The following is a 55953-nucleotide window of genomic DNA, read 5'->3' on the forward strand; positions in this document are numbered from 1 at the left end:
ACCCCCGGGGGACGCGCGATGGCCGGGACTACGGTGCTCGTTGTCGAAGACGACGCAGGTGTCAGAACATTGCTCAGACGGTGCCTTGAGGGCGACGGCTTCGTGGTGCGCGAAGCCACGAGCAAGGCCGACGTCCTTGAAGCGATCAAGGATGGGCAACTCGGGCTCATTACCCTCGACCTGAACCTCGGCAGCGAGAGTGGTATCGAGATTGCTCGCGCAGTCCGCCAGGTGTCCGCGGTTCCGATCATCATGGTCACCGGAAAGGGCGACGTGATCGACAGGGTCGTTGGCCTGGAAGTCGGCGCGGACGATTACATTTCGAAACCGTTCCATATTCGCGAGGTTCTAGCACGGGTGCATTCCGTCCTGCGTCGCGCGCATGCCGCCCCGGTCGTCGCGGCCCCCGCCACGCCGGACGAGCGCGCGGAGGAAGATTTCGCTTTCGATGGTTTCGTCGCCCGCGCGTCGACGATGGAGCTTTTCAATACGTCCGGAGAAGCGGTCGATCTGACTGGCGGCGACTTCAAGCTTCTGCAGGTCTTTCTTGAACATCCCCGTCGGGTTCTGTCACGCGAGCAGATCATGGACCTTCTGAACGGTCCCGGCTGGTCGCCGCTCGACAGGACGATCGACAATCAGGTGGCGCGCCTGCGCAAGAAGATCGAGGACGTGCCGGGCGATCCGAAACTGATCAAGACGGTGCGCGGCGTGGGCTACATCTTCACCGCCAAGGTGTCGCGTCAGCCGGCCTCACCCACGGCGCCTGGACAGCAATATGCGTAATCGCGTGGCCAGCTCGGCCTGCCGATAGGGTTTTTGCAGCAGCGTGAACTCCTCGGCCCCGCGCGTATCGAGGTCGGCCGCGAAACCGGATGTGAGCAGGATGGCGATATCCGGCCGCTCTGACCGCACCCGCTCGGCGAGGCTGAAGCCGTTCATCATGCCCGGCATGACAATATCGGCGAACATCGCGTGGATGTCGGGATTGTCCGCAAGCACCGTCAACGCCTCGTCGGCATTGCCGGCAGACAGGGTTCGATAGCCGAGCGCCTCGATCCGGTTCACTGACAGGCGGCGAACGGCTTCGTCATCCTCGACGACGAGGATCATCTGGCCGGCACCTGTATTGGCGACCTCGGCCGCGTATTCGGGCCGCGCCGCGCCGGCGACAGCGGCGTCGGTCGTCGCCGGGAAATAGAGGCTGATGGTCGAGCCAAGGCCGGGCTCGCTGTAGATCGTCGCGTGACCCCCCGATTGCCGGACAAATCCGTAAACCATCGAAAGGCCAAGGCCGGTGCCTTTTCCAAGTGATTTCGTCGTGAAGAACGGCTCGAAAGCCCGGCGGCGGATATCCTCGGCCATGCCGATGCCACTGTCCGTCACCGAGATCCGGACATACTCCCCCTGACTGACGTCGATCTCCTGCGCCAGGTAACTGTCGTCGATCACGACGTTCGTGATCGACACGGTCAAGGTGCCACCTTCCGGCATCGCGTCCTGCGCGTTGACCGCCAGATTGATCAGCGCGGTCTGAAGCTGCGTCGGATCCGCCCGGATCGGCCACACCGTGCCGTCATGTCCGGACGCGACCCGGATATGCGGCCCCAACGTCCGTTGCAGGAGCGACACCGCGGACGTGACGGTCGAGATCGGGTCGAGAAGACAGGGCGACAGGACACTGCGCCGGGCAAGGGCGAGCAGTTTTGTCGTCAGGGCCGCGCCCAGCTCCGCCGCCTCCAGCGCGTCGTGCATCAGCTCACGCTGCGGTTCGGTCGCAAGCGACCGTTCCAGCAGTTCGAGATTGCCGGTGATCACCGTCAGGAGGTTGTTGAAATCATGCGCGACGCCTCCGGTAAGCTCGCCCAGCGCCTCCATCCGCTGTGACTGTTCAAGCGCCCGTTCGGCCGCCTTGCGCCGGGTCAGATCGTGCATCACGCCGACGAAGAGGTCGTTGCCGTCGACGCGGGCATGTCCGACCGAGAGATGTAGCGGAAACGTGCTTCCGTCCTTGCGCAGCCCGTCCACGTCGCGACCGATCCCGATGATACGGGCCTGCCCGGTCTTCAGATAGCGGCCGATGGCATCCTTGTGCCGTATTGATCCGGAATCCGGGATCAGCAGATCGAGGGATGCACCGACCAGATCGTCAGTGTCGTAGCCGAAGAGATCGCGGGCCGCCTTGTTGGTGCGGATGACAAGACCTTGAACATCGGCGACGAAGATGGCGTCCACAACCGCGTCCAGCAGCGCGTCGAGGAGGGTCGTGCTCGAAGGTTCCGTGTTCATGTCCGCCGCGGCCCGCAGTTCCCGGCCAGTGTCGCGACCGTGAAGGGTGTCGTCAATGCCGGTGGCTCAGGCTTTCAGCGATGCAGCTGCTCGACCGGGGCCGATTTCCTGCAGGACAGCGAGATAGGACAAGAGGTCCGTCAGCGTGATGACGCCCACAAACCGCTGTTTCTCGGCGACGAGGTATTTGCGCCGCCCGGTCTTTGCGATCCGCTGGAGAAGCGCGTCGGCAGGGAAGTCCGGTGGAAGGGTGTTTTCCGTGTCAGATGCGATGAAGATGTCGCCAACATGGGTGTTGTCCCAGTTTTCCCGGTCGATCCGCCGTACGAGGCTGGAATCGACGTAGCCGAGCAGATGCTCCCCCTCCGTCACCGGGACGAAACTGACCGCATGGGCGAGCATGATGTCATTGACGACGCCGCTGAGCGTGTCGTCGGGACTGGACAGCTGCACGTTCTCCGTCATCATTTTCGCGACCGTCCGGTTGCCCAGCGCGGACTTGATCAGCAACTGCTGATAGGTGCCGCGCGCGGCCGACATCAGGAACAGTCCGATCAGGATCTGCCAGAGCCCGCCTGCCGTGTTCCCGGAAAAGAGCGACACGAGACCGAGGGCGATCAGGGCATACGCGACGAGTTGCGAGATCGCGCTGGCATTGCGCGTGGCGCGAACGAGATCGCCGGAGGTTCGCCACAGCGCGGCACGGAGAACCCGCCCCCCGTCGAGGGGGAAGGCCGGCAGCATGTTGAATACGGCAAGGATCAGGTTGATGATCGCCAGATACTCGAACACGACTTGCATCGGCGCCGATACGTCGGCGCCTTCGAGCGCGAGATGAACCAGCCAGGCGAGGGCGGCGAGGGCGAGGCTCATTGTCGGACCGGCGATGGCGATCCAGAACTCCGACACGGGGCTCGCGGGTTCCTCGTCCAGCTCCGCGACACCGCCGAATATGAAAAGCGTGATGCCACCGATGCCGAGCCCGAAGCGTCGGGCGACGAGCGAATGCGCGAGTTCATGCAGGATGAGTCCGCCGAAGAAGGCCAGCATCGCGATCACGGCAAGCCCGAGATAGTCGCCGTAGCTCAGGCCCGGTACGCGGTCGGGGAAATAGCCCCCCGAAAGCGTCCAGACGAGCAGCGCGGCTATCAGGAGCCAGCTTGGATCGACCTTGATCTGGAAGCCGAAGATGTCGAACAGACGCACTGCTCTGGTGAACATCGGGATGCCCTGCGAAGCCTTGGTGCGAACAGGGTACAGTTGCCCTCGATTCCGCGGTTGATCTTGATCAACGATCGGGCGCCTCGACAGGACACCGCGCTCACTCCTTCACGTAGGGCTTTCCATCCGCTGCGGGCGCACGGGCGCGGCCGACAAGACCGGCAACCAGGACGATGGTCGCGATATAGGGCGCCATCGCGAGGAATTCCGACGGAATCGGCGTCTGCAAAAGCGCCAACTTCTGCTGCAACGAATCCGCGAAACCAAAGACCAGCGCCGCCGCAAGCGCGCCGACCGGATGCCAGCGTCCGAAGATCATCGCCGCAAGACCAATATACCCACGCCCGCCGGTCATTCCCTCGTCGAACCGCCCGACGGAGCCGAGCGTGAACCAGGCGCCGCCGAACCCGGCCACCATGCCGCCGAGCGTGACGTTGACGTAGCGGGTCCGGTAGACATTGATGCCGAGCGTGTCGGCCGCTTTCGGGTGTTCACCGACCGCCCGCGCCCGCAACCCGTGGCTTGTGTGAAAGAGGTAGTAGGTTGCGACCGCCACCAAGACCAGCGCGCCATAGACGAAGATGTTCTGGTCGAAAAGCATTGGTCCGATCACCGGAATATCGCCGAGGATCGGAATCTTCTTCGCCGCGAAAACCGGCGCGTTGTTAAGGTCGCGGTACTTCTGAAAGACCTGCGAACTCACATATGACGTGAGCCCCAGAACGAAGAGGTTGATCACCACGCCGGCGATGATCTGGTCCATGCGATACGTGACGACCAGCGCGGCGAGGATGAAGCCGAAGATCCCGCCTATGACGACGGCGGCGACAAGCCCCGTCACGCCGCCCGCGACCGACCCGACCAGCGCGCCGGTGAAGGCGCCAGCAAGCAGCATTCCCTCGATCGCGATGTTGACGACCGCGACCCGCTCGCAAAGCGTGCCGGCCAGGCCGCCAAGCGCAATCGGCACGGCCCGCACCATTGTCGCCTGCAACATCCCGACGAGAGAGAAGGACTTTCCGGCAGTGGCCCAGACGAGGAAAGTCGCAACCAGAAGGAAGAGGCCGAAGCCAAGCGACAGGCTCGTCCATCTGAGGCCGCCGCGCAGGAACTGGCGGGCACCGAGAAAGGCAAGGATGGCGGCGGCGACGTAGGCGGACGGTTCGGCCGGGATGACGAGGTTCGGAACCGCCAGCGTGTCTCCGAACCGGGCGAGGCGGAAGGTCGCGTCGCCGTCCATACCGGGGGCGAAAACCAATGCGACGAGTGCGGCGAAACCGATGAGGATCGCGCCCGTGATCCGCGCCTGCCGTTGCCGCGCGGTATCGACGCGGGTGGCGGCTTCGGGGACGTGATTGGCAAGAAGGGCCATTCGAGGTCACTCCTTCGCTGGCCAGGTGCGGCGGAAGCCCCAGGGGAAGATCGTGCGCACGAGAAGCGGCGCGGCGATGAACACGATGATCAAGGCCTGAATGATCGCGATGAGGTCGATCGAAACCCCGGCATCGACCTGCATCTGCCGACCGCCTGCTTCGAGTGCGCCGAAGAGGAGCCCGGCGAAGAGGACGCCGACCGGGTGAGACCGGCCGAGAAGCGCGACCGAAATTGCGTTGAACCCGATCCCGGCCGAAAAGCCCGGTGTCGCGCGGCCGAGAACACCGAGGGTCTGGTTGGCGCCGGCCAACCCTGCGAGGCCGCCCGCGAACGCCATGACCGAGACGATGATCAGCCCGGCGCGGATGCCCGCGTAGCGCGCGGCATCGGGGCTTTCGCCGCTTGCGCGGAACTCGAAGCCGAGCCGGGTGCGGAAGAGAATCCACCAGACCAGGCCAACTGCCGCGAGGGCGACGAAGACCCCGGCATGGACGCGCAGGTTCGGGTCGATCCATGTCAAGAGGCGCGGCAGTTCGGCACTCGGCAGCACGGATTCGGAAATCGGATCGGCGCGGCCGGATTTCTGGATCCAGGGCTGGCGCAAGAGGTAGTCGAGCAGCCTGTAGGAGACCAGGTTGAGCATGATCGTGGAGATCACCTCATGCGCTCCGGTCGTGGCCCGCAGCACCCCGGCGATGCCGGCATAGATCCCGCCCGCGACGATACCGCCCAGCATCGCCAGCGGCAGGTGGATCGCCCAAGGCATGCCGGGGAAGGAAAAGCCGACGATCACCGCCGCCATCCCGCCCATCAGGACCTGCCCCTCGGCGCCGATGTTGAACATCCCCGCCCGAAAGCCGAGCGCGAGACCGAGCCCCGAAATGATCAGAGGCGTGGCCGCCGTCAGCGTCTCAGACAGCGCGCCGAGCGAACCCAGCGACCCCTCCAGAAGTGCAAGATAGGACCGCCCGATGGTGGAGAGGCTGACATCGGTCGCGAGCATCGTCAGCGCCCCGAGGATCAGGGCGGCCACGACGGCGAAGACCGGGACAACGAAGAGATCCTCGAACTCTGCCCGTCCAGGCGCCGCCCGTTTCAAAAGCGCATTGACGAGTGCTGCGCGGTCCGTCTGCGGGTCGCTCATGCTGCCCTCCCCGCCATGGCGAGCCCGACCCGGCCCTTCTCGACCGGACCGGCGCCCGCGTCGAACTCGGCGACGATGCGCCCCTTGAACATCACCAGCACCCGGTCGGAGAGGGCGAGTATCTCGTCCAACTCCGATGAGACGATCAGCACCCCGTCGCCTTCATCGCGCGCTGTGATCAGCCGTCGATGGATATATTGGACCGAACCGACGTCGAGCCCGCGCGTCGGCTGAGAGGCGATGACCAGAAGCGTGTCGCGCGACAGTTCGCGGGCGACGACGAGCTTTTGCTGATTGCCGCCCGAAAGGTGCCCGGCGGCGGCGAAGACCGAAGGTGTGCGGACGTCGAAATCGACCGAGAATTCCGCCGCGTCGCGCTGCACGCGCCGCCAGTCCATGCGCAGCCCTTTCGCGTAGGACGGCCCGTAGTAGCTGTCGAGCACCATGTTCTCGGCCACGGTGAAAGCGCCGATGATGCCGCTTTTCTGGCGGTCCTCCGGGATATGGGCGATGCCCATCCGGTGGCAGTCGCGGGCTGACGCGGTGGTGATGTCGCGGCCGTCGAACCGGACCGTCCCGGCCGCCACCTTTTGCAGACCGACCAGCGCCTCCACCAGCGCGGATTGACCGTTGCCCTGAACCCCGGCGATGCCGACGATCTCTCCGCTCTTTACCCGAAGGCTAAGGTCGTCCACCGCTACTTCGTCGTCGTCGCGCAGGACCGTCAGGTTCTCGACCTCCAGCAAAACGCGGCCCGGTGCGGTGGGGGATTTCTTAAGGTCGAAGCTGACGGGCCGGCCCACCATCATCTCGGCCAGTTCCGCCTCGGTCGATGTCTTGGGATCACCTTCGCCGACGATCTCGCCGCCGCGAAGGACGCTGATCCGGTCGGCGATCTCGATGATCTCGCCCAGCTTGTGGGTGATGAAGACAAGTGCCTTTCCGGCATCGCGGAGCGATTTGACGATTCCGAAGAACTCCTCCACCTCCTGCGGGGTGAGGACGGCGGTCGGTTCGTCGAGGATCAGGCAGTCGGCCGAGCGGAAGAGGACCTTGATGATCTCCACCCGCTGCTGAAGCCCGACAGGAAGCGTTTCGATCCGCGCGTCGGGGTCAAGCTCGAGTCCGTATTTCTCGTTGATCTCGCGCACCTCGGCGCGCGCGCGGGGCAGGTCCAGATGGTCGAGAGGCCCGGTTGGCTCGACCCCGAGGATCACGTTCTCGGCCACCGTGAAGACCGGGACCAGCATGAAATGTTGATGCACCATGCCGATACCGGCTCGGATCGCATCGCCGGGGCCGGAAAAGCGCATCGGTTGGCCATTGACGCGGATCTCTCCCTCATCCGGCGCATAAAGTCCCGAAAGCACGTTCATCAGGGTCGATTTGCCGGCGCCATTCTCGCCCAGAAGCCCCAGTACCTCGCCGGGACGGATCGTCAGGTTCACGTTCCGGTTCGCCACGACCGGGCCGAAGCGCTTGGTGATGCCTCTGAGTTCGACCTCCAACGAAACCTCCCGCCCGGAGAATAAGGTGCCGCCGGCGGGGGAAGCCACCGGCGGCGGGACGCGCCGGAGTTCAGCCGCCGACCGAAAGCTTGCCGTCGATGATATCCTGGCGGATCGCCGCAAGCTCTGCCTTCAACGCATCGGGCACGAGCGCGTCCATGTCGTGGAACGGGGCGAGATCGACGCCGCCATTCGATAAGTTGCCTTCGAGAATGCCACCCTCGAACGTGCCATCCATCGCCTTTTCGATCACGCCGAGCACGGTTGCATCCATTCGCTTCATCACTGACGTGAGATAGACGTGCTTCTTTCCTGGATCGGTGAAGTAGAGGTCGGCATCGACGCCGATGATCTTCAGGCGGTCGACGCCCAGTTCGTCCGCGAGCGCGGCGGAGCCGAGGCCCACAGGACCAGCGACCGGCAAAACGATGTCGGCGCCTTCATCGACGAGGTTCTGGGCAAAGGCCCGGCCGTCGTCGAGCGACTCGAAGTTGTTGGTGAAAAGCCCTTCGCGGGTTTCCGGGTTCCAGCCGAGCACCGTGACGTTGGCGCCCTTCTGCGCATTGTAATGCTCCACGCCGCGATAGAAACCGTCCATGAAAATCGTCACAGGCGGGATGTTGATGCCCCCGAACGTGCCGAGAACACCTGTCTTGGTCATCCCCGCGGCAAGAAAACCTGACAGGAACGCCGCTTCGTCCGTCGCGTAGACTTGCCCCAGGATGTTCGGAACGGGCGGATCATAGGCGTAGTCGACGATCGAGAATTTCTGGTCCGGGTTGGCTTCGGCAGTCGCCTTGGTCGCGTCGCCGAGAAGGAAGCCCACCGTGATGATCATGTCGCACTGTCCGCCGAGAAGCGAGTTGATATTGGCCTCGTAGTCGGTCTCTGCCTGAGATTCGAGGAAGCGGCCGCCGACGCCCAGCTTTTCCTCGGCGTCGAGGACGCCCTTCCACGCGGTCTGGTTGAAGCTGTTGTCATCAATGCCGCCGGTATCGGTCACCTGGCAAGCGGTGAAATCCGCGGCGAACGCGGTCGTGCCGGCAAGAATGAACGCGATGGCCAGCGGGGCAATGCGGGACATGTGTCGGTTCATCGTGGAATCCTCCTCCGGAGCAGACGAAACCGGTGCGGTGTGGCACCCTTCCCCAAACAGGCTACGCCTGACGCGGAACCGGGTGTTGATCGAAATCAACGCACGCCGAGGCTAACCTGACCGGAATCAAGGTCCGATCCCGCCCGATCCACCATGATCGCGGAGGTTTCAGCGATGGAGACGCCGATGCAGCTTTTCGCCCTGTCCGCCGCCGAGGATTTCGGCCCTGCCATCGCTGGCCACCTTGGCCTCGCGCTCAGCCCGCTCGAAGAGCGCGGGTTCGAGGATGGCGAGCACAAGGCGCGCCCCCTTGTCAGCGTGCGCGGCGAGGATGTCTACGTGGTCGAGCGTCTGAACGGGGCCAGCGGCGAAAGCGTCAATGACCGGCTGATCCGGCTTCTGTTTTTCCTCGCCACGGTGAAGGACGACGGAGCTGCGCGGGTGACGGCCGTCATTCCCTATCTCGCCTATGCGCGGAAGGACCGCCAGACCAAGGCGCGCGATCCGGTTGCCACCCGGACCCTCGCGCGCCTGATCGAAGCGGCCGGCGCCGACGCGGTCGTCACGCTCGACGTGCATAATCTCGCGGCGTTTCAGAACGCGTTTCGCTGCCCGAACTGGCATCTCGACACCTCCCGCCTTTTCTCCCGCCACCTCTCCGCGGACCTCGGCGCAGGGCCGGTAAGCGTGGTGTCCCCCGATGCGGGTGGCGTGAAACGCGCGCAGCTTTTCCGCGAGATGCTGGAACGGGTCACCGGTCGCTCCGCCGGTGCGGCGTTCATGGAAAAACGGCGGAGCGGCGGGAAGGTCAGCGGTAGCCTTCTCGTTGGCGACGCGAAGGGCGCCACGGCGATCATCGTCGACGATATGATCGCCTCGGGTTGCACCATGGTCCGGGCGGCGCGGGCGCTGAAGGCGGGGGGCGCCGGAACCGTCATTGCCGTCGCGGCCCACGGGCTTTTCACGGAAGGGGCCGAAGCGGCTGTCGCGGATCCTTCTGTCGACCGCTGGCTGGTCACCGACACGGTGCCGCTCAACGGTTTGTCGCCGGATGCTGCCCGGCGGGTGCACATCGTCAGCGCCGTGCCGCTGTTTGCCGAAGCGATCGGACGGCTCAGCTCGAACGGGTCTCTTGTGGAGTTGCTCGATTTTCCAGGATAGCGACCGCCTGAGTCGCGGCTGCCAGATAGCGGTCCGCGAGGGGGCGCCAGCGTTCCGGTGTCCTTGGTGACGGCGAGAGAAGATGCGCCAGTGCCTGCCGGGCGCGCAGGGTCGCGCGGTGCGCCGTGTAGAACGCCAGCAAGCGCTCGCCCGGTCTGTCGTCGAGCGTTTCGGAGACGCGGCCGAACAACAACGGACCAACCCAGCCGGCGCCAAGCACACTGCATTCCATCGCGAGTGTGGCATATTCCTCGAACGGGTCGAGCAGCCGAAGAACGCGCGCGGCCTCGAGGCAGTCGATGACCAGGACCGGCGGCCCGAGCCAGACATGCTCCGGCCGAAGGTCGCCGTGCCCCTCGCGCACGCGGCCTTGTTCGAGCCTGTCGAGCAGCAGGCCGGGCTCGTGCTGCGGCACAGCGTCGAGCGTGGCCAGAAGCCGACCGAACACGTCGGCGCTTTGCCGGAAAGGTCCGTCGGTCTTTGCCGTACGGGTCCCTTCGATGTCTTCGCTGTAACGGTCGAGGTAGGCCTGAGGTGTCGGCCGGACGACCGGTGCGCGCGCGTGGAATCCGGCCAGAGCCGCGGCGACGGCCTTGATATCCTCGTCCGTCGCCGTGCCGAGTCCAAGTGCGTGATCCAGAAAGCGCGCGTCAAGCAGGCGCCGCATCCGGACGAACCAGTCGACCGTCTCGCCCGTGCCGTCGAGTGCGAGATCGCCCTCCCCCGTGCGCGTCAGCCGTGACAGGCCAAGATAGACACCGGGCGCGAGGCGGCGGTTGAGCCGGACTTCCTCGTCACAGGCATGGTGCCTTGCTTCGAGGCTGCTGAAGTCGAAGAAGCGTCGATGAACCGGACGCTTCATCTTGAAGACCTGACCTTCGGTGAGGAAGACCCACGCCATCGACGTTTCACGCAACTCGACATCGGTTTGAAGCGCGGCTTCCAGCGCCGCACGAACGATGGCGGCGGTGACGGGCAGGTCGGTTTCCGCGCGGTCCGGCATGGTTGTGGTATCCTTTCGGGGTGCGGGACGCCCGACATTGATTTGCGTCAACCTTACGGTGGTTCCGACCTGGGAAGCTGGTTTCAGGACCGTCTGGAAAGGAGGTCGGGATGCAAGGCTATCGGGACCGGGTCGAGGCCGGGAAGGCAGTGGCCGATCTTGTGGCGCGTCACGACTACAGCCGCCCCGTCGTCCTGGCCCTGCCGCGCGGTGGCGTGCCGGTCGCGGCCGAGGTCGCCCGCGTCCTCGGGGCACCCCTCGATCTCGTCATGGTGCGGAAGATCGGCGTGCCTTCGCAGCCGGAACTTGCCGCTGCTGCCGTGGTTGACGGCGCCCGGCCCGAGCTCGTGGTGAACGACGAGATCGCGCGCCATGCCGGCCTGTCGCGCGCTGATCTCGACCGGCTGGCGGAGGGGCAGCTCGAAGTGATCCGAAGGCGGCGGCAGACCTATCTCAAGGACCGCAAGCACGTCGACCTGAAGGACCGCACGGCAATCGTTGTCGATGACGGCATTGCCACGGGCGCGACGATGCGCGCGGCCCTCAAGGCGGTCCGCCGGCAAGGCCCGGCGCGTGTCGTCCTCGCGGTGCCGGTCGCGGCGCCGGATTCGCTGGCTGCGTTGCGAGGCGAGGTCGATGACATCATCTGTCCGACCGTCCCAGCCTTCCTCGGCGCGATCGGGGCGTTCTACCAGCGGTTCGATCAGACTTCTGACGACGAGGTGATCCGGCTCCTGGCGGCGGCACCGCCGTCGGATGAGCCCTAGCGAGCAGCGGCGATGGCCCCGCCGGCGATGGTCTGTGCGGCGGCCTGTTCGTCACGTCACTGCCACTGCCCTGCGAGGGCGCCGAGAATATCGGCACGGCTCACCTGTCCGACAAGGCGCCCCTCGGCGAGAACGGGAAACCGGCGGAACGGGCTTGCCAGGAAGGCTTCGGCGGCGTCGACGATGTCCATCCCGGCCTCAAGTGTCTTCACGTCCCGGCTCATGTAATCCGCGACGCTGTCGCCCCAGTTCTGGTAGTAGCAGGTATTCAGCGCGGCCCGGAGGCAATCCTTCTTCGACAGGACGCCGACCAGCGCGCCGCCCGCATCCACGACCGGCGCCCCCGAGATGCGGCGGTCGAGGAGAATGTGCAGCGCCTTGTTGATCTCCATCTCGGGCGCGAGCGTGATCAGGTCGCGTGCCATGCAGTCGCTGACTTTCGGCCGGTCGATCATCGGCTTGATCCTTTGCGCTTGCGGCAACCGAAGCAGGCCGCGCCGGGGACACAGGCCAGCCCGCCGCAGGACCCCGCCGGCGCCTTGCGACCGAAGAAGAGGCCGAGCCCGAGACCGGCAAGCGCGAGGGCGAGGATGAGGAACGTCAGGATGAAGGTGGCCATCAGAGCCTCCTAAATTTCGACATGATCGGCGAAGGCGCCGGTCATGATCTCTCGGATATCGCTGCCGTCCTCAGCGAGGAAGAGTGCGGCGACATCCTGGGTTTCGGCAAGCGCCGGGCCGGCCTCCGGCCCCATGACCAGAAGTGCCGTGGCAAGGGCATCGGCCGTCTCCGCGTCGGCGGCGAGCACGGAAACGGAGGCAAGCCCCGGCGCCACGGGCCGGGCGGTGCGCGGGTCGATGATGTGGTTGAGACGGGGGCTCGCGAAGCCATTGGCGCTCAGGCCGGAAGTCGCGAGCGCCAGCCTGCCGGGGCGTACGATGCGCTGGGCTGTAGCGGGATTGGTTCCGGGGCGCTCGATCGCCACCAGCCAGTCCCGCCCCTCCGGATGGTGGCCGGACGCGATGACCTCGCCGCCAAGCTCGATCAGCGCGTCGCGATGTCCGAGGGCTGCCAACGCCGCCGCGATGCGGTCAAGCGCGTACCCTTTCGCGATGCCGCACAGGTCCAGCGTCGTCGCGGGGTGAGACTTGCGGATCGCCGCCCCCCGCACCGCGAGCCCGTCGGCATCGCCGAAAACGCCGCGGATCGGACCGAAGCCGAAGCGCCCTACGGCCGGACCGACGGTCGGGTCGAATGCCCCGCCGGTGCGTGCCCGCATCCTGAGCGCGGCGTCGAGCACCCGGCAAAGCGAGCCCGCGACCGGAACCCAGTCGGTCCCGCGTTCCTCGTTGAACCGGGAAAGGTCGGCGTCGGCCCGGTAAGGTGACATCGCCGCATCGACGGCCTCGGTCTCGGCCATGATCGCGCGGGTTGCCGCAGCCTTGTCCGCCGTCGCCGGTAGAACCACGTGCCAACTGCTGCCAAAGGCCGGTCCGGCGATCCGTGCCGGTCCGGCCTCGGCCGCGCGGGCCGTCATGCAGGCGGCAATCCCCGTGGCCAGGACATCTCGTCGGGTCATGTGCATGGTTCAGGCTCCGAAATCGTCATTGAAGATGTCGCCATCGTCGATGCCGGCGTCGGCGAGGCTTGCCAGAACCGCCTTGATCATCAGCGGAGGGCCACACAGGTAATATTCGCAGGTTTCGGGGGCAGGGTGGGCGTTCAGAAACCGGTCTTCCACCACGCGATGGATGAAGCCGGTGGCCCGGCTCCAGTTGTCGTCGGGGCGTGGATCGGACAGTGCCACGGTCCAGCGGAAGTTCGGATGCGCCGCCGCCAAGGCGTCGAACTCCTCGGCATAGAATATCTCGCCTCGGTTGCGCGCGCCGTACCAGAAGCTGATCCGGCGCGCAGTCCCGACCCGTTCGAGCTGATCGAGAATGATCGCGCGGAGCGGCGCCATGCCGACCCCACCGCCGATGAAGACCATCTCGCGATCGGAATCGCGAGCCCGGAAGCTGCCGAACGGGCCGGAAACCTCAAGCGCGTCGCCCGGACGCACGCCGAAGAGATAGGAGGAGACGATGCCGGGCGGCACGTCGGACAAATGTGGCGGCGGCAAAGCGAGCCGGATGTTGAAGACCAGCCGCCCGGCCTCGGAATCCTCGATGCGGTTGGAGATCGAATAGGCGCGGGCTTCCTGCTTCGCGCTCGATGCGGAAAGCGGCCGCACCGGTCCCCAGGCGCGCGCATGGCCGGCCGGCACATCGAGATCGGCGAAGGCCATCCGGTAGGGTGGCGCCGTGATCTGGAAGAAGCTGCCCGCCGGAAGCGCCGGCCGGGGGCCATCGGGAAGCTGCAATACAAGCTCTCGGATAAAGGGCGTGAGAAAGCGCGCCGAGTGCACGGTGCATGTCAGGCTTTCGGCGCCGATCAGGTCGTCCGGCAGGTTGACGGCGATGTCGTCCCGGAGCGTGACCTGACAAGCCAGCCGCAGCCCCGCCCGAAGTTCCGCCCGGGTCAGCCGCGACGCCTCGGTGGGCAGGGCGGCGGCGCCGCCCCCGGTCACCGTGACCCGGCAAAGTCCGCAAGTGCCCGCCCCGGCACAGGCGGAGGGGATCAGGACTCCGCCATTGCTCAACGCGCTCAGCAGACGGTCGCCGGTCCGTGCCGCGATATTTTCGCGCCCGTTGATGGTGATCGCGACCGCCCGCGAGGGCATCAGCGCCCGCCGTGCGCCCATCACCGCAAGGGTCAGGATCAGGACGATCGCCGTCAGAAGCGCGCTGCCAAGAACGATCTCGGTCATGGCGCGCCCCCTCCGGCCAAGGCGGAAAGGCCTAGGGACATGAGCCCGGTGACAAGGAACGCACTCCCGAGACCCTGCAACCCCGCAGGCATGTCGCTGTAGCGCAGTCGTTCCCGGATCGCGGCAAAACCGACGATGGCGATCGCCCAGCCTGTTCCGCTGCCGAAGCCGTAAACGATGGATTCGGCGAAATCGTATTTTCGTTCGACCATGAAGAGGCTGCCGCCGAGGATCGCGCAGTTGACCGTGATCAGCGGCAGAAAGATCCCGAGCGCGCGGTAGAGCCGTTGCGCATACCGGTCGAGCACCATTTCGAGGATCTGCACCACCGCAGCGATTACGCCGATGAAGGCGACGAGCTTCAGAAAGCTCAGATCGACGTCGGGCAGCCCGGCCCAACCCCAGGCGCCTTCGATCAGCAGGTAGGTGTTGATGAGGTAGTTGAGGGGCACCGTCAGCGTCTGCACCACGATTACCGCGAGCCCGAGCCCCGCTGCCGTCTCGACACGCCGCGATACGGCGAGAAAGGTGCAAATCCCCAGGAAGAACGAGAGCGCGAGATTTTCCTGAAAGATCGACGTGAAGAGGAGATCGGTCATCGCTCCTCCTCCGCCGCGACGCGGAACTCGGGCGTTTCGGCCTGATCGGCCCGCAGGGTGCGGATCGCCCAGATGAGAAGGCCGAGGATGAAGAACGCCGCCGGCGCGCGCTGCATCAGCGCGAGCGGCTCGAACCAGCCGCCTTCAGCGACGGTCAACAGGATCGGTCGGCCAAGAAGCGTACCTGCCCCGAGGAGTTCGCGAAGTGTTCCGACGATGATCAGGATCATGCTGTAGCCGAGGCCATTCCCGAGCGCGTCGAAGAGGGTCGGCAAGGGCGGGTGCTTCATCGCGAAAGCTTCGGCGCGGCCCAGAACGACGCAGTTTGTCACGATGAGACCGACGAAGACCGAGAGCCGCTTGCTCATCTCGAATGCATAGGCCCTGAGGAGCCCGTCGATGAGGATCACGAGCGAGGCGACGATGGTGATCTGCACGATCAACCGGACCGCATGTGGGATGTGATTGCGGATGGTGCTGATGATGACGCCCGAAAGGCACAAAACCGCCGTCATCGCCGCCGCCATCGTGAATGCCGTCGCCAGTGTCGTCGTGACGGCGAGCGCCGAGCAGATGCCGAGGATCTGCAGGGTCACCGGGTTCTCGGCGACCAGCGGGCGGGTCAGGCGGTCAAGAAGGCCGGTCATCTCAGATCCCCTCGCGCTTCAGCCGGTCGAGGAACGGGCCGAAGCCCTCGGGGCCAAGCCAGAACGTCAGCATGTTGGTGACCCCGTTGCCGGTGCGGGTCGCGCCGGAAATGCCGTCGACCTCGTAGGGGCCTTCCGCCGGACCCTGCGCCACGCGGATCAGGATGCGGCCGTCCGCATCGGCGATCTTCTTGCCGGCCCAGAGGGCCTGCCAGGCGGGCTCTTCGATCCGGGCGCCGAGGCCGGGGGTTTCCCCCTGCTCGGTAATCGTCAGCGCGGCGACCGTGGTCAGGTCGGGTTCGAGCGCGAGCGAGCCGCGGATCAATGACTGGTACCCAAGGGCCGAGACCGGCAGGACGATGAGGTGCAGGTCGCCGTCGCGCTCCAGAAGGTAGACCGGGGCATGGGTGGCGATGCGTTTCAGGCTGGCGACGTCAGCTTCGGACGATAGCGCGATGCTGGTCGCGGGGTCCGCTGCCGCGGCTGCCGGGTCGAAACTCGCCGCATCTATGGTCGTGTCGAAACGTCCCGACGCGAGATCGACGATCCGGGTCTCCAGCGAGTCGATCCCTGCCTCGATCATCAGTTCGCGCATCGCCGGCAGCGCGTCGAGCATCGCGTCGAGACGGGCTTGCCGGTCGCGCTCGACATGCGCCTGCTGAAGCGGTTTCAACAGGACCGAGGCGGAGGAAACGACGAGCGCCGACGCGAGCGCGACGAGCAGCGTGACGCCAATGGCCTTGCGGGGATCGTCATTCGACAGCGCCAGAAAGCGGCGCCAGGGGCCGGGGCGGTCAGACATGGGCCCGCCTCCGCTTTCGTCGCCAGACATGGAAGAGCACCGCGACATGGTCGATCAGGGGCGCGGCGAGGCTTCCCAGAAGGGCTGCGGACACGACCGCGTTCATTGCCGTCCCGGTCAGCAGGCCGAACTGGATGGCCAGAAACCCGGCCAGCGCCCCCGTCAGCCAGCGGCCGGCCCTGGTCGTGGCCGTGGCCACGGGATCGGCGACAAGGAAGACGGCCCCGAAGAGCAGTGGCGCGGCCGTTTGCGGGTCGGGCAGGTCCAGATCCGGCAGAAGACTCGCGGCAGCGCCCGCCACGAGCCCGCCCAGTACGCGCCAGGGCAGGAGTCCGGTGGCGAGCAAGAGGCCGAGACCCGGAAGGGCCGCCAGTGCGACTGAAGGTTCGTTTCCGCCAAGCGCGGTGCCGGGAAAGGCGAAGATCAGGAATGCCCCTGACGCGACGGCGGCGTTGAGAAAGCCGAAACCGCGCCCGCCGAAGATCATCTCACCGATGACGACGCCGAAACTCGCCGCCAGCGCGACCTGCCAGAGCGGAACCGACGGTGGAACGATCACCGTCAGGATCAGCGCCGTGGTGACACCATGCCACGACAAGGGCAGGGCGCGGAGGATCGAGAATGCAAGCTCCCAGATCAGCGAGACCAGAAGCACCACCGCAAGGATCGGCAAGACGGCATTGCCGCGTTCGACGACCGCAGCGGCGACCGGAGGCAGGAGGGCTGCCGCCTGAAGTAGCGTCACCCGTGCCACGCCAGGCAGAGTGGGCGTCCGATCGCCGATATCACCGCTCACGCCGCGCTCTCCAACTCGTCCAGAACCCGGCGCAGGAGATGGCCGTAGTCCGACCCGCTCGTGCAGAGGCGTGTCAGCAGGGCCACGTCCTCCTCGATCAGATCCAGAGCGCCCAGCCGTTCCGCCGCCTCGACGTCGCCGATGCTGAGTGCCCGCATCAAGGGCACGACCGGGGCGTCGGTCGGCAAGGCGCGGTCCAGCGCGGCGAGCGGAATGATCGGTGCCGGTCGGGATCTCGGCAGGCTCCGTCCGAGGCGCGGGAGCCAGCGGGACTGCCCCGGCGGGGGCGATAGCGGCATGGCAGTGACGTGGTTGTGGTGCCGGCGGAGGAAGACGTCGTCGCAGCCGGGCATGGGCGCCCCGGAGTACAGGCGCACCGGCTTGGCATCACCCTCGGAAGAGGGAACGATGTCGCGCAGCTTTGCCCCGAGGAGGGTCGGAAAGGCCTCCGACGCCTCAAGGTCCGCGCGGCGGACCGAGACGACGCGCTCGCCCAGATAGTGACCGGTATTGAACAGGTGCCCGATGGCGATGACGTCCTGAAAGCAGATGCTCCAGACCGCGCCGCCCGGTCCGGGCGGGCGCAGACGGGCGATCTGATGGCCGACGAGGCCGGTTGGATAACCGGCGTCGAAAAAGGCGGTCCGCAGGCGGTCCCGACCGGGCCGGGCGATCTCCGCCCCTTTGGCTTGGCAGAGAAAGACCGGCCCTTCGGTCAGCTCCATCAGGATGTCGAGGCCCCGCTCGAAGTCATCAGGCCGGAGCGCGAGGATTGCCCCGGGGTCGGCCGCCCCTTGCGTGGCGTCGATGGCGTTGACGAAGATCGCCTCGGGGGTCGCCTCGGGGTCGGGAATGCGACCGAAGGGACGGCTGAGAAAGGCAGGCCAGAGGCCGTTTTCGAGAAGCGTGGCGCGCGCGCTACCCCCGTCAGGCCGTGCAATCGGAGCGGCGGGCAATTCCGCCCTGGGCTCGGGATCGCAGGACAGGATAACCGAGGACAGAACCCGGCGCGGCCCCCGCTCTAAAGAGGCCACGGTGCCGTCAACCGGCGATACGACGGCCAGAGACGGGCGTTTCGCGTCCGTGAAAAGCACCTGCCCGCAGCGCACATGCTCGCCTTCCGTCACAGCGAAAGCCGGATGCAAACCCGGATAGTCGGCGCCGAGGAGCGCCACAGTCGCAGGGCGGCGCATCGGGCCGATCCCTGCCGGCGATCCGCCAGGCCGCCGTCTCAAGAAGCTGATCCAACCGGTCATCAACACCCTCCGGCCCGCCCGCGTTTGCGCCGACCGTTCCTGCCGCATCCCAGCTTCGGCACAACCCCGGCATACCGCTTTGATCCGGATCAAAGCGCTCCACCTTGGCGATCGGCACGTTGCCGCAACCCTGACGGGTGGCTGGAGGGGAGATATGCATGTCGTTTTTCAAGGCTCCTCTGGCGGCAGGCTTCGTTGTCGGTGCCGTGCTCGGCGGAAGCGAGGTGCTGGCTCAATCGATGTTGACTGATACCGTCGAAGACTGGCTCGCGTCGCCCCATGCCAATCGCGCGTCGCCCGCATTCAAGCATTGGAACGAGGACGGGCAGGTTGCGCCGGAATGTGCCAATTGCCATTCGAGCGAAGGACTCGTCGATTTCCTCGGCGGTGACGGAAGCCCGGCGGGGGTGGTCGATCAACCCGTTGCGACCGGGCTCGCCATAGACGAAGTCGCCTGCCACAGCCGCGTGGCGGCTATCAGTATCCGGGCCAAAGCTATGCCGGACGTTTCGCACATGTGCCGGACTTCGCCGATTGCACGGGTTGCCACGACCCCCACCGGCTGACGGAGGCGACCGACGGATGCGCGGACTGTCACGGGCCGGTCGCGACTTATGCGGCAGAGATCGCGGGAACACCCATCGTCCACGCGCCGGATGCCTATCCCTACTTCTTCGTTGATGCGGACGGAGACGATCAGGCCGGTGCCGGCGAAATGATCTATCCCAACCGCTACCAAAGCTGGACGCCACGTCTCCTGAAGGCCGCTTACAACTATCAGTTCGTGGCCAAGGAGCCCGGCATTCACGTGCATAATCCGCGCTACGCCCAGCAGATCTTGATCGACAGTCTGGACGATCTCGCGAAAGCGGTGCCCGGCATCGCGAATCCTACGCCCGGCCCTGAAGCCCCTTGGGCACGATGCCGTGCTACAGGTCGCGCACCGCTAGTCAGCGGCCGGGATGCTGCCGAGCCGTCTGCGCACCGCAGGGTTGTCGCCCTGCGAAAGGATGTAGTGCCCAAGCCTGCGCGCCAGTTCGATGTGGCCGCTGTTCACCGCGCGCTCGAACAACTCGCGCTGGTAACGCGGAAACTCCCGACGCGCGCGGAGCAGCGTGTAGAATTCGAGGCGCGTCAGGGAGCCGGATAGGGCCCCGAGGATGATGGGCGACAAGATCCCCATCTGGTTGAGCGACGACCCGAGGCGATGGCCAAGGAGCGGGGCGCGAAGGTGTTGCACGTTGCCCTGCGAAAAGCGCGCCGCATGGGCCGCGTCGAGGGGTTCGTAAGGGTCGTAGAGGATATACACCCGACGGGCGGCCCGCGAGACCGCGGCCGCGTCCCCGTAGGGGCCGGAGAAATCGCGATCCCAGACGACTTTGTAGCGCGTTTCCCAAGGGACGAGGGACTTGTCGACCGTTGATTGGGGGCTGATCGCCACGACGTCGCATCCGGGGGCGGCCGGGCTGAAGGCACAGGCGGCGTAGCCCCCCATCGACGCGCCGTAGAACACGACACGCTCGAATTGATCGAAGAATCCGCTGTCGCGAAGTTCATCGAATTGCGACGCGACCCAAGGCTCGCGATACCACGTCCAGCCGCCCGCGAGGACGCCAAGCATCGACCAGTTCCGGGATTCGATCAGGGAATATCCCCAGGGCCGGCGATCATCGCGCTTGTTCATCGCGATGTCGAGATTGTCGAAGGTGACGACCAGAGTGCCCTTGCTGCGCGGGATGTAGAGGAAGGAATGCCCGGCCGGACCAGCCCGGTAGAACCCGTCACGCCCGGCGAGGTCCGTCGCGATCCTGTCCCAGCTTTCACTCGCGGCGGCGTTGTCAGGCGGCCTTGGCGAGACGACAACGCGGGTCACGTCCTTACCGCTCTCGACGCGATCCGCGATGACGTCATTGGTTCCGAACGGTTTGAGAAAGGGAAAGGCGCCCGATCCCTTGCGAATATCCATGAACAGGCGGCTGTCGGCATGAAGGCAGCGTTCAAGGAATGTCTTCAGACCGCGTATGTTGTGCCGATCGCCGAAGCCATTGAGATTGCAGAGCACGTCGACCGGGCGCATTTCCTTCTCGCTGCGGACGACGCGGATGCGTTCCCTGTCGACGCCGTGGTCTTCAAGAAACGCGATATAGGGCTCGATCCACGGCTGGGTCGGGTCTCCGAACTTTCCGTGACCGTTCACGTCGATCAGTGTGATGTCGCAATCGTACTTGTGGTGAAGCGCCAGGACGAAACCGCGTGCGGTACCGGTCAGGTCCGCGACCGAAGTTACCTCTTCCAGATCGACAGTATCGATGAGAGCGCCGTCAAAGACCGCCCGCCCACGCCCCTTGATCGGGGCAAGCTCCGGCCGGATGCCGTGGGCGCGGACGAGCCGGTCGAGGTATGAACCGGCGGGTGGCAACCCCGCATGGTGATTTCCGATCTGCTTCTTGTTCGAGGCCCAGAGATGAAGCGCGGTCGTGTCGTCGGTGAGAAGCGCCTCCACGATCGACGCGTCGCGCAGGAACTTCGCGCGGTCGCGGAACGTGATCGGGTAGAAGGCGTTGAGTGGCTGGACTCGCCCGGCAAGTCCAAGTTCATGCACGAAATGCGTGACCATCATCGGCCCCCAGACCCCCCAGGGCTGTTGGCTGACATGAACGGGCCTGCCGGCGTCGCGGGCCTTGCGCAGCCGGTCCTGCCGCCCGCGCGGCAGAAACGGCGCGATCGAGAAGCGATCCGAGGTGAATTCCAGCATCCGGGCCAGCATGTCGCTGTCCGCCGGCAGCCCGAGGACGGCGTTGTTCACCCGATGCTCGCCCGGCAATTCGAAACCCATCACGTAGTCATCGTCGTAATCCATCGGGCGATGGCAGTAGACATCCGTGTCGATCCAGATCATCCTCGGGCAGCGATGGATCATGTGCAGACGGAAGAGGTCGGCAAAAAGCGCGTAGCTGTCCTTCTGTTCGTATTTGATGAAGTCGTCGGTATCGAGGATCTCCCTCCCGTCGCGGCGGATGACGCCTGCCGGCACGTTGGGAATGTCCTCGTAGCTGAAAAGCGTGATGCGTTGCCCCTTGTCGACGAAAGACTTCAGGCAGACCTGCTCCATCCAGCTGAGCGGGCCGCCAATCCACAAGGTACCGACTTCACGTTCTCGCGCCATCCGGACGGCCCTGGTCCTTCATACTCATCATCGCCTGCGAGGTGCTACCTGCCGTGCGGAGCGTTCGTCGTGCATGCGCCCTTGACTGTTACACGAGGCTTGGTCGCACCGGCAACCGAAACGCACTGGCGGACGATCCGGCGACGTTGCCAATTCGCGCTATTCGACTACGGTAAGGTCAAGGCCAAGAACAGGCGCCACGGCCCCGCCACGGCCATGTCGTCAGGGGCGTGGTGCAGGCATGGGCGGATCTGATGCAACAAGCGGGGCCACGGGCGCGGTCCCAGATCCAGGATGACGGGGTCCGGTGGTTTTCGAGCATAAGTCCAGACTGAGCGCCCGACGCCTTTGCAGTGCCCGTATCGGTGACGCCACGCTGCTCGACGCCGTCGCGCGCGACGTGGAGGGCGGCGAGAGCGAGGTCACGCTGTTTTTCGCCACCGGCACGGATTCCGGGCGTGTGTCGCTTGCGTCGGACGGGGTTGTTGTCGCTACGGGCAATCTCAGCGGCGCGCCCTGGCTGACCGTCAGGGTTCCGCCGGGAGAGCGTTTGAGGATCGCCTGTGGCGACAGCGCGGCCGATGTCAGCTCCGCAAGAGATGAGGCCGCGGTTTTCGAGGGGGCAAACGCGTTCCTTGCCACGCGAAATGGCGAAAGCGCCGAAACCGTCTTGGCCTGGCTCGACTTCCACGCGACCTGCCACGGCGTGACTGGGGCGGTCATCATCGACCGGGCGCGGCCAGGCAGCGACCCGACGTTCGAAACGCTCCTTGCCGAGGGGCTTGACCGGGCAGAGCACGATTGCGCCGTCGTGGTCCTGAGTTGCGATCATCCTCTGGGGCGGAGCGATCTGCCCGCCGAAGCCCATCCCTTCTGCGTGGCCGAAGCCCCCGGCAAGGACCGCATGGAGGTGCCCCCGCCCGACCCGTGGTCATCGCCGCTTGGCCAACCGCTCGTCCATGAGATCGCGAAGGCCCGCTTTCTGTCCGAGGCGCGCGCGGTTGCGAACATCGATGTCTGCGACCTCCTGGCGCCTGCCCCGGACGTCAACGTCTTCGATCGGGCCGTGGCAGCGCAGGGCGGCGTGATCGCCTTGCTCGGCAGGCACTGCTATCCGTGGCGCATCCGGGAGAACCAGCCCATCCGGTTTGGCGACCACATTTGCGTGCAGTTCGATCACAAGATCCTCCGGCGGCGCTGGTGCCTCGCTCCGGCCAAGGCGCCTTCTGACGCGACCTGGCGGCTGGTGCGGATGGGCAACGCGCCGGTCGACGACGCCGATAGCGGGACGTTCTATCGCTGCATGTCGCTGCGGCATCCGGAGCGGTCGGTGTCCAGGATCGTTCCGAAATCCTCGCTGATCGAGCATCCGCCACTGATCGAGCTTTCCAAGCGCCATTTCGCACACAACCCGGTGCGAATGCCGGAGGTTCGGCCCGATACGCTCCCCGGGCATCGCGAACGGCGGGTTATCGTCACGACGATGAAGAACGAAGGCCCCTTCATCCTCGAATGGATCGCCTATCATCGTGCCGTCGGGTTCGACGACTTCCTCGTCTACACGAATGATTGCAGCGACGGCACCGACCGGATGCTCGACCTCCTGCAGACGCGCGGCATCGTGCAGCATCGGGATAATCCTTATTGTCAAAGCGGGCTTAAGCCGCAGCACGCGGCCCTACAGGCGGCCGACGGGGAGGCCGTCGTCAAGGACGCAACCTGGGTCGTCTGCATGGATGTCGATGAATACGTCAATGTCAGGACCGGGGCCGGTACGCTCGACGATCTCTTCGCGACGGTTCCGGATGCCAACATGATCTCGATGACCTGGCGGCTTTTCGGCAATTCCGACGTCCACGAGTTCCAGGACCGTTTCGTGACCGAGCAGTTCACCCGCTGCGCGCCGGAATTCGTCCGCAAGCCGCACCAGGCCTGGGGCTTCAAGACGCTCTACAAGAACATCGGTCTTTACAAGAAGCTGGGCGTGCACCGGCCGAAGGGCCTGAACCCGCAGCTCTGGCAGCACATTAACTGGGTGAACGGATCCGGAAAGCCTTTGCCGCGCGAGATGTACCGCAACGCGTGGCGATCGACGACGGAGACCTATGGCTACGACCTCGTGTCGCTCAACCACTATGCCGTGCGCTCGGCCGAGAGTTTCCTTGTCAAACGCGACCGCGGGCGCGTCAACCACGTCGACCGGGACCAAGGCCTGGCCTACTGGTTCCGCATGAACCACAACGTCGAGGACGACCTGTCGATCCAACGCGTACTGCCGGCCGCAAAGGCCGAGTTCGACCGCCTGATCGCCGACGAGGAGATCGCGGCCATGCACGCCCATTGCGTGAAGATGCACCGCGCGAAGATCGAAGAGCTTAGGGCGACGACGACCTATTCCAGTTTCTACGCCGACCTCACCGGCCCGCGCCTCGAAAAGCTGTCACGGCTCCTGCCGCATTTCGGCTCCAACGTCTTCCTCGCCGGGCCGGAAGCGATCCCCGACACGGTCCTGGAGCGCGACCCCGACGAGGATTTCTTCTTCACGGTCGAGCAGAGGAAAACCGCGCACTGACAGGGGCGCAAGGACTGGGCGAGGGAGAGGGATGAGGCGCATCCGCCGCTGCCCGCACCCATCATATGACAGCAGACGCCATGTGCGCGCCGTCTTCGCGGCTTGCCAACACCGGTCCGCCGAACTATCCACACAAGGAAGACAGGGCTTTCTCGGCGCCAAATCCAGTCGCCCCACGGTGACCATGCGGCCCAAGTCCGTCAGGCCTCGTAGCTCAGGGGATAGAGCGACCGCCTCCTAAGCGGTAGGTCATAGGTTCGAATCCTATCGGGGCCGCCACCTTTCTTGGCCATCGCCGCAAGGCTCTGCTAGGCTTTGCTCCGGGAGGTGCACGGCCATGCGCAAGCTACAGGTTCAGGGGGTCCACCACATCACGCTGATGGGGGCCGACCGCCAGACGTCGATCGACTTCTGGGAGGGGCTGCTCGGGATGCCTTTCGTCTTCGATCAACCGAACCTCGACAATCCCGGCGAGGGGCATCTCTATTTCGACCCCGGCGACGGGCGACTCATCACCGTATTCACAAACGAGGATCGGGCGGCCGATCCGAAGCCGAAACGCCCGGTGGCGGGAGAGGTGCATCACCTCGCGCTGTCCGTTTCGAGGGCGGTCTTTTCGCAGACGGTCCAGCGGCTCGACGAGCGCGGGATCAGCCATTCCGGGGTCAAGGATCGCGGCTTCATGGATTCGATCTATTTCCGCGATCCGATGGGATTCCTGATCGAACTGGCGAGCTACCGGTTCGACCCGCCCTTCGGATCGAGCCATGCCGACGTCCTTTTCGAGGCGCATCTGATCCGGGTCGAACGCGGCGATTATGCCATCGCCGAGGTCCATGTCGCGGACGCCATCGAGCGGCTGATCGCCCGGGGGCAGCGGTCGTTGTCCGAGGATCGTGGCCCGAAGGATCCCTACCGGGGCTGACCATGATCGCGCTCTGGCAGTATGACCCGCGCCGACATAGTCTGCGGCGACAGGATCGGCGGGCACGGGGCGATGAGAGCAGCAGAGCGGCGGATCGGGGTTCTGGATTTGGCGCGCGGCCTCGCGCTTGTCGCGATGGCGAGCTTTCACCTGACCTACGACCTTCAGTTGTTCGGCTTTTTGCCGCACGGGACGATTGCGACCTGGCCGCTTTGGCTCTATGCCCGATTGATCGCGGGCAGTTTCATTTTCCTCGCCGGCGTCGGTCTTTGGCTTGGCCACGGCCGGGGCATCCGCTGGGGCCCGTTCTGGCGGCGTTTCGCCAGGATCGCGGCGGGCGCCATGCTGGTGACGGTGGCGACTTTCCTTGTAGATCGAAGCTCTTACGTTTTTTTCGGGATACTGCATTCCATCGCCGTCTCAAGCCTGATCGGGCTTGCCTTCCTGCGCGTCCCCGCTGCCTTGACGGCGCTGGCCGGCTGCCTGGCGATCATCGCCCCGCATGTCCTGACCAGCGGGGCGTTCGACGCTGCCCTGCTCGGCTGGCTGGGGCTGGCGAGCTACGGTATCCGTTCGGTGGATTTCGAGCCGACCTTTCCGTGGGTCGCACCGTTCCTCTTCGGCATTGCCGCGGCGAAGGTGGCCGGGCGGCGCGGGCTTTGGGGATCACTGCGGGCCTTGCGGCCGAAAGGGCCGGCTTTCCCGGTCCTGGCATGGGCAGGCCGCCACAGCCTGCCGATCTATCTTCTGCATCAGCCGATTCTCTTCGGCCTTGTCTGGGCGGCGGCACGCCTGAACGCCGCCTGACCAGGCGGTTCAGCTGTAATCGACCGCCCGGTCGCCGCTGGCGTCCTTCACTCGCGTCGGCAGGCCGATGCGGTTCAGAAGGCTGATGAAGGGTTTGGGGTCGAGATCCTCGACATTGACCATGCGACCGACATCCCATGCCCCCTTCGCGATCAGGATCGCGGCGGCGACTGGCGGCACCCCGGCGGTGTAGGAGATGCCTTGCGAGCCCACCTCCTCATACGCCTCCTTGTGGTCGGCGACGTTGTAGATGAAGACCTCGGCCGGTTTGCCGTCCTTCGTGCCCTTCACCAGATCGCCGATGCAGGTCTTGCCGGTATAGCCGGGGGCGAGGCTTGCCGGATCGGGCAGCACGGCCTTGACCACCTTCAGCGGCACGACCTCCAGCCCCTCCGCCGTCATCACGGGCTGTTCCGACAGCAGGCCGATGGATTTCAGTACCGTGAAGACGTTGATGTAGTGATCGCCGAAGCCCATCCAGAAGCGTACGTCGGCATGCGGATAGCGATTGGCCAGCGAATGCACCTCGTCATGGCCCGACATATAGGCCTTCTGCTTGCCGACGACGGGCAGGTACCATTCGCGGCCGACCTCGAACATCTTGTTCTCGCGCCACTCGCCGCCCTGCCAGGAATAGACCGTGCCGGTGAACTCGCGGAAATTGATCTCCGGGTCGAAGTTGGTCGCGAAATACTTGCCATGCGACCCGGCATTGATATCGACGATGTCGATTTCGCTGATCGTGTCGAGGAATTGATCCTCGGCCAGCCGGGCATAGGCGTTCACGACGCCGGGGTCGAAGCCGACGCCAAGAATCGCGGTCACGCCCGCCTTCTCGCAGGCCTCGCGCTTCTTCCATTCGTAGTTCGCGTACCAGGGCGGGGTTTCGCAGACCTTGTCGGGTTCCTCATGGATCGCGGTGTCCATATAGGCCACGCCCGTGGCGATGCAGGCGTCCAGCACCGACATGTTCACATAGGGCGTGCCGACGTTGATCACGATCTGGCTGCCGGTTGCGCGGATCAGGTCCGCGACCGCGCCGGTGTCCTTGGCATCCAGCGCATGCGCCTCGAACCTGCCCGCGACCTTCATCGCGCCTTTCTCGTGAACGCTCGCGATGATCTCGTCGCATTTCGATTTCGTCCGGCTGGCGATATGCAGATCGCCCAGCACGTCGTTGTGCTGCGCGCATTTGTGCGCCACGACCTGCGCGACGCCGCCGGCGCCGACGATGAGCACGTTCTTTTTCACTTCGGCTGTCTCCTTATTCTCAGGACAGGGGAAGGGGAGCGTGTAACACGCTCACGACAGGCTCGAGGAATAGTCCTCGTAGCCAAATTCACGGACAACGCGGATGGAGCCGTCAAGATCCCTGATGGCGATGGCGGGCATGTTGACGCCGTTGAACCAGTTCTTCTTGACCATCGTGTATCCGGCGGCATCGGCAACCGAGATGCGGTCGCCGACACTCAGCGGACGCTCGAAGCGCGCATCTCCGAAGATGTCGCCGGCAAGGCAGGACTTTCCGCAGATCTGGTACTCGTGCGCACCGCTTTGCGGCAGCTTCGCCTTTTCGCGGTAGATCAGCAGGTCGAGCATGTGCGCCTCGATCGAGCTGTCGACGATGGCGAGGTCCTTGCCGTTGTTCAGAAGATCGAGCACGCTGACCTCCAACGAGGTCGAATTGGTGATCGCCGCCTCGCCCGGTTCCAGATAGACCTGCACGCCGAACTTTTCGGAGAACGCCTTCAGCCGCGCGGCCAGATCGTCGACCGGGTAGCCCTCGCCGGTGAAGTGGATGCCGCCGCCGAGGCTAACCCATGTCACCTTCTCCAGAAGCGGTGCGAATTCGGCCTCGATCCGGCCAAGCTGCTGGTCGAAGAGGTCGAAGTCGCGGTTCTCGCAATTGTAATGGATCATGAAGCCGGAGATGCGGTCGATCACCTCCGCGATCTTCGCGGCGTCCCATTCGCCGAGGCGCGAGAAAGGCCGGGCGGGGTCGGCGAGATCGAAGCCGGAGGTCGAGAAGCGCGGGTTCAGCCGCAGGCCGCGCTGGATAGAGGCTGACTGGTTGTCGAAGCGTTCGAGCTGGCCGATGGAGTTGAAGATGATCTTGTCGGCGTAGGACACCGCCTCGGCGATCTCGTGATCGGCCCAGGCGACGGAATAGGCGTGGGTTTCCTTGCCGAACTTCTCGCGGCCGAGGCGCAGTTCATAGAGCGAGGAGGAGGTCGTGCCGTCCATGTGGTCGCGCATCAGGTCGAAGGCCGACCAGGTGGCGAAGCACTTAAGCGCAAGCAGGGCCTTGGCGCCGGATCCGGCGCGGAGCCGGTCAATAACGTCCATGTTGCGAAGCAACTTCGCCGCGTCGATGAGATAGAAGGGTGTCTGGATCATCGGGCGCCCCCCACCGGCAAAACGAGGCGTCGGTATAGAGGCCGGACCCCTCCGACGCAAGGCCGGTCAGAGCATCCGGATCGCATCCTTGTCGACCGAAAGCATGTAGCCGCGCCGGGCGATGTTCTTGACCAGAAGCTCTGCCACCATCTGGTTGCCGAGCGCGTCGCGCAGCCGTTTGATCCGCATGGCGCCCGACGCCTCGTCGCAATCGGCGGCGTTCTTGCCCGAGATCACCGACTCGATCTCAGCCCCCGAAAGGATGTCATCGTCCATCCGCGCCTCGGCAAGGACGGAGAGCGTCTCGATCGCGGCGGCGGTCAGCTTGAACTCCATGTTGTTCAGCACCACGGCATTCTCGGCCCGGCTGATGAGGAGGGAGGAGACCTGGATTCCCTGACGCTCGATCTCGCCCATGCGCTTGTTGAGCGCGACGATCATCACGAGGAAGACGAGCGCGGCGATCAGCAGCGCCGTCGAGAAAACGAGAAGCACGAAGATGACCATGCGGTAGCTGGTCAGAACCTCGGAAAAGGTGGTTCCGGACTGGGCGAGGATTTCCAGAAGCTTGATCTGGTCACCGGTCGTCAGCGCGTCGTTCTCGATGAAGATGCGCTCGACGCGGGCGTTGAAGGCATTGGCGTCCGGCAGCGAGAGGAAGAGCAGGATCGCGGCAAGCGCGAGGATCGCGACGATGGCGGCGATGCCCCAGAGGACGACGCGGTTGCCGGCGCGCAAGGCCTCGGTCGTGAGGGAAGTCGGTTCGGCCACGTCTGTCGTCCCGGTGCGGTTATCCGCCGCCAAGGATGGAGACAATGGCCAGAAGCGTCCAGCCCTGCTTTGCGAGGCGGGGCTTGAGGGCGGCGGCGGCGGCCTCTTTCGAGGCGCAGGCGCTGTCGGGAAGCTCGACCGTGCCGAAGTCGAGCTTCAAGGGGTTGTCGCGCTTGGCCTTGTATTCGACACGGCAAGCCGCGTCGGCGGTGCCGGCGGCGAGTGCGGCGACAAGCGCCAGGAGGGGGAGGGTGATGCGTTTCATGGTGCAGCCACCCTGCGGCGCGCGGTGCGGCTAGGCAATAACAAAGGCGGTGTGGCAGGGCGTTATCGCATAGCCGGGCGGGGTTATTGCTTGCGGAGGACCGGCGGCGGCAGGGTCGGGTCATGAGATTGGCGGGCCAGTACCCGCACGTTCATCCGAAGAGGAGACGCAGAATGAAAAGCCGCATCATTGCCACCGTGACCGCTGCCGCCCTTGCCCTGACGACCGCCATGGCCTCGCCCGTCGAGGCCGCCGACCGCGACAAGAAAGTGCTGACGTTGCTGTTGGGGGCGGCCGCGGTCGGGCTCCTGATCAACGAGGCGAACAAGAACAAGAAGCGCAAGGCCGCGCCGGTGACGCAAGCGCACGACAATTACCGTTACGGCTATGACTACGACGATCACGGCAAGAAGCGGCGCGATCATGACCGCCGCCGCCACGTGACGATCCCGCCGCAATGCGTCTTCTCGATCCGCGGGACGCGCGGCGAGCGAGAGGTCGTCTCGGGCCGCTGCATCGAGGAAGTCGGGTATGCCCGGCGGTTGCCGCAGAATTGCGCGTTCGACATCAACAGCGGCTGGGGCCCGCGCACCGTCTACGGCCTGCGTTGTCTTCAGGAGAACGGGTTCCGGATCGCCCGGGCGCACTGAACCGAGGTTCGAGCAGGCGGCGCGGCTTCCCCTAATCGCCCGCGCCGCGCCTTGGGGCGGGTGCCAAAGGCATCCGCCCTCTTTTTTGTTTACATGGAAATCCGGAAGAACGGCAATCTTGGGGTTGCCGGCCGTGCGGTTTCGCGCAAGGTGGCGCGATGACCACAGGACCTGATTTCAGTTTCGAACGCGCGGCGTTTGCCCGTGGGCAGGCGCGTGTCGCCGGAACCGACGAGGTCGGGCGGGGTCCGCTTTGCGGCCCGGTTGTGGCGGCGGCCGTGCGGCTCGACCCCGAGCGCATCCCTGCGGGGCTCGATGATTCCAAGAAGCTGTCAGTACGTCGGCGCGAAGCGCTCTGCGCAGAGATCCTCGCGGCGGCGGACGTGTCGGTCGCCGAAGCGAGCGTGGAAGAGATCGACAGGCTCAACATCCTGTACGCGAGCCATCTTGCCATGTGTCGCGCAGTGGCGGGGCTGGCGTTTCGGCCCGATCACGTTCTGGTCGATGGCAACCGCATTCCCCCCGGGCTGGGCATCGGTGCCGAAGCCGTTGTGAAGGGCGATGCGCGGTCGCTGTCGATCGCGGCGGCCTCCATCGTCGCCAAGGTGTGGCGTGATCGCATCATGGTGGATTTGGCGCAACAGCATCCCGGCTACGGCTGGGAAAGAAACGCCGGATATCCGACCATGGATCATCTGGAAGCGCTCCGAAATCTCGGTCCGACCCCTCATCATAGACGTTCGTTCAAGCCGGTCCACAACATCTTGTGCCAAGCAAAAACCATAAGCTCTTGATTCAAAAAAGAATTTGACGGCGAATCGCTCCTGACTCATCTTTGGGTCAACGAGAACGGCACAAATGCCGGGGATGAGGCAGCGATGACGAAGACCATGACGAAGGGGGCCACGGGGCTTCCGCTCAACCAGATTCTGTCCGGCGACTGTATCGAAGTGATGCGCTCGCTACCGGCTGAAAGCGTCGATCTGATCTTCGCCGACCCGCCCTACAACCTCCAGCTCAGGGGCGATCTGCACCGTCCGGACAATTCCAAGGTCGACGCGGTGGATGACGCCTGGGACCAGTTCGCGAGCTTCGGTGCCTATGACACGTTCACCCGCGACTGGCTTTCGGCCGCGCACCGGCTTTTGAAGCCGAACGGCGCGATCTGGGTCATCGGCTCCTACCATAATGTCTTCCGCATGGGGGCGGAGTTGCAGAACCAGGGGTTCTGGATCCTCAACGACGTGGTCTGGCGGAAGTCGAACCCGATGCCGAATTTCCGCGGCAAGCGTTTCACCAATGCGCATGAGACTCTGATCTGGGCGTCGAAGTCCGAAGGCGGCAAGTACACGTTCAACTACGAGGCGCTGAAGGCCCTGAACGACGGCGTGCAGATGCGTTCTGACTGGGTCATCCCGCTTTGCACCGGGCATGAGCGGCTGAAGGACGAGGCCGGCGACAAGGCGCATCCGACGCAGAAGCCAGAGGCCCTTCTGCACCGGGTGCTGGTCGGCACGACCAATCCGGGCGACGTGGTGCTCGATCCGTTCTTCGGCACGGGCACGACCGGTGCCGTCGCCAAGATGCTGGGACGCGAATTCATCGGGATCGAGCGCGAGGCCGCCTATCGTGACGCCGCCGCGAAGCGCATCGACAAGGTCCGCAAGTTTGACCGCGCGGCGCTGGAGACGACGACGTCGAAGCGCGCCGAACCGCGTGTGCCGTTCGGGCAGGTCGTGGAGCGCGGCATGCTGAGGCCGGGCGAAGAGCTTTATTCGATCGGCAACCGTTTCAAGGCCAAGGTCCGCGCCGACGGCACGTTGATCGGGAATGACGTCAAGGGCTCCATTCACCAGGTCGGCGCCCATCTGGAAGGCGCGCCGTCCTGCAACGGCTGGACCTACTGGCATTTCAAGCGCGACGGGAAGCTCGTCTCCATCGACATCCTGCGCCAGCAGATCCGCGCCGAAATGGATGAAGGCCGCCCGAACTGACCCAAGTTTACCGCCGGTGCCTGTGGCCTAACCACGGCACGAACTTCCCCCGCCGGATTGCACCCCCGGCGGGGATTTTTTTATTGGCGGTGGCGTTGAGGTGGGCCAGGCAGAGCTAACTCGCCCCCTTCGGCATCGGCAGATTGCCGGTGTTGTAGTCGCGCCAGTCGGTGATGTCGGGATAATATGCCTTCCGCCACGCGCGCACGCGGGGGTTCATCCGCCGCCGCCAGAGCGGCGGGATCATGGCGAGCGCGGTCATGGCGGGATACCCGAAGGGCAGTTGCGGGGCCTCGTCCGCCGAGTAGGTCTGAAGAAGCGGGAAGCGCCTGTCGGGCTTGTAGTGGTGGTCCGAATGACGCTGGAGGTTGATGAGCATCCAGTTCGTCACCTTGTGGTCGGCGTTCCACGAATGACGGGGCAGGACATGCTCGTACTTCCCGCCGCCAAGGTGGCGGCGTGTCAGCCCGTAATGCTCGACGTAATTCACAAGCTCCAGCTGCCAGATCGCGACGAAAGCCTGCCAGACGAACAGCCCGAGCCCGACCCAGCCGCCAAGCGCCAGGGCGAGCCCGAGCGCCGCGAGCTGAAGCGCCGCGTAGCGCCAGAACGGGTTCGAGGCGTGCCGGGGCGCGCGTCCGGCGCGGGCGAGCAGCTGCCGCTCCGCCCGCCAAGCGGAGCCGGGGCCTTCGGTGAGGACACGGAAGAACGCCCGGTGGAAGCCTTCGTTGTAGCGGGCCGTCACCGCATCGCGGGGGGTGCCGACATAGCGGTGATGCACAAGAAGGTGCTCGGTGCGGAAGTGGCTGTAAAGCACGGTTGCGAGCAAAAGGTCACCAAGCCAGCGTTCGACACGGTTCTTCTGGTGCATCAACTCGTGCGAATAGGTGATCCCGACGGAGCCGGAAATGACACCGACGCCGAAGAAGAGCACGATCTTTTCCCAGGCGGCGAGGTGATTAGTATGGGTCACATACCAGATCAGGCCGTAAAGCGTGACCGCCTGGATCGGGAACCAGATCAGGGTGATCAGCCGATACCAGAAAAGGCCGCGCTCTGGCGTGCCGGTATCGGGATTGTCGTGGTTGAGACCGAGGATGGCGTCGAGGATTGTCGTTATCACCCAGCCGTAGATCGGCAAGAGCCAGACCGTCCATCCGCCCTGAAGCGCACCGATAACGGCGAGCGGGACCAGTGCCAGCGACAGCCAGAACGGCAGCGCCGCGCCAATGCGGGAGAAGGGGGCCGACTCTGGCATAGCATAATCCGGAACGTCGATTGCCGCCGAAGTCTAGCCCCGCCGCCGCGCGGGCTCAATCGTCGGGGAACGTCGCCGCCGCCACGTCATAGACCTTGCGCATGAGCGTCGGCAGGTCAGACGGGCGGAAATCCCCGCGCGGAAGGAAGATGCCGGATCCGGGCAACGGGGTGGCGGGCAGTTCCGCCGTCATGACCGAGAGAATAAGATGGAAATGCGTGAATGTGTGGCGCACATCGCCGGGCACGCTTTGCCAGTCCGCGTCGGCCGGCGGCGTGTGGGCTGGCGGTTCCACGGCCCATGCGGTGCCGGGCCAGCCCAGCATGCCGCCGAGAAGCCCCCGCTCGGGCCGGCGTTCTAGGAGGACGGCGCCATCTGCCCGCCGGCCGACATAGGCGATGCCGTGCCGGACGGGTTTGACCTTTTTCGGGGCCTTGCGAGGCAGGTCCACGGCGATACCTTGCCTCACGGCCTTGCAGGTGGGGCGCAGCGGGCAGAGGCCGCAGGCCGGATTTCTCGGGGTGCAGATCGTGGCGCCGAGATCCATCATCGCCTGAGCGTGGTCGCCCGGTCGTCCGGCCGGCGTCAGCCGGGCGGCAAGAGCCGTCAGTTCGGGCTTGGCGGCGGGGAGTTCCGTCTCGACCGCGAAAAGCCGGGCGACGACGCGTTCGACGTTGCCGTCGACGACCGTCGCCGGTTCGCCATGGGCGATCGCCGCGATCGCGGCGGCGGTGTAGGGGCCGACACCGGGCAGCGCCAAAAGCCCCTCGCGACCGTCCGGAAAGCGCCCGCCGTGGTCTGCCACGACCGCCCGGGCGCATTTCAGAAGGTTGCGGGCGCGGGCGTAATAGCCGAGCCCCGCCCATTCGGCCATCACTTCGCCGTCTTCGGCCGCCGCCAGCGCGCGGACATCCGGCCAGCGCTCCGTGAAGCGGCGGAAATAGTCGCGGACGGCGGCGACCGTGGTCTGTTGCAACATGATTTCAGAGAGCCAGACCCGATAGGGGTCGGGTCTAACACCGGCACGCCGCTCATCCGGCCCTACGCGCCACGGCAGGACCCGGGCGTACCGATCGTACCAGTCGAGAAGGGCCGGGCCGATTTCATCGTCACGCAATCTTTATGTCTCCGTCATCCGCAATCCGGTGGGCAAGCTCCCTCTGCCCGCATAAGATAGAGGGTGAGACGGGAAAGGACAGGGATGAGCGTCACGCCATCTGAACCGAAACGCCGCAGGCGTGGATTCGAGCCCGCGGCGGGTCTTCTGAAAGACCGCATTCGCGAAGCCGGCGAATCGCGCGGCTTCGCGGTGGCGCGGCTTCTGACCCATTGGGCCGAGGTTGTGGGTGACGACATCGCCGCGATGGCCCGCCCTGTGAAGGTCGGGTATGGCCGCGAAGGCTTCGGGGCGACGCTGACGCTTCTGACCACCGGCGCAGCGGCGCCCGTCCTTCAGATGCAGTTGCCGAAGATCCGCGACAAGGTGAATGCCTGCTACGGCTATAACGCCATATCGCGGGTGGTGATCACCCAGACGGCGCCGGTGGGCTTTGCCGAAGGGCAGGTGGCCTTTGCGCCGGCCCCGCGCGCCGCTCCGCCCGCGCCCGATCCCGTAATCCGTCGCCAGGCCGAAACGTTGTCCGGCGAGGTGCAGGACGAGGCGCTGAGGCGGGCGCTTGAAGCTTTGGGCGAAAAGGTCTTATCTCGCCCCGGACCGAAGAAAGGCTGACCTCATGTCGAAGACGTTTTTCATTGCCGGCGCGGTCGCGCTGGTTGCCGCCGGCGGCGCGTTCTGGATGAGCCGCAGCGGGCCAGCCCTGCCGCCGGCCCTGTCGGTCGCGGCAGAGGCGCAGGAAGCCACCGCATCGTCGGAGGCGGCGCTGGTTCCCGACATGGTGATGGGCCAGGCCGAGGCTCCGGTCGAGGTGATCGAATATGCCTCCTTCACCTGCCCGCATTGCGCGCATTTCCACGATACGGTGCTTGACGATCTGAAGAAGAACTACATCGACACCGGCAAGGTCCGCTTCGTCTACCGCGAGGTCTATTTCGACAAGTTCGGGCTCTGGGCCGGGATGGTGGCGCGCTGCGGCGGGCCCGAGAAGTATTTCGGCATTTCCGACATGCTCTACGACACGCAGAAGGACTGGCTCGCCCCTGGCGAGGCAGCCGGGATCGCCGACAACCTGCGCAAGATCGGGCTCAAGGCCGGGCTGGATGCGGACAAGGTCGATGCCTGCATGAAGGACAACGACATGGCCAAGGCGATGGTCGCGACCTATCAGGCCAACGCCACGAAGGACGAGATCAACTCGACCCCGTCCTTCGTGATCGACGGGCAGAAGTACTCCAACATGTCCTACGAGGATTTCGCCAAGATCCTCGACGAGAAGCTGGCGAACTGAGCTGATGACACCACTAGCCGGGTTGAAGGTCGTCGAACTGGCGCGCATTCTGGCTGGCCCCTGGGCTGGCCAGACGCTTGCCGATCTCGGGGCAGAAGTGATCAAGGTCGAGGCGCCCGAAGGCGACGACACCCGGCGCTGGGGGCCGCCCTTCATCGAACGGGAGGGCGACAGGTCCGCTGCCTATTTCCATTCCTGCAATCGCGGCAAGAAGTCGGTGACGGCCGATTTCCGGACCGAAGAAGGGCAGGCCTTCGTCCGCGACCTCGTGAAGGATGCAGACATCCTCATTGAAAACTTCAAGGTCGGCGGGTTGGCGAAATACGGGCTTGATTACCAGAGCCTGCGCAAGGTGAACCCGCGGCTGATCTACTGCTCGATCACCGGCTTCGGCCAGACCGGGCCTTACGCCCACCGGGCAGGATACGATTACATCATTCAAGGCATGTCGGGCCTGATGAGCGTGACGGGCGAACCGAACGGCCAGCCGCAGAAGGTGGGTGTCGCGGTCACGGACATCTTCACCGGCGTCTATGCGACGACCGCGATCCTTGCTGCGGTGCATCAGCGGGGCGTCACGGGTGAAGGGCAGCATGTCGACATGGCGCTTTTCGACGTGGCGACAAGCGTGATGGCCAACCAGGCGATGAACTACCTCGCCTCCGGCATCGCCCCGATGCGGATGGGGAATGCGCATCCGAATATCGTGCCCTATTCGGTCTTCGATTGCGCCGACGGCTGGATCATCATCGCGACGGGGAACGACGGGCAATATCGCCGCCTTTGCATGGTGCTGGGATTGGAGGCACTGGCCGAGGCGCCGGACTATCTGACCAATGCCGACCGGATCGCCAACCGGGCCGCGCTGGCCGAGACGATCACGTCGAAGACGCGGACATGGAGCAAGTCCGACCTTCTCGCCGCCTGCGAGGCCGAGGGTGTGCCCGCCGGGCCGATCAACGACATGGGCGAGGTCTTCGCCGATCCGCAGATCGTCGCACGCGGGATGCGTGTGGAACTGGACGGCGTGCCGGGCGTGCGGTCGCCTTTCACGTTCTCGGGCGCCGACCTCGCCTTGACCCGGCCGTCGCCGAAGCTCGGCGGGGACAACGCCGGATAGGGCGGTTTACAAGCCGAGTTCGGAAAGCGCCGCGTCGAGCGGTTCCCAGTCGTCAAGCTCCAGCCGAACCGGGACGCTCAACACCTTCGGCCGGAAGTCCTGCGGCAGGCGTACCGCGTCTTTCTCGGTCGTGACGAGTTGCGCGCCTATGCTCTCGGCCTCGGTTTCGAGCCGCCGCAAGAGCGCGGGCGACAGGGGTTGATGGTCGTCCAATGCCACCGTGCGCAAGACATCGGCCCCGAGGTCGCGAAGCGTCGCGAAGAACTTTTCCGGATGGCCGATGCCGGCGAAGGCAAGAACCTTGAGACCCGGCCAGTCCATGCCAGTCGGCAGCGGGACGAGAGCGCCCCGAAGACGCGGCACCGCAAGCCCGGACGGCGAGGACCGGGTGAACTCCTCCTGCGCCGATGTCGAGCCTATGGTCAGAAGGAAATCCGCGCGCGCGAGGCCGGTTTCGACCGGCTCGCGCAAGGGGCCTGCCGGCAGGCAGCGCCCGTTGCCAAAACCGCGCGCCGCATCGACGACCACGATGGAAAGATCCTTCGCCAGGGCCGGGTTCTGGAAACCGTCGTCGAGCAGGATCACCGTCGCCCCGGCCGCAACGGCCGCCCGGGCCCCTGCCGCACGGTCGCGGGCGATCCAGGTGGGCGTGAAACCGGCGAGCAGAAGCGGTTCATCCCCGACATCGCCCGCCTCGTGCCGGCGTTCGTCGACGCGCGTCGGGCCCGGAAGGGTTCCGCCATGGCCGCGGCTGACGACATGCGCAGTGACCCCGCGTGCGGCGAGCCGTTGGGCAAGGGCGATGACCGTCGGGGTCTTGCCGGTGCCGCCGGCATTCAGGTTGCCGACGCAGATGACCGGAACGCCGGCGCGATATCCCGGGCCGGACGCCACCCGACGGGCCGTGGCATGTGCGTAGAGCCGGCCCAGCGGGGCAAGCAGACGGGCCCGCCAATCCGGCCGGTCGGGAGCGGTGTACCAGAAGCGCGGCGGACGAAGAGCCATCAGGCGGCCGCCTGTCCGGACCGGGCGCGGAGGGTCGAGAGCACGACCTCTGCCACCCGCTCCGTGACCTCGGCGCCGCCGGACGAAGCCGCCCAGGCGTTGTGGGCGAGGGTCGCCGCCTTGTCGGGCGCGATAAGGTCGGCAACCGCGTCGGCGAGCGCGGCCGGAGTCGGGACGAGCCGCGCCGCTCGGGCCTCGGTCAGCCGTGCATAGGCGTCGGGATAGGGGCCGGGATGCGGTCCGTGCAGGATGGCCGATCCGAGCGCGGCCGGTTCGAACGGGCTGCGCCCGCCGCCGCCGGGCGCCAACGTGCCGCCCATGAACGTGACGGGCGAAAGCCGGTACCAGAGGCCCAGCTCGCTTTCCCCGTCAGCGAGGAAGACCTGAACCTCCGGCTCCGGCTCCTCGTCGCGGGAGCGCAGGGCGACCGTCCAGCCATCCCGGGTGATCCGGTCCGCAAGGTCGGACGCGCGCGCGGGATCGGTCGGAACGAGGATCAGGAGCATCCGGTGGGCCAGCTGCATCGCGTGGGCCTGGGCGGCGAGCACCGCCTCCTCCTCGGCCGCCGGACATGCGACGGCGAGCCAGACCGGCCTTGTCTGCAAGAGTTCCGCAAGCGCGGCGCGCTCGGCCTCGTTCCCCGGCAGCGGCTCGGTAGTCTCCTCGATCCTGCCCGCGACGTCGACCTGCAACAGCCGGCCCCCGATGTCCCTTAGCCGGGTCGCGGTTTCAGGATCCTGGGCGAGGATGCGGTCGAACCGCGCGAGAAGCGATCCGGCCATGCCGCGCCGCCAGCGCCAGTGCGCGGCGGCGCCCGGCGTCATCCGAATGTCGGCGAGGATGAGCGGGATCTGCCGATCATGCGTTTCGGCGATCAGCGCGGGCGGCAGGCTCGCCCCGGCGAGGAGGGCAAGATCGGGGCGCCAGTGATCGAGGAAGTCTCGCAGTGCCGGCAACCGGTCAGGCGGCAGCACATCCGCCAACGTGCCGGCGGGGAAACCCGCAGTGTTCGGCGCTTCCGACCCTTCCGCGGTAATCAGGAACCGGAGGTCGGGACGTTCCCGCCCAAGCTGGCGGGCGAGTTGTGCCAGGCTCCGCAGCACGGCACCTTCGCCGAGATGCAGCCATACCAGAACGCCCTCGCTCCGGTCCGCACGTGCGGGAACAGGCTCTGACCCGCCCCGCGCGGCAGCCATGAGATAGAGTGCAAGACCGAGCGACCGTCCCATCGCCGCGACAGCTCAGGACCCGAGTTCCTCGGTCGGCCCGGCTTCGGTCTCTTCGTCCCTGAGCCGGTGGATATGGGCGATGAAATAACGGGTATGGGCGTCGTCGACCGTCCGCTGCGCTTCGGATTTCCATGCGTCGTAGGCGGATTGGTAGTCCGGAAAGATGCCGACGACATGGATGTTCGTCGGATCCTTGAAAACGCTCTTTGTCGGGTCTGTCAGTTCTCCGCCAAAAACGAGGTGCAGGCGCTGGGTCATGGGGCTCTCCGAGATGTCTCCGACGGCTCGCGCCTACCCTATGCGATGGGGCAGGGCGCCTCAAGGCAGCGTCGCCCGCTTTCGAAGGGCCGCTCGATTGACGTGGATCAATCCGCGGGCATTGACCCCATGTCTTTATCTCCGGGAAGACCGGTGAAAGGCGCGCTATGTCGAAAGAAAATTCGGTTGTAGGGTCGTGGCCCCTTTGGGTCGCGCTCATCGCGGTCGCCGCCAGTCTTTTGCTGCGTCTCTACGGCCTCGACCTCAGGTCGATCAGTCATCCCGAAGTCTATGTCCCGGGTATTCCCCTTCCTCCCGATATCTCGGTGCCGCCGGCGCGACTGACCTTCGGCGACGTGGTGTGGATGCATTTTCATGACGAGCCACATCCGATGGGCTGGTATGTCGCGATGTTCGGCTGGACCCGGATCGCCGGCGTATCGGAATGGGCGCTTCGCTTTCCCAGTGCGGTACTTGGCGCGGCGACGGTCTGGGTCGCCTTCATCGTCGGGCGGCGGGCTTATGGACCCGGTGCGGGGGCGTTGGCTGCGGTGCTGCTTGCGCTCCACGGTTTTCACCTTTTCTGGAGCCAGGTGGCGCGGATGTATGTCGCCGGAGCGCTCTGGGGGCTTGTCTCCTCCGCCCTGCTTCTCGCATTCGTCTATGGCCTGCGGAGGCGAGGCTGGATCGGTGCCGGCTATGTGGCCAGCCTGGTCGCCGGGGCACAGACGATCGAGTTCATGTGGCCGGTCATCGGCATGCAGATCGTCTGGGCGGTACTGGTGTTGCCTCAGGCGGCATCTTTCCGCGCGTCCGACATCTTCCGCTGCCGGTTCGCAGGCGCGCATCCTGCGATACAGTTGCAGGCGGTGGCCGTCATGCTCTCCGCGCCGGAACTCCTGCATTCGGCCTATCGGATGCGGCCAGGTGCGGTCGAAGAACAGGGATTACCCTTCCTGGCCGAGTATGCGTCGTTCGGGTTTCTCTTCGGACATGATTTCGCGGCCATCCCGACACCGGTGATCCCTGTCGCGGCTGCGGCTGCGCTATTGGTGATTGCAGTCGGATTTCTCGTCTGGGCGATGCGGGTTCCGGCGGAATGTCCGCGACCTGCGCCCGTCGGGAACGACCTTCCCCGCTGGCTACCTATCGTCATTGCCGTCGGCATGACGGCCCTCATGGTGTGGCTGGCGCTGATCGCGCATCGCCGAAACGCAGCGCTTCTGGTCCTGAGCGCGGGGCCGGTTCTTGCCCTGACGCTTCCCGCGTTGGCCGGCGCCGTTCAGGCCGGATTGGGCCGCTGGCCAAAGGTCGAGGCGTGGCGGAGTCGGGTTGCCGGGCCGCGCCTCCTGATCTGGTTGCTTGGCGTCGCGGCGCCCGTGATCCTCTTCATTCTTTCCGCCAAGGTGGCGATCCTCGCGACACGCGCCTTTCTGGTCTTCGTGCCGTTCCTGGTCATCCTTGTTGCCGGGGCCGCGGCCGGAATAGGCAGCCTGTGGCCGCGCCGGGCGGCGGTGGCGCTTCTACTAATCCTGTTCGCGGCGAGCGTTCCCTATTCCTTCAAAAAGCCTGGCAGTCCGCGCGATTACAAGACATTGGTCGCGGCGATGCAGGGTGACATGCGGGCGGACGATCTCGTCTTCGTCCTCGACAAGAGGTGGGAGGAGGCGCCGCTCTTCTATTACCTTCCGGACGCGCGTTACGTCACGACCGACTTTGCCGCGGCGCTTCTGCAAGACCCCTCGGCGCGGGTCTGGCTGGTGACTTGGCCCTCGCCATTCCACCCGGTGATCGACGACGAGAGGAGGAAGGCTCTTTCCGGCTACGAGAGGGTTGCGGAAGTGACGTCGCTGCGCGCCTCGGCCGAACTGTTCGTTCCACCGGCGAAGGAGTGAGCTTGAAATCGGCAGCCTGTCAAACGTCGGCAAGGGCGCCGCGCAGGTCGCGCCAGAGCGGCTCGGGCGCGGCGATGACGCCGGCGGCGAGCGGTTCGGGCGCATTGTAGCCGATGGCCCGGCCCGCCCTGTCGGTGACACGTGCCCCAGCCTGGCGGGCGATCAGGTCGCCGGCGGCGATGTCCCATTCCCAGGTCGGACGCAGGGTCAGCATCGCGTCGAACCGGCCCTCCGCGACAAGGCAGAGCCGCCAGGCCAGGGAGGCGCGGAATTCGCGGCGGAAGGGCGGTGGCCCGCCGGGCTTCCAATGTTCGGGCGCAAGGCTTGGCTTCGAGGTCAGGAGCGTGGCACCGCGAGACTTTGTGCGGGCCGATGCGCGGATCGGCCTGTCGTTGAGCGTCGCCACCCCATCCCTAGTCGCGGCATATAGCGCGTTTTTCATCGGCAGGTAGACGACGGCGGCCGTGATCTCTCCCGCCTCGGCGACGGCGAGCGAATGGGCAAAGCTCGTGTCGCCGTCGATGAAGGCCCGGGTGCCGTCGATGGGATCGACGATGAAGCTTCGCTGGTGGCCGAGGCGGGCGGGATCGTCGGGGGTTTCCTCCGACAGCCAGCCGTAGTCGGGCCGCGCCGCCCCGAGTTCCGCATGCAGCATCGCATTGACGGCGAGGTCCGCTTCGGTCACCGGGCCGGCACCGCCGGGCTTGTCCCAGATTTCCGGGCGCTGGCGCCAGAACCGCCGCGCGATCTCGCCCGCCGCTTTCGCGGCATCGGTCAGAAGTGCGAGGTCATTCGCCGGCAAGGGTGAGACCTTCGACGAGAAGCGAGGGCACGACGTGACTCAGATGCGCGCGGGCGTCATTTGCGGGCGTAATCCGCAAAAGCATGTCGCGGAGGTTGCCGGCGATCGTGCATTCGTTGACGGGATAGGAGATCTGGCCGTTTTCGATCCAGAAGCCGGAAGCGCCGCGCGAATAGTCGCCCGTGGTCGCGTTGATCGAAGAGCCAATCATTGAGGTAACGAGAAGGCCGGTCCCCATCTCTTCCAGAAGCTGTTCGCGGCTGTGGTCGCCTTGCGTCAGCGCGATGTTGGAAATGCTCGGCGAGGGCGGAGAGGACGTGCCGCGCGTCGCCGAGGCGGTAGACTTCAGCCCAAGCTTTCGCGCGGTGCCGAGGTCAAGCGTCCAGCCCTTGAGAATACCGTCCCGGACCACGTCGCGCGCTTCGGTCGCCAGCCCCTCGGCGTCGAATGGGCGGGAACCGGAGATGCGCGGGCGGTGCGGGTTCTCGTAGATCGAGAGGCCCGTCGGCAGCACCTGTTCGCCCATCGCGTCGCGAAGCCAGGAGGAGCCGCGCACGATGGCGCTGCCGTTGATCGCCGCAAGGAGGTGGCCGATGAGGCCGCTTGCGATACGCTCATCGAAGAGAACCGGGTAGGCGCCGGTTTTCGGCTTCCGCGCGCCGGCGCGCTCGGTGGCGCGGGTGCCGGCGAGGCGGCCGATTTCCTCTGCGGAGGGGAGGTCGGACTGATAGGTGCGGCTTTCCGCAGCCCAGTCGCGCTCCATCTTCAGGCCCTCGCCGGAAATCGCCACGGCTGAGATGGAGCGGGAGGTGCGACCGTACCCACCTGCAAACCCGTTCGACGCGGCCATGAAGATGCGACGGTTCGAATAGCTGGCCGAGGCCGACTGGCACTGGCTGACACCCGCGATGCCAAGCGCCGCCGCCTCGGCCCGGCGGGCGTCATCCTCGAGGTCCGCGGGGCCAGGTTCGGCCGCGTTGTCGGCAAGATCGAGAGCGGCGAGATCCCAGGCGCTGGCCAATTCGGATTTGTCCGCGAGGCCAAGGGTCGGATCTTCGGGCGCCTCGCGCGCCATCGCGACGGCCCGTTTGGCCATCTCGGCGATGGTACGGTCCGAGGTGTCGGAGGCTGAAACGCATGCCTGCCGCTTTCCGACAAGAACACGAAGACCGATCTCGATCCCCTCGGATCGCTCGGCCTGTTCCAGCGCCCCCGCGCGGACATCGACGGACACCGAGGTGCCATCCACCGCGATCGCGTCGGCCGCGCCGGCGCCGGCCTTCGTCGCGGCGGCAAGAAGCGCCTCGGTCAGCGGGGCGAGACGGTCGGTCATGCGGTCGGTCCTGATGCGATTGCGGTCGACTAGCACGTAGTCCGGCAACGGGCAGGGCGCAAGGGCGGCACGTGTGCGCTGCCCGTCGAACACGCAACACACACGAGGCGGAGATTTCCCCGCCTCGTCCTGAAGTGGCTGTCGGCGCGGCCTACTGGATCTGCTGGCCGTTGGCGAAGATGCTGCCGCCTTCCTTGAACTCGATCTTGGAGGTCAGTGTATCCTCGCCCGTAGGCACCGCGAAAAGGCCCATCATCATCCGCGCGCCCATCGCCTGATCCTCAGGCACGAAACCCATCGCGACGAGCTTGTCAATGAGGCCGTTGCCGCCGACGAGTTGCAGATCGACGGCCCCGATCGGCATCGGCATTCCGGCCGAGTTGTCAAAGGTCATCGCGCCGGTGCCGGTCAGTTCGGCGCCGACGGCAGACACCTTGACCTCGTCGATATTCAGCGACTCGACCTCGCCCGGCGGGGCGGCGGCGATGGTTTCGGCATCCTTCGGATCGAAGATGTTCACCAGCATCTTCGCGGCGCCCTTCACGTCGAGGATCAGCGTCGCCGGGTCGCGCGGGAGCTGGCTGGTCGGGTCGAACATCGACCAGAGGCCATCGGAAACCTCGAGGTCGACCAGCTTGACCAGAAGCCCGAAGGGCTGTGCCGCGTCATCTTTCGAGACTGGCAGCGTGAGGTCGAAAGCCGTTTGTGCCAGCGTCACGTCGATCGGCAGGGGAAAGGCCGACATCTGCATCGAGACTTTCGTGTCGTGCCCCTCGCCACCATAGGCAAGCCCGTCCTTCGACATCTCGAAATGCAGCGTGCCGCCGCCGCCCGTCGACTGGGCGTTCACCGTTTCCGTGCCGTCCGCGAAGTCCATCACGTAACCGCCGCCGCTATACCCGAACGTGCCGTCCATCGAGAGGCCGGCTTGCAGCGCCGCATTCATGTCGGCCATGTCGATCCCGTCCGGGAAGGACGCCGACGAGGTGCCGGAAAGCCCGGTGAGCGAACCTGAAGCCGAGAAGTTGCCCTGCCCTTCGGGGTCTTGGGCCGCGATGTTGAAATCAACCTTGTCGACCTTCATGTCCGAGGTGATCGCCCGGCCGCCTTCGCTGGCCATCCGGTAGCTGCCGGAATTGCCCGTCAGCGTCGCGTTGAGGGTCAGCGGCACATCGGCGCCGTCGACCTTCATCCCGTCGATGACGACCGACATTTCCGGCGCGGTGAAATCGTAGGTCGTATCCCCGGCGCTGCCCGAGACGATCATCGAAAGCCCGCTCTGGGTGATCTTCACGCCCATGTCGACGGTCTCGCCGGTTTCCGGCTTGGTCAGGAGCGCCACGGGGATATCGTTCGACATGGTCACTTCAACCCTGCCGTCTCCGAGCTCCTTCAAGCGGATTTCCCCGATGGTCGCCGAGAAGCTGCCTTCCGGTGTCTGTGTCGCGAAGACCGCGTCGGTGATCACCAGCGTGTCGCCATCCATGCCTTTCGAGCCGGCGGTTACCGACTGGCCGAGGTCGGCATAGTAGTCGGCCATGCCCTGCCACACCTCTTCGGCGGTCACATCGGCGTAAAGCGCCGTGGAGCCGAGCAGGAAGGCGGAAAGCGCGCCAGCGCCAAGACCTGTCCATTGTTTCATAATCAAGCCTGCCTTGTTTCCAAATGCGTGCCGCAGCATCCGCTGACCGACGAGGGCGGTCAAGGGCTGCCGGGGGATGGAATTCCTCCACCGGAAGCTGTTACAGGGGAGCAATCGGGCGTTTTCAAGGCGGTGGAGCATGATCCGGCTGGAGAAGGATGGCGGGCTGTGGCGGGCGGTGATCGCGCGCGAGGCCAAGGCGAATTCGCTGACCCGCGCCATGCTGACGGAATTGGCGGAGATCGCCGAGGCCGCGGGGCGCGAGGCGGCGCGGGCCCTGGTTCTGACCGGCGAGGGCAAGGTCTTTTCCGCGGGGGCCGATCTGGACGAGGCTCGGGCGGGGCTTGCCACCGATCCGGTCTGGGAACGGTTGTCGGGCACCATCGCGGGGTTGCCCTGCCTGACCATCGCGGCACTGAACGGAACGCTCGCGGGGGGCGCCTTCGGCATGGCGCTTGCCTGCGATCTGAGGGTCGCGGTTACAGGGGCGAAGTTCTTCTACCCGGTGATGAAGCTCGGCTTTCTGCCGCAACCCTCCGATCCGGCGCGGCTTGCCGTACTGGTCGGGCCGGCGCGGGCGAAGATGATCCTCATGGCCGGGCAGAAGGTCGGGGCCGAGGAGGCCCTGACCTGGGGCCTGATCGACCGGATCGTCGAGCCGGGTTCGCTCGAAGAAACCGTGGCGTCGCTCGCGGCCGATGCGCTTGGCGCCACGGCCGCGCATGTGGCGGGGATCAAGGCGCTCGTCCCCTGAGCCGCGTTAGTGGGCGGAAACGAGCTTCAGCCCGACGATCCCGGCGAGGATCAGCCCGATACAGGCAAGGCGCAATGCGTCGGAAGGCTCGTTGAAGAGAACGATGCCGAGCGCGACGGTGCCCACGGTGCCGATGCCTGTCCAGATCGCATAGGCCGTGCCCATCGGCAGGGTCCTGAGCGCGAGTGCGAGAAAGCCCATGCTGCCAAGGACCGCCACCGCCGTCAGGATCGTCGGCCAAAGGCGGGTGAGCCCCTCGGTGTATTTCAGCCCGATCGCCCAGCCGATTTCCAAAACGCCCGCAATCGCAAGATAAACCCACGCCATTCCTGTCTCCACATCTGTCGCAGGCGCGACGCTATGCCGGGCGCGCGCGCCCTTCAATGGCGTTTCTTCGTCCGCCGCGGGCCGGGTACGTGTGACGTGAAGCCCGGTGGCCGCCTGGCCACCCACCGGACGAACGCAGCGATGCGAGGATGGGCGCGGAGCGCCTCGATCGTCGCATGATCGCGGGCAATTTCGGCTTCCGACAGTGCCGCATGGATCTCCGCATGGCAGATCGCATGAAGGAGCACCGTTTCGCCGTCCTTGCCGCCTTTCAGGCGCGGGACGAGGTGATGCCGGCTTTGCGCGACATCGGACGGGATCGGGCGTCCGCAGAGCGGACAGATCGGATCGCTGTCATCCGGCCGCACAGGGCTTTCCCCTTGTCTCCTCGCGGCTTTCTTGCCAGAGGATGAGGCCGGGCCGCAAGCCGGAGGAGATCCCATGGAAGGCCAGCCGGAGATCGTCGGGAAGGCGTTCGCCTATCTGGAGGAAGGTTGGGAACTGGCGTTGGGCTGGCTTACAAGCCCGGCGGCTTGGTCGCAGTTCGCGCTTCTGGTCCTGTCCTGGCTGCTTTCCGTCCTGGTCTCACGCCGGTTCGGACCGCGCATCCGGACATTTGTCGGACCGAAGGACGGTGCACGAGGGCCGGTGGCGGGTCTGCGGCGCTTCGCCTTGCGGTTCCTGCCGCTCTTGCTGCCGCTTCTCGCCTACGGGTTCACCGCGATCGGCGAGGCGGTTACGCGGTCCTTGTTCGGCTCCGGCGCTGTCATTGCATTCGGCAAGCGGGTTTTCCTTTTCCTCGCCGCGCGAACTTTCGCTACGAAGATTCTGCGTGATCCGTTCCTCAGGCTTCTCGGCCGCTACGTCCTGATACCGATCGCCCTGCTCTACGCGCTTGGCCTGACCGACGAGGCGGCTCTCTGGCTCGAAAGCATGACGGTGGAGCTTGGCAATCTAACGGTGTCGATGGCCGCGCTCCTTCGCGGTGCCATTGCCGGCAGCCTCCTCTTCTGGCTCGGCGCGTGGTCCAACCGGCAAAGCTCCGACTACATCAAGGCGCAGGAGGAATTGCGCCCGGCGACGCGCGAACTGGCCGCCAAGGCCGCCGAGATCGCGATCTTCGGCGCTGCCTTCCTGCTGCTTTTGAACATCATGGGGATCGACCTGACGACGGTCGCCGTCCTCGGCGGTGCGCTCGGCGTGGGGATCGGTCTTGGCCTCCAGCAGATCGCCGCGAACTTCATATCGGGGATCATTCTTCTGATCGAGGGGCAGACGACCGTCGGCGACTATGTAGAGCTCGACGGGGGCGAGGCGGGCACCATCGTCAAGATGACCGCGCGGGCCTGCATCCTCGAGACTTTCGACGGCAAATGGATCGTGGTCCCGAACGAACATTTCATTACCACACGTGTCGTGAACTTCTCCGATCAGGGCAGTGCCAACCGCTACGAGGTTCCGTTTTCGGTCAGCTATGACACGGATATCAACACGGTGCCCGGCATCATCAATCCGGCGGTCGCCGCGCTGCCCTTTGTCCTGACCAGGCCCGAAGGGCCGGATTGCGAGTTGAAGGGCTTTGGCGAGTCGGGAATCGACTTCACGGTCGAGTACTGGGTCAACGGCATCGACGACGGCCGCAACAAATACGCGAGCCATGTCCTCTTCGCCATCTGGAACGCGCTGAAAGGTGCCGAGATCGAGATCCCCTATCCGCACCGGGTGGTGGAACTGAAGGGCGGGTTGCCGAAGTGACGGACGCGCTGGTCATCGGTGCCGGCCCGGCCGGGCTGATGGCGGCCGAGGCGCTCGCGGCAGCCGGGCGAAGGGTTGTGGTCTGCGAGGCGAAGCCCTCGCCGGCGCGCAAGTTCCTGATGGCCGGCAAATCGGGGCTGAACCTGACGAAGGACGAGGCCCGGCCGGCGTTCTTGGACCACTACGATGCGGATTGGCTGCGCCCGATCCTTGAGGGTTTCGGGCCCGAGGCGGTCATGGACTGGGCGTGGCGGCTGGGGCAGGAGGTCTTCACCGGATCTTCCGGCCGGGTCTTTCCGGTGGCGATGAAAGCCTCGCCGCTTCTGCGCGCCTGGCTCGCGCGTCTCGGTCAGGCAGGGGTCGAGCTGCGCACGCGCTGGCGCTGGGCAGGGTTCGAGGATGGCGGCCTTGTCTTCGACACGCCGGAGGGGCGTCAGGTGCTGCGGCCGAACGTGACGGTTCTCGCGCTCGGCGGGGCAAGCTGGCCGCGGCTTGGATCGGATGCCGCCTGGGTGCCGTGGCTTGCCGCGCGGGGTGTCGGGATAGCGCCCTTTCGGCCGGCCAATATGGGATTCCGCGTCGAGTGGTCAGCGCCGATGGAGCGGTTTTTCGGCCAGCCTGTGAAGGGCGCCGCGCTGATCGCAGGTACGCAAGTCGAGCGCGGAGAATTCGTGATATCGGTGCGCGGGATCGAAGGCGGCGGCGTCTATGCGGTGTCGCGGGCGGTGCGCGACGGGGCTGTGCTTGAACTCGACCTTTTGCCGGGGCGCAGCCTGTTGGAAGTTGCGGGGCGGCTTGCGAAGGGGCCGGGCAAGGAGACGGTGGCGAACTGGCTGCGGAAGGCATTGAAGCTTGACCCGGTGCGGATCGCGCTCTTGCAGGAATGGGGACGGCCGCTGCCAAAGGGGGACGCGCTGGCCCGGCTGATCAAGGCGCTGCCGGTGCGCCATTCCGGGCCGCGCCCGATCGAGGAGGCGATCTCCTCCGCCGGGGGTATCACGCGGGAAAGCCTGACGGACCGGCTGGAACTGACCGCGCTGCGGGGTGTCTTCGTCGCGGGCGAGATGCTGGATTGGGAAGCGCCGACGGGCGGCTACCTGCTGACCGCGTGCCTTGCGACGGGCCTTTGGGCGGGACGGGCGGCGGCGGTCCGGTAGGCCGAGATGCCACCCCGATCCGGCTCAGCGTGCCATGGCCCGGAGATAGGCCGGCCGCTTGCGCATCCGTTCCAGATAGCTGGTGAGCCTGTGCTCGACGATCGGGAATTTCGCACCAAGCGCCCAGTTGCCGCAATGGGTCAGGATGATGTCGGGCACGGTCATCACCTCGCCCATCAGGAACGGCCCTTCGCCCATGCGGTGGACGAGCGTTTTCTGGCTGCGTTCGAATTCCCACCGGAGCGTGTTCTTGATCGCGGCGTGGCGCAGTTCCTCGGGCAGGACGAAGCTGTGCCGCGCGGCCATCCAGAGCGCGGCGTCGAATTCGTCGAGCAGGAACTGGGTCAGGCTATCCTGCCGCGCGCGGTCGAGGGTGCCCGCCCGGTGGGTCAGCTTGCCGTGCTTGTCGGCGAGATACTGGATGATCGCGGTCGAATCGGTGATCGGGGTGCCGTCCTCGATCAGCACCGGGACCTTGCCGGCCGGATTGAACGCGGTCACACCTTCGGACCGCGGCGGGGCCGGCACGTGCTCGAATGGAACTTCCAGTTCCTCCAGCATCCACAGGACGCGCGCTGCACGGCTATTGACGGTTCCGATGACGGTATACATGGACAGGCTCCGCTGACGGTGCGCGCATGGAGCCACGCCGGGGCGGCGGGCGCAAGTGGCCGATATGGATCAGCGCCGGTTCAGCATCGCAAGGCGGATCAGCGCACGCTCCATCACCGCCATCGCCGGGGCGCGGGAGGCCGAGCGGAGCGTCAGATCGGTGTCGGTAAGAATGCCGAGCGCGGTTTCCAGCCGGTGCATCCCCCAGCTCTGTGCCTGCCGAAGCATCCGGTCCCGGCGCGGTCCGAAGACCGGCGGGCGCATCCGCGCGATGCCCTCGGACGGCCCGCCGGGCGCGGAGGCAGCGACATGAAGCGTCCGGAAATGGCGCATCGCCGCGATCGAGAGCGTGACGGGGTTCACCCCCTGGCCTTCCAGCCGCCGCATCAACGGGCCGACATCGCCCGAGCGCGCCTCGGCCACGGCGTGGAGCACGTCGTCGACCTCGGCCTCGATCGTCGCGGGGGCGCAGGCGGCAACATCGGCGGGGGTGAGCGGCGTGGCATCGCCGAACTTGTAGAGCGCGATCTTCTCGACCGTCTGGCGGAAATCTCCGGGGTCGAGGTCGCGCGCGAGCGCGAGAAGATCGGTCATCGCTTCGCGCCCGATCTCCTTCAGGCCGGCCTTGGTCAGCGTGGCCTCGATCTCCTCCCGGCTTGGCGGGTCGTCGTAGATGCCGACGGCATAGGCGTTCGGATGATCCTCGAACGCCTTCCGCAGGGCCGAGGACTTGCCGAGGTTGCCCGCCGTCACGACCAGCATCGCATCGCCCGGCGTCCAGCCGGCAAGCGCGCCTTTCAGGACCGGCGCGGCAGCGTCGCCGGCATCCTCGACGAATGCGACGCGCGGGCCGGGGAAGAATCCTTGCGCCCGCATCGCGTCATCGACCAGTGCAGGGTCCTTCCGCAAGTCGCCGCCGGGGATGCGGGTCAGGCGCATTTCCGCTTCGCCGTCGGGTCCGATCAGCGCGGCGATCACCTCCTGCCGTTTCAGTGCCACCCGCATCGCGTCGGCCCCGAAGATCAGCAGACCGGCCCGATCCGGTTCGGGCTTGGTGAAAAACCGGGTCGCGGCGGCGCCGGCGAGCTTCATGTGCCGTTCCACTCGGCCGACGTCGCGATCAGCCGCGTGACGATCTGGTCGGCGAGAAGCTGCATCAGGCGGGCATGGGCGTCGGCCTCGGACGTGGCGGTCGCCACGGAGGTTCCGAAGGCCGAGTAGGCCGTGAAGGACGATACCTTGCCGGAACTCAGCGCCGCGCCCGTGTCCGCATCGTGAAGCGTGTAGGCGACGCTGCCGATCACCTGATACCGGTTGATCGTGTTGTCCGGCGCGATCGCCTGGCCTTCGGTCTTCGTCTCGATCCGGTAGGAAAGCCGGTAGGTCGGTACGCGCGTCCTGCCCAGCCTTTCCTCCAGCCGCGCCACGAGGTCGAAGCCGTCCTTGTCGTCGGGCGCGTCCACCGTCACCTGGTCGAGAAGCCCGGCCGCCGGGCCGCGCGGCCCGTAGGCCGGGGTGAAGCCGCAGGCGGCCAGCGGCAGGGCCGCGAGAAGGGCGAGGATGGTTCGGCGGTCAGATGACGACATTGACGATGCGGCCCGGAACGACGATCAGCTTCTTCGGCGCCGCACCGGCGAGCGCCTTGACCACAGCTTCGTCGGCCAGAACCAGCTTTTCAACCTCCGATGCGGCCATGTCCTTCGGCACGCTGATTTCCGCGCGGCGCTTGCCGTTGATCTGGATCGGCAGCGTGACGTTGTCCTCGGCCAGCATCGCCGGATCGGCTTTCGGCCAAGGCGCCTGCGCGACCAGCCCTTCGCCGCCGAGCATCGACCAGATATCCTCCGCCAGGTGCGGCACCATCGGTGACATGAGCTGCGCGAGCGTCAGCATCGCCACGCGCTTGGCCTCCGCACTCGCGTCGGATCTGGAGAAGGTATTGGTGAATTCGTAGAGCTTCGCCACCGCCTTGTTGAAGGCGAAACCCTCGATCCCCTCCGTCACTTCGATGATGGCGCGGTGCATGGCTTTCAGAAGCGCTTCGTCATGCGCGGTGTCGCCCGCGCCGCGCATGTTCACCTCGGAGGCCAGCCGCCAGACCCGGGCGAGATGTTTCTGCGTCGCGTCCGCCCCGGCGGCCGTCCATTCCACGTCGCGTTCCGGCGGGCTGTCGGACATGACGAACCAGCGCGCGGTGTCCGCGCCGTAGCGGGCGATGATGTCCATCGGGTCGACGACGTTCTTCTTCGACTTCGACATCTTGATGACCGGCCCGATCTCGACCGGCGTGCCGTCGGCCAGGGTCGCGCCCTCGGCGGTGCGGGTCACCTCATCAGGCGTGTGCCAGACCGGGCGACCGTCCTTGCTGCGGGTCGCATAGGTTTCGTGCGTGACCATGCCTTGCGTGAAAAGCGCGTTGAACGGCTCGATCGACTTCGCGGGCAGGTGGCCGCAGATATGCATCGCCCGCGCGAAGAAGCGGGAATAGAGGAGGTGCAGGATCGCATGCTCGATCCCGCCGATATACTGGTCGACATTCATCCAGTAATCGGCCTCGGCCGCATCGGTCGGCGTTTCGGCGCGGGGGGCGGTGAAGCGGGCGAAATACCAGGACGAATCCACGAACGTGTCCATCGTGTCGGTTTCGCGCTTGGCCGGCGCGCCGCAACTCGGGCAGGCACAATCGCGCCAGGTCGGGTGACGGTCGAGCGGGTTGCCCGGCAGGTCGAATGAGACGTCATCGGGCAGGCGGATCGGCAGGTTCTCCTTCCGCTCAGGCACCACGCCGCAGGTCGTGCAGTGAACCACGGGGATCGGGCAGCCCCAGTAGCGCTGGCGCGAAATGCCCCAGTCGCGCAGGCGGTAGTTGGTGACACCCCGGCCGACGCCCTTGTCCTCGCAAAACGCGATGGCGGAACTGACGCCATCGTCGCCCGACTGCTCCTCGTGACCCGCGAAGCCCCTGACGTAGCGGACTTTCTCCGATTTCATCGGCACATACGCGTCGCCGCCATCCTCGGGGTGGCTGAACCCGGCCTCGGGCGCGAGCGGCTCGTAGGTGGAGATCACCGGAAGCCCGTATTTCCGCGCGAAGTCGAGGTCGCGCTGATCGTGCGCCGGGCAGCCGAAGATCGCCCCGGTGCCATAGTCCATCAGGATGAAGTTCGCGATATAGACCGGCAGTTCCCAGGCGTCGTCAAAGGGATGGCGCACCCGGATGCCGGTATTCATGCCCTTCTTCTCGGCCTTTTCCAGCGCTTCCTCCGAGGTGCCGACCCGGCGGCATTCGGCGGTGAAGGCGGCGACTTTTGGATCGTGCCGCTCCAGCTCCCTGGCCAGCGGGTGGTCGGGAGAGATCGCGACGAAACTGGCGCCGAGGAGCGTATCGGGCCGAGTCGTGTAGACCTCGACCCGCTCAAACCCCTCCGGCGCACCGCGCGTCGAGAACGCGAATTGCAGACCGCGCGACTTGCCGATCCAGTTCGCCTGCATCAGCCGCACCTTCTCGGGCCAGTCCTTCAAGCCGTCGAGCGCCTCCAAGAGCTCGCCCGCGAAATCCGAGATGCGGAAGAACCACTGCGTGAGTTCGCGGCGCTCGACCTCGGCGCCGGAGCGCCAGCCCTTGCCGTCGATCACCTGCTCGTTCGCCAGAACCGTCATGTCGACCGGGTCCCAGTTCACCACCGCGTTCTTGCGGTAGACGAGGCCCTTTTCCATGAAGTCGATGAACATCGACTGCTGCTGGCCGTAATATTCGGGATCGCAGGTCGCGAATTCGCGGGCCCAGTCGATCGAGAGGCCGAGCGGCTTCATCTGGTCGCGCATCTGGGCGATGTTGCCGTAGGTCCAGTCCTTGGGATGGCCACCCCGTTCCATCGCCGCGTTTTCCGCCGGCATCCCGAACGCGTCCCAGCCCATCGGGTGCAGCACCGAGAACCCGCAGGAGGATTTGTAGCGCGCCACGACGTCACCCATCGTGTAGTTGCGCACGTGGCCGATATGGATCCGCCCCGACGGATAGGGGAACATCTCGAGCACATAGTATTTCGGCCGCGCCGGATCGTGCCGGGCGGTAAAGCAACCGGCCTTGTCCCAGGCCCGTTGCCATTTCGGTTCGATCTCTGCGGGGTCGTAACGCGACATCTCATGTTCCTCGGCGCTTGGCTCGCCGGTTATACAAGCGCCGCGCGCGAGGTCCAGAGTTTCCCTCGGCGCTTCTTCTGTTCAAAAATACTCCGGGGTCCGGGGTAGCGCCCCGGATGCGTCCGGCCGGGCGCCACGGCGGCGGGTCTAGAGGTTGCTGTCGCGGATCCGCAACTGGCGGGCGCGGGTCAGGATGGCATCCTCGACGGCGCGGGCCGTCGCTGGATCGACGGGGCCGGCCTTCGACATCAGCGCCACTTTCAGCGACCTGGCATCGAGGGCCGGGTCCTGCACATAGATCGTCGCCCGGTAGGCGCGGCCGCCGCCCGGCGGCGTCCCGTATCCGGTCACGATGACGCCCGAGAACGGATCGACCGACTGGATCGGCAGGAAATCGAGGATTTCGAGCGAGGCCTGCCAGAGATACTTGTTCACTTCGACCGTTGTGTTGGGGTCGGAGGAGTTCGTGAAGAGATCCCATATGGTGGACCGCTTCTTTTCGCGGTTGACCGCCGCGAGCCTGGCGCGCTGGTCATCGGCGGCGGCTCTCGCCTCGAGCGTGGAGACATCGGTCGCGGGGGCCCGGTTCTTGCGGAAAAGCCCGCTGTCGCCGGACCCGATTCCACCGCAGGAGGCGAGCGTCGCCACCAATCCTGCAAGAATCGCCCCGCGCATCACGTTCCGGACCTTCATGACCTACCCCCGGGCTGCCCTTTTCGCTGTCTAGCCGACGCTCCCCGTGCGAACAAGGCTTTTCAGGACAGGGGGTTCCGGGCCATTTCGGGCGGGGTTGCGGCGACTGTGGCAAGACTGCACCATCGCTCCCAACTCTTCCCTGCCGCGCTGTCGTTTCCGTTGCATTGGGCGGCCCAAGGGCGGAAATAGGGGCATACCCAATTCGGATTCCCCTGAGTTGGGCCTACCTTTTAAGATCAACGAGGGAATACGAAATGAAAAAGATCCTTCTCGCTTCCACCGCACTCGTCGGCTTCGCCGGCGCCGCGGCTGCGGAAGTGTCCCTGTCGGGCTACGCCGAGATGGGTATCCGTGGCGGTGACGCCATCGAGACCCAGTTTCACAACGATGTTGTGATCAACTTCAACTTCTCCGGCACCATGGACAACGGCGTCGAGTTCGGCGGCAAAGTTCAGCTCGACGACACCAACGGCAGCGGCTCCATCAACGGCACGCCGACCTTCGACGACGAAGCCTTCTGGGTTTCGGGTGCGTTCGGCAAGATCACGCTCGGTGAAACCGACGGCGCCTTCGACTGGGCCCTCTCGGAAATCTACTCGGGCACCTCGCTCGCCGATGACCACTCGACCCACGCTGGTGCGTACTGGTTCACCGGTCTCGACGCGACCTACGACAACCAGATCATGCGCTACGAGTACTCCTTCGGCGATTTCGCCGTCGGCCTCTCGGCTGAAATGGATGACACCGGCGTTGGAGACACCAACTACGCAATCGGCGGCAAGTGGTCGGGCAACATGTCCGGCATGGATGTCGGCGTCGGCGTCGGCTTCCAGGACAACGGCACCAACAGCGTCTGGGGCGTGAGCGCTTCGGCCGGCATGTCGAACGGCTTCTCGGTCGCTCTCGGCTATGCCGACCTCGACGGCACCTCGGACACGGTCGGCAACGGCGTTCCGTCCGACAGCTGGTGGGGCGTTGGCGTTGCTTACACCCCGGCGACCATGAGCGCCCTGACCCTCGGCGTGAACTACGGCGAGTACCAGGCGACCTCCGCTTCCGGCATGGCCGATCCGTCGGGCTGGGGCATTGTTGCCAACTACGACCTCGGCGGTGGCGCGGTCGCGATGGCTGGCTACCAGCAGAGCGACAACGGCGTGGCCGGCAACGGCGGCGGCGACAGCTCGTTCTCGGTGGGCCTCGGCCTGTCGTTCTGATCTCACGATCGGATGAAATCAGGAGAGAGCGGGCCTTGCGCCCGCTCTTTTCTTTTGTGCAGGCCGGTTGCCAATAGGGGGCGTTCGCCTCGACATCGGTTGGCGCCAAAGATATGGTCCGCGGCGACCGATATCTGCCTTGGATAGCCAAATGACCGTGATGACCGGATCCGAAATCCAGAAGACCTATGCCAAGGCTCTGGAACATCACAAGTCCGGAAACCTCGAACTTGCCATCCGCGGTTACGGCGCGATCATCGAGGCCAATCCGAAGATTGCTGAGGCCCATTTCCAGGCGGGTCGCATCTTCACCGCGACAAACAGGTTCG

At 65.8% G+C, this 55953-nt stretch carries 55 protein-coding genes and 1 tRNA gene (1 of these 56 cut by a window edge); 20 read left to right on the top strand and 36 right to left on the bottom strand.

Features of this window, described 5'->3' with window-relative positions:
* Positions 1-18: 18 nt before the first annotated feature.
* On the top strand, positions 19-786 hold the full coding sequence (locus V5734_RS02475; RefSeq protein ID WP_347311951.1) for a response regulator: 768 nt from the start codon (positions 19-21) through the stop codon (positions 784-786).
* Here the strand turns inward: V5734_RS02475 and V5734_RS02480 are convergent.
* The 6 genes from V5734_RS02480 to V5734_RS02505 form a co-directional block, all read right to left on the bottom strand.
* Entirely contained in the window at positions 754-2289 is a 1536-nt protein-coding gene (locus V5734_RS02480; protein WP_347311952.1) for a PAS domain S-box protein, read from the bottom strand. The genes V5734_RS02475 and V5734_RS02480 overlap by 33 nt on opposite strands.
* Positions 2290-2355: 66 nt before the next feature.
* The gene (locus V5734_RS02485) at positions 2356-3510 is read right to left on the bottom strand and encodes a site-2 protease family protein (protein WP_347311953.1); all 1155 of its coding nucleotides are present in this window, start codon (positions 3508-3510) and stop codon (positions 2356-2358) included.
* Positions 3511-3610: 100 nt separating this feature from the next.
* Positions 3611-4882: an ABC transporter permease gene (locus V5734_RS02490; protein WP_347311954.1), complete on the bottom strand. Its 1272-nt coding sequence runs from the start codon at positions 4880-4882 to the stop codon at positions 3611-3613.
* A 6-nt stretch (positions 4883-4888) separates the two neighbouring features.
* Positions 4889-6028 carry an ABC transporter permease gene (locus tag V5734_RS02495; protein ID WP_347311955.1) on the bottom strand — a complete coding sequence of 380 codons (1140 nt, stop codon included), beginning with the start codon at positions 6026-6028 and terminating at the stop codon, positions 4889-4891.
* Complete coding sequence (locus V5734_RS02500) at positions 6025-7536, bottom strand: ABC transporter ATP-binding protein (RefSeq protein ID WP_347311956.1); 1512 nt, start codon at positions 7534-7536, stop codon at positions 6025-6027. Before V5734_RS02500 ends, V5734_RS02495 begins: the two co-directional genes overlap by 4 nt.
* A gap of 70 nt (positions 7537-7606) precedes the next feature.
* Positions 7607-8632 carry a BMP family lipoprotein gene (locus V5734_RS02505; protein ID WP_347311957.1) on the bottom strand — a complete coding sequence of 342 codons (1026 nt, stop codon included), beginning with the start codon at positions 8630-8632 and terminating at the stop codon, positions 7607-7609.
* A 174-nt stretch (positions 8633-8806) separates the two neighbouring features.
* Here V5734_RS02505 and V5734_RS02510 point away from each other — a divergent pair, with 174 nt between their 5' ends.
* Entirely contained in the window at positions 8807-9793 is a 987-nt protein-coding gene (locus V5734_RS02510) for a ribose-phosphate diphosphokinase (RefSeq protein WP_347311958.1), read from the top strand.
* On the opposite strand, the gene V5734_RS02515 is transcribed toward V5734_RS02510, so the two are convergent.
* Positions 9747-10796, bottom strand: a complete 1050-nt coding sequence (locus V5734_RS02515; RefSeq protein WP_347311959.1) for a hypothetical protein — start codon at positions 10794-10796, stop codon at positions 9747-9749. The two genes, V5734_RS02510 and V5734_RS02515, sit on opposite strands and share 47 nt — an antisense overlap.
* A 110-nt stretch (positions 10797-10906) precedes the next feature.
* On the opposite strand from V5734_RS02515, the gene V5734_RS02520 reads away from it, so the two are divergent.
* Positions 10907-11563: a phosphoribosyltransferase gene (locus V5734_RS02520; protein WP_347311960.1), complete on the top strand. Its 657-nt coding sequence runs from the start codon at positions 10907-10909 to the stop codon at positions 11561-11563.
* A 56-nt stretch (positions 11564-11619) separates the two neighbouring features.
* Here the strand turns inward: V5734_RS02520 and V5734_RS02525 are convergent, their stop codons facing one another.
* Genes V5734_RS02525 through V5734_RS02565 form a run of 9 tightly spaced genes read right to left on the bottom strand, consistent with a single transcriptional unit; the run spans position 11620 to position 18472 of the window.
* On the bottom strand, positions 11620-12018 hold the full coding sequence (locus V5734_RS02525; protein ID WP_347311961.1) for a CBS domain-containing protein: 399 nt from the start codon (positions 12016-12018) through the stop codon (positions 11620-11622).
* Positions 12015-12182, bottom strand: a complete 168-nt coding sequence (locus tag V5734_RS02530; protein ID WP_347311962.1) for a hypothetical protein — start codon at positions 12180-12182, stop codon at positions 12015-12017. The genes V5734_RS02525 and V5734_RS02530 overlap by 4 nt, the downstream gene beginning before the upstream one ends.
* Before the next feature lie 9 nt (positions 12183-12191).
* The gene (locus V5734_RS02535) at positions 12192-13148 is read right to left on the bottom strand and encodes an FAD:protein FMN transferase (protein WP_347311963.1); all 957 of its coding nucleotides are present in this window, start codon (positions 13146-13148) and stop codon (positions 12192-12194) included.
* Between the two features lie 3 nt (positions 13149-13151).
* Entirely contained in the window at positions 13152-14372 is a 1221-nt protein-coding gene (nqrF, locus tag V5734_RS02540; protein WP_347311964.1) for an NADH:ubiquinone reductase (Na(+)-transporting) subunit F, read from the bottom strand.
* Positions 14369-14971 carry an NADH:ubiquinone reductase (Na(+)-transporting) subunit E gene (nqrE, locus tag V5734_RS02545; RefSeq protein ID WP_347311965.1) on the bottom strand — a complete coding sequence of 201 codons (603 nt, stop codon included), beginning with the start codon at positions 14969-14971 and terminating at the stop codon, positions 14369-14371. Before nqrE ends, nqrF begins: the two co-directional genes overlap by 4 nt.
* A complete protein-coding gene (locus tag V5734_RS02550) occupies positions 14968-15618 on the bottom strand; it encodes an NADH:ubiquinone reductase (Na(+)-transporting) subunit D (RefSeq protein ID WP_347311966.1) in 651 nt (216 codons plus the stop codon). Before V5734_RS02550 ends, nqrE begins: the two co-directional genes overlap by 4 nt.
* A 1-nt stretch (position 15619) precedes the next feature.
* A complete protein-coding gene (gene nqrC, locus V5734_RS02555; RefSeq protein WP_347311967.1) occupies positions 15620-16420 on the bottom strand; it encodes an NADH:ubiquinone reductase (Na(+)-transporting) subunit C in 801 nt (266 codons plus the stop codon).
* Positions 16413-17216 (bottom strand): RnfABCDGE type electron transport complex subunit D, encoded by an 804-nt coding sequence (locus V5734_RS02560; protein ID WP_347311968.1) that lies wholly within the window; start codon positions 17214-17216, stop codon positions 16413-16415. Before V5734_RS02560 ends, nqrC begins: the two co-directional genes overlap by 8 nt.
* Complete coding sequence (locus V5734_RS02565; protein ID WP_347311969.1) at positions 17213-18472, bottom strand: hypothetical protein; 1260 nt, start codon at positions 18470-18472, stop codon at positions 17213-17215. Before V5734_RS02565 ends, V5734_RS02560 begins: the two co-directional genes overlap by 4 nt.
* A gap of 158 nt (positions 18473-18630) precedes the next feature.
* On the opposite strand from V5734_RS02565, the gene V5734_RS02570 reads away from it, so the two are divergent.
* Entirely contained in the window at positions 18631-19038 is a 408-nt protein-coding gene (locus tag V5734_RS02570) for a hypothetical protein (protein ID WP_347311970.1), read from the top strand.
* A gap of 380 nt (positions 19039-19418) precedes the next feature.
* Here V5734_RS02570 and V5734_RS02575 read toward each other — a convergent pair whose 3' ends face one another.
* On the bottom strand, positions 19419-21638 hold the full coding sequence (locus V5734_RS02575; RefSeq protein WP_347311971.1) for a hypothetical protein: 2220 nt from the start codon (positions 21636-21638) through the stop codon (positions 19419-19421).
* A gap of 307 nt (positions 21639-21945) precedes the next feature.
* On the opposite strand from V5734_RS02575, the gene V5734_RS02580 reads away from it, so the two are divergent.
* From V5734_RS02580 to V5734_RS02595, 4 genes are all read left to right on the top strand, one after another.
* Positions 21946-24210 carry a glycosyltransferase family 2 protein gene (locus V5734_RS02580; protein ID WP_347311972.1) on the top strand — a complete coding sequence of 755 codons (2265 nt, stop codon included), beginning with the start codon at positions 21946-21948 and terminating at the stop codon, positions 24208-24210.
* Positions 24211-24413: 203 nt separating this feature from the next.
* Positions 24414-24489, top strand: a tRNA-Arg gene (locus V5734_RS02585).
* Positions 24490-24547: 58 nt separating this feature from the next.
* Entirely contained in the window at positions 24548-25135 is a 588-nt protein-coding gene (locus V5734_RS02590; protein WP_347311973.1) for a VOC family protein, read from the top strand.
* 72 nt (positions 25136-25207) lie between these two features.
* Entirely contained in the window at positions 25208-25942 is a 735-nt protein-coding gene (locus V5734_RS02595; protein ID WP_347311974.1) for a heparan-alpha-glucosaminide N-acetyltransferase, read from the top strand.
* A gap of 9 nt (positions 25943-25951) precedes the next feature.
* Here V5734_RS02595 and V5734_RS02600 read toward each other — a convergent pair whose 3' ends face one another.
* The 4 genes from V5734_RS02600 to V5734_RS02615 form a co-directional block, all read right to left on the bottom strand.
* Entirely contained in the window at positions 25952-27193 is a 1242-nt protein-coding gene (locus V5734_RS02600; RefSeq protein WP_347311975.1) for a saccharopine dehydrogenase family protein, read from the bottom strand.
* 51 nt (positions 27194-27244) lie between these two features.
* Complete coding sequence (locus tag V5734_RS02605; protein WP_347311976.1) at positions 27245-28339, bottom strand: carboxynorspermidine decarboxylase; 1095 nt, start codon at positions 28337-28339, stop codon at positions 27245-27247.
* A gap of 66 nt (positions 28340-28405) precedes the next feature.
* Positions 28406-29110, bottom strand: coding sequence for a winged helix-turn-helix domain-containing protein (locus V5734_RS02610; RefSeq protein ID WP_347311977.1), 705 nt, complete (start codon positions 29108-29110; stop codon positions 28406-28408).
* Positions 29111-29129: 19 nt separating this feature from the next.
* Positions 29130-29375: a hypothetical protein gene (locus V5734_RS02615; protein WP_347311978.1), complete on the bottom strand. Its 246-nt coding sequence runs from the start codon at positions 29373-29375 to the stop codon at positions 29130-29132.
* Positions 29376-29548: 173 nt separating this feature from the next.
* Here V5734_RS02615 and V5734_RS02620 point away from each other — a divergent pair, with 173 nt between their 5' ends.
* From V5734_RS02620 to V5734_RS02630, 3 genes are all read left to right on the top strand, one after another.
* Positions 29549-30025, top strand: a complete 477-nt coding sequence (locus V5734_RS02620) for a hypothetical protein (RefSeq protein ID WP_347311979.1) — start codon at positions 29549-29551, stop codon at positions 30023-30025.
* 158 nt (positions 30026-30183) lie between these two features.
* Positions 30184-30819 carry a ribonuclease HII gene (locus tag V5734_RS02625; protein WP_347311980.1) on the top strand — a complete coding sequence of 212 codons (636 nt, stop codon included), beginning with the start codon at positions 30184-30186 and terminating at the stop codon, positions 30817-30819.
* An 84-nt stretch (positions 30820-30903) separates the two neighbouring features.
* The gene (locus V5734_RS02630; protein ID WP_347311981.1) at positions 30904-32019 is read left to right on the top strand and encodes a site-specific DNA-methyltransferase; all 1116 of its coding nucleotides are present in this window, start codon (positions 30904-30906) and stop codon (positions 32017-32019) included.
* Between the two features lie 115 nt (positions 32020-32134).
* On the opposite strand, the gene V5734_RS02635 is transcribed toward V5734_RS02630, so the two are convergent.
* Positions 32135-33277 (bottom strand): alkane 1-monooxygenase, encoded by a 1143-nt coding sequence (locus V5734_RS02635; RefSeq protein ID WP_347311982.1) that lies wholly within the window; start codon positions 33275-33277, stop codon positions 32135-32137.
* Between the two features lie 55 nt (positions 33278-33332).
* Positions 33333-34394 (bottom strand): A/G-specific adenine glycosylase, encoded by a 1062-nt coding sequence (gene mutY / locus V5734_RS02640; RefSeq protein ID WP_347311983.1) that lies wholly within the window; start codon positions 34392-34394, stop codon positions 33333-33335.
* Between the two features lie 84 nt (positions 34395-34478).
* On the opposite strand from mutY, the gene V5734_RS02645 reads away from it, so the two are divergent.
* Genes V5734_RS02645 through V5734_RS02655 form a run of 3 tightly spaced genes read left to right on the top strand, consistent with a single transcriptional unit; the run spans position 34479 to position 36802 of the window.
* Positions 34479-35006 (top strand): DUF721 domain-containing protein, encoded by a 528-nt coding sequence (locus V5734_RS02645; RefSeq protein WP_347311984.1) that lies wholly within the window; start codon positions 34479-34481, stop codon positions 35004-35006.
* A gap of 4 nt (positions 35007-35010) precedes the next feature.
* Positions 35011-35682 carry a DsbA family protein gene (locus V5734_RS02650; protein WP_347311985.1) on the top strand — a complete coding sequence of 224 codons (672 nt, stop codon included), beginning with the start codon at positions 35011-35013 and terminating at the stop codon, positions 35680-35682.
* 1 nt (position 35683) lies between these two features.
* Complete coding sequence (locus V5734_RS02655; protein ID WP_347313561.1) at positions 35684-36802, top strand: CaiB/BaiF CoA transferase family protein; 1119 nt, start codon at positions 35684-35686, stop codon at positions 36800-36802.
* 6 nt (positions 36803-36808) lie between these two features.
* Here V5734_RS02655 and lpxK read toward each other — a convergent pair whose 3' ends face one another.
* Genes lpxK through V5734_RS02670 form a run of 3 tightly spaced genes read right to left on the bottom strand, consistent with a single transcriptional unit; the run spans position 36809 to position 39294 of the window.
* Entirely contained in the window at positions 36809-37807 is a 999-nt protein-coding gene (gene lpxK / locus V5734_RS02660; protein ID WP_347311986.1) for a tetraacyldisaccharide 4'-kinase, read from the bottom strand.
* The gene (locus V5734_RS02665; RefSeq protein WP_347311987.1) at positions 37807-39036 is read right to left on the bottom strand and encodes a 3-deoxy-D-manno-octulosonic acid transferase; all 1230 of its coding nucleotides are present in this window, start codon (positions 39034-39036) and stop codon (positions 37807-37809) included. The genes lpxK and V5734_RS02665 overlap by 1 nt, the downstream gene beginning before the upstream one ends.
* A gap of 12 nt (positions 39037-39048) precedes the next feature.
* A complete protein-coding gene (locus V5734_RS02670; protein WP_347311988.1) occupies positions 39049-39294 on the bottom strand; it encodes a DUF4170 domain-containing protein in 246 nt (81 codons plus the stop codon).
* Between the two features lie 167 nt (positions 39295-39461).
* On the opposite strand from V5734_RS02670, the gene V5734_RS02675 reads away from it, so the two are divergent.
* Positions 39462-41189, top strand: a complete 1728-nt coding sequence (locus V5734_RS02675; protein ID WP_347311989.1) for a glycosyltransferase family 39 protein — start codon at positions 39462-39464, stop codon at positions 41187-41189.
* A gap of 19 nt (positions 41190-41208) precedes the next feature.
* Here V5734_RS02675 and V5734_RS02680 read toward each other — a convergent pair whose 3' ends face one another.
* The 3 genes from V5734_RS02680 to V5734_RS02690 all read right to left on the bottom strand — a co-directional run bounded on the left by V5734_RS02680 (position 41209) and on the right by V5734_RS02690 (position 44966).
* Positions 41209-41991, bottom strand: coding sequence for a 3'(2'),5'-bisphosphate nucleotidase CysQ (locus V5734_RS02680; RefSeq protein WP_347311990.1), 783 nt, complete (start codon positions 41989-41991; stop codon positions 41209-41211).
* Complete coding sequence (locus tag V5734_RS02685) at positions 41978-43324, bottom strand: TldD/PmbA family protein (protein ID WP_347311991.1); 1347 nt, start codon at positions 43322-43324, stop codon at positions 41978-41980. Before V5734_RS02685 ends, V5734_RS02680 begins: the two co-directional genes overlap by 14 nt.
* A gap of 151 nt (positions 43325-43475) precedes the next feature.
* Positions 43476-44966: a DUF2125 domain-containing protein gene (locus V5734_RS02690; protein ID WP_347311992.1), complete on the bottom strand. Its 1491-nt coding sequence runs from the start codon at positions 44964-44966 to the stop codon at positions 43476-43478.
* Between the two features lie 139 nt (positions 44967-45105).
* On the opposite strand from V5734_RS02690, the gene V5734_RS02695 reads away from it, so the two are divergent.
* Positions 45106-45720 (top strand): enoyl-CoA hydratase/isomerase family protein, encoded by a 615-nt coding sequence (locus V5734_RS02695; protein WP_347311993.1) that lies wholly within the window; start codon positions 45106-45108, stop codon positions 45718-45720.
* A gap of 6 nt (positions 45721-45726) precedes the next feature.
* On the opposite strand, the gene V5734_RS02700 is transcribed toward V5734_RS02695, so the two are convergent.
* Together V5734_RS02700 and V5734_RS02705 are read right to left on the bottom strand one after the other, a co-directional pair.
* Positions 45727-46047, bottom strand: coding sequence for a DMT family transporter (locus V5734_RS02700; RefSeq protein ID WP_347311994.1), 321 nt, complete (start codon positions 46045-46047; stop codon positions 45727-45729).
* 53 nt (positions 46048-46100) lie between these two features.
* A complete protein-coding gene (locus tag V5734_RS02705) occupies positions 46101-46415 on the bottom strand; it encodes an HNH endonuclease (RefSeq protein WP_347311995.1) in 315 nt (104 codons plus the stop codon).
* A 73-nt stretch (positions 46416-46488) separates the two neighbouring features.
* Between V5734_RS02705 and V5734_RS02710 the strand changes: the two genes are divergently transcribed.
* Positions 46489-47802, top strand: coding sequence for a mechanosensitive ion channel family protein (locus V5734_RS02710; protein ID WP_347311996.1), 1314 nt, complete (start codon positions 46489-46491; stop codon positions 47800-47802).
* Between the two features lie 38 nt (positions 47803-47840).
* Positions 47841-48959, top strand: coding sequence for a TIGR03862 family flavoprotein (locus V5734_RS02715; protein ID WP_347313562.1), 1119 nt, complete (start codon positions 47841-47843; stop codon positions 48957-48959).
* 24 nt (positions 48960-48983) lie between these two features.
* Here V5734_RS02715 and V5734_RS02720 read toward each other — a convergent pair whose 3' ends face one another.
* The 5 genes from V5734_RS02720 to V5734_RS02740 form a co-directional block, all read right to left on the bottom strand.
* Positions 48984-49571, bottom strand: coding sequence for a glutathione S-transferase family protein (locus tag V5734_RS02720; protein WP_347311997.1), 588 nt, complete (start codon positions 49569-49571; stop codon positions 48984-48986).
* Between the two features lie 69 nt (positions 49572-49640).
* Complete coding sequence (holA, locus tag V5734_RS02725; RefSeq protein ID WP_347311998.1) at positions 49641-50663, bottom strand: DNA polymerase III subunit delta; 1023 nt, start codon at positions 50661-50663, stop codon at positions 49641-49643.
* Positions 50660-51157 (bottom strand): LPS assembly lipoprotein LptE, encoded by a 498-nt coding sequence (gene lptE / locus V5734_RS02730; protein ID WP_347311999.1) that lies wholly within the window; start codon positions 51155-51157, stop codon positions 50660-50662. Before lptE ends, holA begins: the two co-directional genes overlap by 4 nt.
* Entirely contained in the window at positions 51144-53714 is a 2571-nt protein-coding gene (gene leuS / locus V5734_RS02735; RefSeq protein ID WP_347312000.1) for a leucine--tRNA ligase, read from the bottom strand. The genes lptE and leuS overlap by 14 nt, the downstream gene beginning before the upstream one ends.
* A 147-nt stretch (positions 53715-53861) precedes the next feature.
* Positions 53862-54407: a DUF3576 domain-containing protein gene (locus V5734_RS02740; RefSeq protein ID WP_347312001.1), complete on the bottom strand. Its 546-nt coding sequence runs from the start codon at positions 54405-54407 to the stop codon at positions 53862-53864.
* Between the two features lie 257 nt (positions 54408-54664).
* Here V5734_RS02740 and V5734_RS02745 point away from each other — a divergent pair, with 257 nt between their 5' ends.
* Both V5734_RS02745 and V5734_RS02750 read left to right on the top strand, forming a co-directional pair.
* On the top strand, positions 54665-55624 hold the full coding sequence (locus V5734_RS02745; RefSeq protein WP_347312002.1) for a porin: 960 nt from the start codon (positions 54665-54667) through the stop codon (positions 55622-55624).
* 151 nt (positions 55625-55775) lie between these two features.
* On the top strand, positions 55776-55953 hold the start of the coding sequence (locus V5734_RS02750) for a sulfotransferase (RefSeq protein WP_347312003.1). It continues 1988 nt past the right edge of the window; 178 of the gene's 2166 nt are visible here — the first part of the coding sequence; its start codon is at positions 55776-55778; its stop codon lies off the right edge, out of view.

The sequence above is a fragment of the Defluviimonas sp. SAOS-178_SWC genome (genome assembly GCF_039830135.1).
Classification (GTDB): Bacteria; Pseudomonadota; Alphaproteobacteria; order Rhodobacterales; family Rhodobacteraceae; genus Albidovulum.

Coding starts and splice junctions, on each gene's coding strand:
- V5734_RS02595 (WP_347311974.1), top strand. CDS start 25,208: ATGAGAGCAGCAGAGCGGCGGATCGGGGTTCTGGATTTGGCGCGCGGC.
- V5734_RS02665 (WP_347311987.1), bottom strand. CDS start 39,036: ATGGGACGGTCGCTCGGTCTTGCACTCTATCTCATGGCTGCCGCGCGG.
- V5734_RS02615 (WP_347311978.1), bottom strand. CDS start 29,375: ATGAAACGCATCACCCTCCCCCTCCTGGCGCTTGTCGCCGCACTCGCC.
- lptE (WP_347311999.1), bottom strand. CDS start 51,157: ATGTCGTCATCTGACCGCCGAACCATCCTCGCCCTTCTCGCGGCCCTG.
- V5734_RS02675 (WP_347311989.1), top strand. CDS start 39,462: ATGTCGAAAGAAAATTCGGTTGTAGGGTCGTGGCCCCTTTGGGTCGCG.
- V5734_RS02690 (WP_347311992.1), bottom strand. CDS start 44,966: ATGAAACAATGGACAGGTCTTGGCGCTGGCGCGCTTTCCGCCTTCCTG.
- V5734_RS02575 (WP_347311971.1), bottom strand. CDS start 21,638: ATGGCGCGAGAACGTGAAGTCGGTACCTTGTGGATTGGCGGCCCGCTC.
- V5734_RS02490 (WP_347311954.1), bottom strand. CDS start 4,882: ATGGCCCTTCTTGCCAATCACGTCCCCGAAGCCGCCACCCGCGTCGAT.
- V5734_RS02670 (WP_347311988.1), bottom strand. CDS start 39,294: ATGACCCAGCGCCTGCACCTCGTTTTTGGCGGAGAACTGACAGACCCG.
- V5734_RS02515 (WP_347311959.1), bottom strand. CDS start 10,796: ATGCCGGACCGCGCGGAAACCGACCTGCCCGTCACCGCCGCCATCGTT.
- V5734_RS02720 (WP_347311997.1), bottom strand. CDS start 49,571: ATGTATACCGTCATCGGAACCGTCAATAGCCGTGCAGCGCGCGTCCTG.
- V5734_RS02700 (WP_347311994.1), bottom strand. CDS start 46,047: ATGGCGTGGGTTTATCTTGCGATTGCGGGCGTTTTGGAAATCGGCTGG.
- V5734_RS02480 (WP_347311952.1), bottom strand. CDS start 2,289: ATGAACACGGAACCTTCGAGCACGACCCTCCTCGACGCGCTGCTGGAC.
- holA (WP_347311998.1), bottom strand. CDS start 50,663: ATGAAGCTCGCCGGCGCCGCCGCGACCCGGTTTTTCACCAAGCCCGAA.
- nqrC (WP_347311967.1), bottom strand. CDS start 16,420: ATGTCTGACCGCCCCGGCCCCTGGCGCCGCTTTCTGGCGCTGTCGAAT.
- V5734_RS02605 (WP_347311976.1), bottom strand. CDS start 28,339: ATGATCCAGACACCCTTCTATCTCATCGACGCGGCGAAGTTGCTTCGC.
- V5734_RS02650 (WP_347311985.1), top strand. CDS start 35,011: ATGTCGAAGACGTTTTTCATTGCCGGCGCGGTCGCGCTGGTTGCCGCC.
- V5734_RS02510 (WP_347311958.1), top strand. CDS start 8,807: ATGGAGACGCCGATGCAGCTTTTCGCCCTGTCCGCCGCCGAGGATTTC.
- V5734_RS02535 (WP_347311963.1), bottom strand. CDS start 13,148: ATGCACATGACCCGACGAGATGTCCTGGCCACGGGGATTGCCGCCTGC.
- nqrF (WP_347311964.1), bottom strand. CDS start 14,372: ATGACCGAGATCGTTCTTGGCAGCGCGCTTCTGACGGCGATCGTCCTG.
- V5734_RS02570 (WP_347311970.1), top strand. CDS start 18,631: ATGTCGTTTTTCAAGGCTCCTCTGGCGGCAGGCTTCGTTGTCGGTGCC.
- V5734_RS02695 (WP_347311993.1), top strand. CDS start 45,106: ATGATCCGGCTGGAGAAGGATGGCGGGCTGTGGCGGGCGGTGATCGCG.
- V5734_RS02710 (WP_347311996.1), top strand. CDS start 46,489: ATGGAAGGCCAGCCGGAGATCGTCGGGAAGGCGTTCGCCTATCTGGAG.
- V5734_RS02505 (WP_347311957.1), bottom strand. CDS start 8,632: ATGAACCGACACATGTCCCGCATTGCCCCGCTGGCCATCGCGTTCATT.
- V5734_RS02685 (WP_347311991.1), bottom strand. CDS start 43,324: ATGACCGACCGTCTCGCCCCGCTGACCGAGGCGCTTCTTGCCGCCGCG.
- V5734_RS02590 (WP_347311973.1), top strand. CDS start 24,548: ATGCGCAAGCTACAGGTTCAGGGGGTCCACCACATCACGCTGATGGGG.
- lpxK (WP_347311986.1), bottom strand. CDS start 37,807: ATGGCTCTTCGTCCGCCGCGCTTCTGGTACACCGCTCCCGACCGGCCG.
- V5734_RS02740 (WP_347312001.1), bottom strand. CDS start 54,407: ATGAAGGTCCGGAACGTGATGCGCGGGGCGATTCTTGCAGGATTGGTG.
- V5734_RS02645 (WP_347311984.1), top strand. CDS start 34,479: ATGAGCGTCACGCCATCTGAACCGAAACGCCGCAGGCGTGGATTCGAG.
- V5734_RS02550 (WP_347311966.1), bottom strand. CDS start 15,618: ATGACCGGCCTTCTTGACCGCCTGACCCGCCCGCTGGTCGCCGAGAAC.
- V5734_RS02495 (WP_347311955.1), bottom strand. CDS start 6,028: ATGAGCGACCCGCAGACGGACCGCGCAGCACTCGTCAATGCGCTTTTG.
- V5734_RS02630 (WP_347311981.1), top strand. CDS start 30,904: ATGACGAAGACCATGACGAAGGGGGCCACGGGGCTTCCGCTCAACCAG.
- V5734_RS02620 (WP_347311979.1), top strand. CDS start 29,549: ATGAAAAGCCGCATCATTGCCACCGTGACCGCTGCCGCCCTTGCCCTG.
- V5734_RS02530 (WP_347311962.1), bottom strand. CDS start 12,182: ATGGCCACCTTCATCCTGACGTTCCTCATCCTCGCCCTCGCGCTTGCC.
- nqrE (WP_347311965.1), bottom strand. CDS start 14,971: ATGACCGATCTCCTCTTCACGTCGATCTTTCAGGAAAATCTCGCGCTC.
- V5734_RS02625 (WP_347311980.1), top strand. CDS start 30,184: ATGACCACAGGACCTGATTTCAGTTTCGAACGCGCGGCGTTTGCCCGT.
- V5734_RS02475 (WP_347311951.1), top strand. CDS start 19: ATGGCCGGGACTACGGTGCTCGTTGTCGAAGACGACGCAGGTGTCAGA.
- V5734_RS02635 (WP_347311982.1), bottom strand. CDS start 33,277: ATGCCAGAGTCGGCCCCCTTCTCCCGCATTGGCGCGGCGCTGCCGTTC.
- leuS (WP_347312000.1), bottom strand. CDS start 53,714: ATGTCGCGTTACGACCCCGCAGAGATCGAACCGAAATGGCAACGGGCC.
- V5734_RS02520 (WP_347311960.1), top strand. CDS start 10,907: ATGCAAGGCTATCGGGACCGGGTCGAGGCCGGGAAGGCAGTGGCCGAT.
- V5734_RS02745 (WP_347312002.1), top strand. CDS start 54,665: ATGAAAAAGATCCTTCTCGCTTCCACCGCACTCGTCGGCTTCGCCGGC.
- V5734_RS02715 (WP_347313562.1), top strand. CDS start 47,841: ATGGCGGCCGAGGCGCTCGCGGCAGCCGGGCGAAGGGTTGTGGTCTGC.
- V5734_RS02565 (WP_347311969.1), bottom strand. CDS start 18,472: ATGACCGGTTGGATCAGCTTCTTGAGACGGCGGCCTGGCGGATCGCCG.
- V5734_RS02485 (WP_347311953.1), bottom strand. CDS start 3,510: ATGTTCACCAGAGCAGTGCGTCTGTTCGACATCTTCGGCTTCCAGATC.
- V5734_RS02525 (WP_347311961.1), bottom strand. CDS start 12,018: ATGATCGACCGGCCGAAAGTCAGCGACTGCATGGCACGCGACCTGATC.